Here is a 57671-nt window from a genome sequence, read left to right on the forward strand (position 1 = left end):
CTCTAATATAATCTGCGTTTATAACTTGCTCAGATTGAGGCAGGAAAAACTCATCTTTAACTCTGCTTGAATATATCGATCGCTCCTGTTCTTAGTTTGCGATCGATTATTCAGCAAGCCCTACATAGGAAATGACTACGCCAACATAGCCGATCGGCACTTCGGTCATTTTCACTTCTTCAACTTGCACAAACCAGGGGTTCAGGTTCCAAGAACCCGATAAAATCACCTGTTCTTGCAAGCCCCTGCGCCCGCCACCTTTGATGAAAGATTGCGCTTTTTGGAAGTTGTCGTGACCGGGAATTATCGGCCCAGCGATTTCACCTTCATCAATCGGAACTCCGTCGAGCACGTTGGCAATTCCTACGCGATCGGGAGCAAGTTTGTATAGGTGGAGATCCGATGGTTTCATACCTTTTGCAGCAGCATTGGCTGAGGTAATCACCTCAAATACAGCCGTATTAATCCGATAAGTACCAGTTGTAATAATTGCGAGTTGCCGTCCTTTTTCGCCACCGTCGGTGAGGAATTTGCGGGCATTTTGAAAATTGTCGCAATCGACGACTTTGCCTAAAATGCGATCGGAAGGAATAGTGGCTCCGTCATTAGCAATAATTAACCCAATTTCATCTTGAGGAACCACGACAACAGGTTCTTTGCGAACGCTATATTGCCAGGGAAAATAACCAAAATGCCAGCCGGGAGGCAGGGTATCCGCTTGCAAACCGCCTTCACCATCGAGTGCAATCAATCTACTGGATGGCAAATTTTTGCTGGAGAACTTCTTAACTACAATTCCCACTTCTCTTTCGCCGATCGCAATTAAGCCCAAAGTCCAACCAATTTTAGGGATAAACATGAAAACAAAGAACATTGCGCCTACGGGAAAGATCCAAATCGGGATGGTAAAACCTTCTTCTGTCGCTGGTTGGACTTCCTGGGGCTGCGGAGGTGGCGATTTGACTTGGGCTGAAGTTGGTGGGGCAAAAGTGCCTGCAACTGCGATCGTGGTTGCGAAAGATGCTGCTAAGGGTAAAAGCTTGCGAAGCCAACGTGATTTAGTCATAGTTTTCAATCTGCTTTAAGCGAAAAGGTACGGGAAATTTGTTTACTACAATCAGTATTCAATAGATTTCTTTGAAGGTCAATTCATTAAAGTCATGAATTATGTTCATAAAAGTCATATTTGGAATATGATTTTGTAGCGAGTGCGATCGGTTTATCTCAAAATCAAGCTAATTCGGATGCGGCAATGACTTAAGGTATAACCAATAGTCCGGCAAGGGTTGAAACCCCTGCCTCAAAGCTAAAGTCCTCTGAAGAGGACTAATCAGTTCTTCAGTCCTCTTCAGAGGACTTTAGCTATTAGACAGGGAATTCATTCCCTGGCGGACTGACGGGCGGGCGAGTGACCAGAAACCGGGTTTTTTCCGAAATACTTCGTTACAGCCCACAGATTAGCTAAAAACCCGGTTTCTTTGATTGTGGCGTAAGTCCCATTGATATCAACCACCACCGCCGCCACCACCACCACCACCACCACCACCGCCACCACCACCACCACCACCACCGCCGCCACTATCATTGCTAATGACTGGAATTGTTTCTTCGTACTCTTTATGGTAAGAGCAGTTTCGACAATTGTGGGTAACTTTCTGCTTTCCTGAACTGCTAGTAGTTGCATAAATCAAAATTTGATGAGCCTGTTCGACATTGAGCGTTTTGCACTCAGGACAGTATCGGTCTTTAATGAATTTGATAATTCCTATAAGAGGGATTGACAAAAAAACCATTAGCGCAATAATTCCTCCCTGTTCGCTGGAAGAGTCTCCTCCTCCCGAAGCAGATTCGTTCCCACTTTGTTGCCAACCAGGTTGAGGTACATTCAAAATTGCCTGCGGAAATGCAATCTGCACTTCTAATTCTTGTTCCGGTGGAATAGCCTGACTTGCCACAAATTCAAAAGTTTTAGGATCTATTTGACGACTAACTGCTGCTGTACCAAAATTCATAAACGATACAACTTTCCCTGACAAAGCTTCGGGTAACTTCACCGTAACTTTTCCAGTATTAACTGGCGCTTTTCGACCCGCTGCAATCGCTTTCCAATAAACTAGAGTATTCTCACCATCTAGCTGCAATCCACCTACAACACGATATTTGATCACAAAAGTATGTGAGTCTGGCGGTTTTAGTTCATGTTGCCAGCGAATCCAAAGTTGATTGTTTTCTGTTCCAGTGCTACTGGCAATTATTTGATTATTTTCGGCGACGGTCACATCTTTAATTGCATCGACTTTATCTAACGGAATATAGCGATACCGTTCATTATTGTAGGCTGCTGTGAACACATATTTTTGCGTTTCAGTAACTAACATATCTCCGTTCGTCTGAACGTCGATGATGACGTTAATTTTATCCCAGTAAAACGGTAGTTGTTGAGCCGCTGCATGAGTTACTGTAACTAAAAATAGGCTTAATGAAGCCATTAATGAAAAAACTATTTTTTTGAGAATTCGTTTATTTATCATAGGATTTCCACAAGATAACTGTTGACTACAATTATTCAACAGGTTTCTTTTGAAGTCAATTCATTAAAGTCATTAATTATGTTCATAAAAGTCATATCTTTAGTCCGATAGTCCGGCAGGGAATGAATTCCCTGCCTCAAAGCTAAAGTCCTCTGAAGAGGACTGATGAGTTCTTGAGTCCTCATAGCGAGGACTTTCGCTATTAGACAGGGGTTTCAACCCCTGGCGGACTCACGGGATGACTAACGGACTTTGCCGGCTGACAGCTTAAGTTGATACCAATGAGCACTGCCGCCTCCTAATTTCTTATCAACTTTGAAATACCACACTTAACAAAGTTAAAACCGTACAACCAAACAGTGCTTCAAATGTATATCTACGCGAAGGTTTGTAAGAGGAAGAATGCCAAACCCGCAGTTCTCCATTAAAGCCGCGCGATGCTAAACTCAAGGAAACTTGACGGTAATTTACCAAAGTTCGCTGAAGCAATTGCCCAATTAAAATGCCCAAACTACGCATTCCCAGTTTCCAAGTGCGATAGCCGCAGCGCGAGTTTTGGGCGATCCAAAGTTCATCTGCGATCGCCAATAAGCTAAAAATAAACCGATACATCAACAACAGCAATTCTGTCAACAACGGCGGAAAGCGCAATTGTCGGAGAATTTGCAAGGTTTCGGTAAATGGCACCGTCAGCAAAATGAAATACATACAGCTTGTGGAGGCCAAGGTGCGCGGCAATAACAGGCTCACTTGGTATAATCCAGTGTTACTCACATACAGATAAAAATTGCCGATGCTAATCCCCCAATTTTGCCAAATATCCGCGTGTGTTGCCTGGATTTGATTTAATTGAATTCCACTAATCACAAACGCAGGCAAACTTGTGAGCAAAAACATCAACGGTAGCGACAGCAAGCGCAGATAAAGTTTCCCTGGAATGCCTGCATAGATGACGATCCAGACTGCTAACCAAAGGGCGATCGACAATTGGACGATCGCCCCAGAAAGCAGAGACAGAATCAAAAGGGCGATCGCAAAGGATAATTTGTGAGTTGGCGGCAACCCGCGCAAACGATTAGTGTAAGCCAGACTATCAATCTGATGATTCATTCCAACGGCGATTTATCATCAGATTTCTGAGATTCCGTGCGCCCTTTATAAAGCCCGATCGCATATCCGATCGCACCAGCCCCCAGAGCAGCTTGAGTGGCAAATAATAGACTAGCAATTTCGCCACTAGCAGGCTCAAACAAATGATTGAACCAAGGTTTATAATCCGGTTGAATTTCCGTAATTGCTTTCTGGGCCTCCCCATCCGCGCCGCCATATTCACCCCGTACAAAAACTAGGGGAATTACGGCAAGTGCGACAACTGCAATTACCAACATCCAATTTTGTTGCGAAGTAGCTTGCTGATTTTTCGTCGGTTTTTGACTCATCACTTAAGACTCCTGTTTCAATAATTTTAGAATTTCCAACTCCGGTTGCCCGTAAGAATGCAGCCAATTCCACACCAATAAAGTCAGCAATCCTTCACTAATAGCCAGGGGTACTTGAGTAATCGCAAAGATGCCTGCAAACTTGATAAACGAAGCCAAAAAACCGCCACTCGCCGCCGGAAAAGCTAACGCCAACTGCATCGAAGTCACCACATAAGTCAGCAAATCAGCCAAAGCTGCGGCACAAAAAATTGCCACCCGTTGCCTACCAGTTCCCATCAGCAACTGATAGATAAAATACGCAGCGAACGGCCCCACAATCGCCATCGAAAACATATTAGCTCCCAGCGTTGTCAGCCCGCCGTGAGCCAACAAAACCGCCTGAAAAAGTAGCACTAAAGCACCGAGTACCGCCATCACCGAAGGACCAAACAAAATCGCACCCAAACCCGTACCCGTTGGGTGAGAACAACTCCCCGTTACCGAAGGAATCTTCAAAGCAGAAAGCACAAAAGTAAACGCGCCAGATAAAGCTAATAATAGTTTAAGTTCCGGGTGTTCTTTGGTAATTCGGGCGATCGCACGCAAACCTACCACAAAAAAAGGCAACGCCACAATCCACCAAAAAACAGCCCATTGCACAGGCAAAAAACCTTCCGAAATGTGCATAGCAGCGGCCGGTGTCGCCGAACCCAAAACCAGATAACAACTCAAGCCAGCCATCAATCCCAGACTGACAATTTTGCGACTTCGCGCCTTCATCAAGTACCTCGCAGATGAGACTAAGTGAACCAACACATCGGCGGGCATCCTGACTCAAAAAGCAACAGGGCTTTCATTACAGTTGCGGGACAGCGTTGGACTTCCACCAAACTTTCCCCATTACCTCCAATGGCTGCTCCCCATTAGAACCGACTTGTTAGATTGAGTATAGTCGATCGCGCAAATCTCAGCAGATATTTTACAAAAATTCTGATTAAATCAGTCAAAATTAGCGATCGTCTTCTCTTCTCTTCCTTCGTGTCCTTAGCGTCTTCGCGGTTCGTTCAAATACTATCACCAAACAAATCAAAGCTATAATCTTAGTAAGTTTTGAGGAAAGCCGCAATGTTAAATGATAAATTATCGACGTACTCACCCTCACCCGAAGAACGAAAAAACTTATATCAACCACCTCCAGATAACGAACTTAAAGAATTAATTCCAGGATTGCTAAAAGCAAAATTGCTCATACTTTGGGCAGAACGCATGGACTGGTTTTTGGGTTTAAATATGGGTATTTACCAAGACTCAGATCAAGAGTCTATCATGCCAGATGCTTTCTTAAGTTTAGATATAGAACGGTTTTACCATGAAGAATTGCGTCCCAATTACCTATTGTGGAATGAAAATATTATACCAAGTTTTGTCCTCGAATTGCTTTCGGCTACTTATCACCAAAAATACACCGGAAAGTGGGAAAGATATCAAGATTTAGGCATACTTTATTACGTCATTTATTCTTCCCGCCGCCGTCGTAAACCTCATTTGGAAGTATACAAGTTAGTCAATGGGAAGTACGAGTTACAGTCGGGAAATCCTGTTTGGATGCCAGAAATAGGTCTGGGAATTGGTTGTGAAAGGGGAAACTATTCTGGGGTGACAAGAGAGTGGTTGTATTGGTATGATGCCGATGGCACACGCTATCTGACACCTGAAGAACAAGTGAAACAATCAGCGCAGCGTCTCCAACAGGAATCACAACGTGCCCAACAGGAAGCTCAGCGTGCCCAACAGGAAGCTCAGCGTGCCCAACAGGAAGCTCAGCGTGCCCAACAGGAAGCTCAGCGTGCTGAACAATTAGCTCAACGTTCCGAACAATTAGCTCAACGATTGCGAGAGTTGGGAGTCGATCCTGATAATCTCAATTAATTGCAAAATCTCGTTCTTAGAACCCCGACTTCTTCAAGAAGTTGGGGTTTTATAGCAATCCTAAATCATATCAAATCCGGTAACATCGGAATTATTCATCTCTCTTATCTCCCTCTGTGTTCTCTGCGTTCTCTGTGGTTAAATCATTCCGATGCAGCCGGAAACGATATCATTCATGAGGATGTGTAGGGGTAGTGCCCCTGTGCCTACCCCAGCATAAGCGGGGGCAACCACGGGGGGATTGCCCCTACAACTCTATTTTGTTATTTCTGCGGGCATTTCGGATGAAGGCCACCCTGCAAACAAATATAAGCAATTTGACTTTGCTCTAAATTCTTAGCATCAGTAAAATCAACTCCTTGCAATCTACCAGATTTAGCACCCGCAGGACTTTGAATAAATTGATCGGAAGTATCTTTCCCTATAAACACCGCACCTTTAAAATTCGCTCCGGCTACATTCGCGCCCCTAAAATCAGCCAAACTCACGTCCGCATTCCGCAAGTTAGCATCTTGCAATCTTGTGTCTTTTAAATTGGCGTTTGCGAGTTTAGTGGAACTCAAATCAGCTTTTTGCAAGTTCGCACCGTTCAAATCTGCACCAGATAAATTAGCACCTTGCCATTCTGATTTCTCCAAATTTGTCAATGGCAATTGAGCGCCTTGAGCCTTAACCTTCCCCAAACGCGCACCAGATAAATTTGCTCCAGACAAATTGGCACTCCCGATATCTGCACCCGTAAAACTAGCATCTTTTAAGATAGCTTGCTGCAAATTTGCCCCGATTAAAATAGCACTACTAAAATTAGCTAAATTCAAATTGCCGTTGGAAAAATTAGCTTTGTTCAAGACAGCGCGCACAAAGCTAGTGCGATTCATTACAGCACTATTCAAAAATGCTCCGGTCAAATTTGCCCCTTCAAAATTGGCTCCGCTCAAGTCAGAAATCCAATCGTCAAATGTACCTGGTCGCCTGTCTTCTCCTGTGCCATAGAAGCGAGTTCCCTGCAAGCTGGCATTGGTTAAACTAGCATTTTTTAGCTTAATTCCAGACAAGTCAACTTTGTCTAATACTAATGTAAATTGAGCAGGACCCGCCGCACTTTGCCCTAAATCAGTGCGACTCAAATCTGCGCCGTTGAGCTGGCTGCTATACACTGTGAGAATTTTGCCGATCGCCCTTTGTACTGTGCGCTGGCGGACTGCGGCTAACTCCCGTTCCTGGGTCTTACCGCCGTAGCGGAGGGAATCGAGGTCGTTGCGAAAAGCTTGGTTCAACCGCTGCAAGTAAGGTAAAGATGAAGGCCCGGTACTGACTAAAGCTTGCTGGATCGCATCTAGCATGGTGCGATTGTCTTCTTGAGCTAGTAAATCCGTTAGCAGCGGTACGGCGCGGGAGTCTTCCACTGTTCCCAAGGCTAAAATTGCCGATCGCCGCCCTGCGGTCCCGTTTCCAGAATTAGGAGATAATTTATTAACTAAAGCTAAAAATATTTCGTCATTTCGCTGCCGAGAATCTCGTAAATTTGCTTGACTTTGAATATAGACTTGAGTGCCAATAAACAGAGTGAAAATCAATCCCGCAGTACCAATTGTGGCAATCACTAAAGTCGCCCCTGGATGTTGGCGAATCCAGTGCCACAAACTGTCATTTTCTGTGGTCTGTGTTTCGGGAGTCAAGACCAAAGCGGCAATCTGGGCATCTTCCTCTGTCCAATCTTGACTTTTCACCGGAGTGATAGATAATTGGTTCGATCGAGCATTGACGACCAAAGTATTCGCGAGGCGATCGTGTCCAGTTTTTCCGTGGTGGCGAAAAGCAAAAGCCCCATCTACCAGCATTGCCAAGCCGCTGAGCCCCCCTAAAATGATTAAATCTGGAAAAGCACCGCTCAAGCGCCACAGACCGTAAGCGACACCCAGAGGCACTCCCCAGCGTCCCAAACTTTCCCGAATCAGGACTCGCACCAAACCCGGAGGAGTACCCGAAGCTGTGACAACTTTCACCCCAAACCAGCGTTTAGGCAGAGTTTGACCGGTTCTGGCGAGTAAAAACAGTTCCCAGGCTGCCAGAACCGCTGGTGCCATCAGTGCCGCGGACCAGAATAGATTAGTCAGGGGTGCGACTCTGGGGTTGCGATCGCGCACAGGAATCCCTAAAGTACGGGAAACTGTCTCAGATGCTGCTGCTATTGAGGAGTTGAGTGGCACTGTTTGAGCATCCCGATTCACAAAAGCCCCGATACTGAAGGGAACTAGGGCACTAGCTGCGACTAAGGAAATTTCAACTACCCAAGCGCCACACCTGCGCACCAGCAGTGGCATTTGCTTGGATTGTGAGGGCCAAGACGGATCGGGTTGATTAATGCCACTGGGGGCGGTGGGGCTAGCCATATTCAAAATTTCCTATTAATTGTCGTTAGTATTTGAGGAATCTGGAGTAATTGTCAATTTATACGCTATGTAGATTAGCACTCCCAGAAGGGCAAGGGTCATCAGGGCAGAAATTAGCTGTACAACTGTATTGAAGACTGTCAGGAGAATTATCGCCCCCACGCCAAAGACTGCTACTTGACCTGGTTTGGGGAGGCTTTGAAACCTATGGAGAAACTGATTGTAGAAGGTTTCGACGGCGGGGTAGTTGTCTAAATTAATTTTGATTAGCGGCGATCGATCTAGTCTAGCTTTTAGTTCTCCGAATGCTTGCTGCCAGTTGAAATTATTTTGATAATTCATAAAAAAAATTGGGGAGTTACTTTAACTGTACCTTTGTCATTCTAGTACGGTCACATTGATAACAGTCACAAGAGCGTGTTCGGAATCACCGATCGTCCTCTACCCTCAAAGAAGTGGAAACTTCCGCTATTGTGTTGGGTTCAATAAGGATAAATATGAAGATACACTATCCGTGCGATCGCGCCAGACCGAGGTTAAGGTCGATCGCCACTTTAACCTTGGCAATGATTTTAGCTGCTGCCGGCACTGTTAGGAGCCAACCGCTACAAATTGCTCCGGGATTTCCCGAACCGCTAACTATGTCTGGAGTTTCCGGCGGCCCGAACAATAGTGGCGATTGCGGTTTTGTCGCCCCAGGGCCAAACCACGTCATCGAAGTCACCCAAGATTTACGTCACTGGCGGATTGCAGTACAAACCGCTGGAGCTCCGAGTTTGATGATTCAAGGGCCCAGGGGGCGTTTCTGCGTCCTACCGGCCAATGCTGCTGCGGGGACGGTAGAATTTTCCGGTTATGGCGATCGGGGAACTTATACTATTTTTGTCGGCGATCGAGCTCAAGGTCAACACCCCTATTCCCTCTCTATTTCTCAGAAACGAAACTAAAAAAACAACTGGATTTTAGATCCATAATCGATAGTTAAATCAACGCGCTTTTTACCAATCATTCGAGCATAATTCTGAATATCAGGCTCAATTCCCTGCAACATACTCTATACTAGCCAAGAATGCTCTAGCTGTGGAACAGTCGAATCGTAGAACAAAGAATCCTCACGCCTTTAGGCCCAGCAGTGTCAAGATAAGTTGTCTGTATTTGTAATTGAGCATTGGGCAACCCCCCCTTGGGCAGGGCTGTTTAATTTTTGGTGGCCGTGCCAAAGCCAGCCCTCCGAGAGCCCCAAATGTGCATAAAATCGTCTGTGAGGGGGTAGGCATTTTTGGCACAACCCCTACCTCATCCCTGTTTTTCGGAGAATGAAACAGCGCTGCCCTTGGGGGGCAGGGGGGGTTGCCCGATGCGCGATGCCCGATGCCCCATCCCCTACCCACCACTGACAGGGGGAATCAGTACAACTTCGTCCCCGTTTTGGAGGATGGTGTCAGGGGAGACGAATTCCAGATTAATCCCGAAGCGGGTACGATCGCGCCAGGGTTCTAATTGGGGATATTGGGCGATCGCGCGATCGAGCACTTGAGAGACTGGGGTAAGCATTGGAAATTCCCATGTTTGTTCAGAAACACTGTAGGCTTCGCTAAAGGCTGCAAAAAATTTAACGGTGATGGTAATCGAAGAGTTAGACACGATAATTAAGATCTCGAAATTTTAGCCAAGGCTCAAATACACAATACAATCTTATCTTGGGATAGCCTACTACCCAAAAGCGTAGGAAGTAAACACTAATTATCTAAAGACAGCTTTAGATAAGTTTACATAGGTTTTATAAAGCAGTAATAGTGAAGTTAACGCGATCGAGATATTTATGGCAAATCATGATTTTAAAGTGCTTCAAATTATTGAAGCAAAGGGTTGGTATGCCTTTGGCAGTACCAAGCAAAGCCAGCACGTTGAGAGGTGGGTAAGACCTGTCGTGTGTTGGGTGTTAGTAGAAGATAAAAAAAAGCGACGGATTGTGACTGCTACCGCTAGCTATCAGATCGAGATTGACGATAAAGAAGTAGAGTTTTTTGCCCACGAGAGCGAAATTCAAGATATAGAGAATCTGCCGAAGTCAGTTTCCGTATCAGAATTTCTCAAAACAGAAGATTAATTGAGTCAGAGAAAGAGTTTGTTTAAGAATAGATTAATTATTTTTTGCACAACTGGAAATGGGGAGAATGGGGAGAATCTTCCTTTTTCCTGACTCGGTTGGGCCCGCGAAGCGACACCAAGCCCTTCGACTACCCAGTGCCTACCGCCACTTCGTCACTCAGAGTGCCGTTTCCCTCAGCATAAACGCAGTCGAAGGGTCAAAGGGTCGAAGGACCTTATTCCTTCTGCGTTCTAAAAAATAAAGAGGGCGAAAGAGAGTAGGCAATGCCCACACGCTTCCGCCCTTGCTGAATAACAGGGTATGCATATGTTTTTAAATTATGGCAGTGAGGTTTTCGATCGATCAAGAGGGCTATTGCAATCGCCCACTTTTGCTTTGATCCTGTCTTTGCAAGGCTGAAACTATTTTAAACTGGAAATTTTAATTTGACGGAAACAGCTATTCAATGGTTAGAACAAAAAACAACAAGAATTAGGTGTAATAGTCGAGGGTGATGCGATCGAACCCTTGGATAGAGAAAAACCACCCAAACAGTAAGTTATGGGTAGTTTGGTCTCGAAATTAATTTATAGTTTCAAACCCCGCTGACAACAGGTTCAGGTATCTGCTGCCGCTGCCGCCGCCCAGTCATCACCATCGGCACACCGCCGGCTGGGCCTAAAGTCACCCCTCGACGCTTTGGTTGCACAGGCTTGTTCTGGGCTAATACTAGGTCGAAATCGCGCAAAATTTGTGCTAACACCAGTTTCATCTCCAACTGCGCCAGGGCCATGCCGATGCAGCGCCTGCTTCCCCCTCCAAAAGGGACATACTCGTAAGGGGAGAATTGCCTCTCCAAAAACCGTTCTGGTTTAAATTGCAGGGGTTCTGGATACAAGTCTTCGCGACGGTGGGTTAAATAAATCGAGCCGACCACAGCCGTACCAGGCTCTAGTTGATATCCCATCAGTTCCACAGGGGACTTGACTACTCGCGGAAAGGTGAGCATTCCCACCGGATAAATCCGCAGCGTCTCTTGACAAACGGCACTCAGATAGGGCAAGCGGAAAATCTCCATCGGGTCGGGATTTTCCCCCAAACTGTCCAATTCTTGTAGGAGTTTGTGGCGTACCGATGGTATGCTGTGAATCCAGTAAAATGCCCAAGCTAGGGCTGTGGCGGTGGTTTCGTGGCCGGCAAACAGCAGTGTCATTAACTCGTCGCGCAATTCTTCATCTGTCATCGGTTGCCCGTTTTCGTCGCGGGCTGCCATCATTAAGCTGAGAATGTCGGTACGGCTGGCATCTGGTTGGTCTCTGCGTTCGGCTATTTCGGCATAGATTAGTTGGTTGATTTCTCGTTGGCGCTGTTTCATTCGTCCCCAAGGACTCCAGGGGCCTAAATCTTGCTGCATCCAGTTGAAAAATAGCATACTCGATCGCACAGGAGAACCAGTCATATCGAGAATTGAGGCAAGTAAGGGCCTGATTTGTTGCAATCGCGGGCCGTCATCCAAGCCAAAAACCGCCTGTAAGATTACCCGCATGGTGACTTCCTGCATGGCGCTGCGGGCGAAAAAAGGTCGATCTACGGACCATTTGCTGGCAACATCTAAAGCAATATCGCAAATTTGCTGGCCGTAGTTCCGCATCCGTTCCCCATGAAAAGGAGGCATCAATAATTGACGCTCGCGTTTGTGCCTCATACCTGAGAGGATAATCATGGATTGTTCTCCCAGTAAGGGTTTTAGGATGCTGTTCATGCTGCCTGGAGCTTCAAAAGCGCTACTGTTGAGCATGAACTGCACCGCTTCCGGGTGACTGACCATCACGAAGGGTTCCAGGCTGCCCCATTGGGTTGTAAAAATGTCCCCGTATTGCTTAGCACATTTATCCATGTATGTTAACGGATCGGCAATCCATTGAATTAGCTGCATAAAGGGCAGAGTTTTCGGGCCGTTAGGTAGTGTCATGGGAATTACCAGGGGGTTGGTCATCTGATTTTTATATTTTATATTTTATATTTGAGATTTGAGATTTGAGATTTTAAATTAAACGACTCAGATGGATAGGCGGGCTTGTGGTTAGGAGCGGGAATAAGACCTTTTTAATTATTATTTTTCTGAGAAGCCCCAACTAAACTTGCTGATAGTTGGGGTGCTGGCGCGGGCTTATTCTCGAACTGTGTTCAAAATATCCTCTCCAAGCTCTGTAAAACGAACAGTTTTAATTTGCCAAGGAGCATAACTGGTTAAGGTTTGGCGCACGCCGCCGAACAAACTTAACATTTGACAACTAGACAAATTTTGCAATTTTTGTCGGTCGTTCCCTGATGTTCGTAAATCTACGGTGGCGACGCCCAGAGTGCGATCGATTCTAAGTCGATAACCAACCAAACCTAGACTCGTAAACACCTGCTGTTTTAACACTTCATTCACAGCAGATGACATTAGCTGGTTGTCTGGGCCTGTAACTGTTTCCGGGTGGAGACTTTTACAATTATTGTCTACTTTATAGACCGTTACTGTGACGGTGCTGTCTAATTCTGTGGTTCCAGTGGCTAAAACTGGAGGAACAGGACTAAATTGCTGGGACACTTGGCTAAATTTAGGGTTAATTTGATTTGGCGTTAGTTGTATGTGTCCGAACTGAGGTTGAGTGGTTGCGGTTAGATCCTGATTTTCTGCTGAGTTAGCTGCATCGGAGCCAGAACAACTGCTGGCACTGAGCAAAATTAACCCCGCGACTAAATACCTGAAGTTTTGATAGATATTGTTCATCGTTTTTAATACTCAACAAGCAATCTGTCTATTGAGAGAAAGAGAGTTAGTAGTAGCAAGCATTTTATACGTAATTTTACATAGTTAAAAATATTTTGGGCGTGCGTAGTACGTAAATGAAAATAAAGTTTAAAAACTGGTTAATTTCCTTTGTTTGATGTACAGTATAAAGGGTGACACCCATCACGGGTGTTACCCTCACAAAAGACGAGCTGGTAAAGCTTGTAGCTCGAGTAGCAAGTGATATCCAATACTTTGTCGGTAGTGTGATGTCACGTTTCAGGCGATACATAAGTCCTGAAAAACACAATCTCGATACCAGCGAATTTGATAGGAGCTGCGGCCCTAAATCATTAGTTGGCAATTCTTTTGACAATTTTTATTAACCAGGGTGAGATCATCATGAAATACCAATTATTGACAAAACTGGGGGTAACAACTGTGATCCCCATCATCAGCATGACCGTTTTATGTCAACCCAGTTACAGCAGACCTTCACAGCCGATCCAAGGGGAAGGTAGATTTTGGTGCAGCACCTCTAACAGTCAGCCTGTTACCGTTTATCAAAACCCTCAAGGTGCGATCGAGCCTTGGATTGAGTGGACTTCAGATTACTTTTCGGGTTCTGGCTACGACCCGGAAACTCGGTGTCAATTAGTCAGCCAGCGCCTCGAAACCTATCGCCGTAACCAGCAGCTAAAGTACATTACTGTGGGTGTGATGAATGGTCAAAACGTCATTTGCACCGCTAACCAAATGAATGGCATCTGCCAAAATTTGATTTATACTCTCAAGCCCGGCCAAGATCCGATCGGCTCTTTGTATAACTTGTTGGCTTGGCGTCAAGGACAAGTCGGAATGCCCTCTTTAGACGAAGCTAGTATAATTCCTTACATAGACGTGAGGAAAAAGCTAGGAGAAAATACTAATAAGATGGTACAACTGCCCCCTTTTTCCCCAGAGTCGCTTCTCCCTTAAGATTGGGGCAATTTTCCATCCCATCGTCCCTTCCGGGGGTGGAGGTGGAAAAGTTGGCGCGTCAAACAACGGTACGCATTAAGACTGGGAAATTTTCTGGCTCTGGGGCGATTGTCCGATCGAGTGGGCAAATTTACACGGTGCTCACTAGCTGGCACGTTGTCGCCTTCGATCGGGGCGATCGCACCATAGTGACCTGGGATGGCATCCTCCACAAACCGTTACTCTCAAAAGTCCAGAGGCTTGGTAATACGGATCTGGCGATCGTTCAGTTTCGCAGTGATAAAGAGTATAAATTAGCACCAATCAGCCCTGAGCCAGTAGCGGTATCAGAAACTCTGCTAGCAGCAGGGTTTCCTGGGGATTCGGAGGTTGATGCTTGGGTGATGACACGGGGAGTCGTTTCGCTGGTACTACCGAAATCTTTGCCTCAAGGCTATAGCTTGGGTTATACAAATGAGGTTAAAATTGGTATGAGTGGTGGTCCGATTTTTAATGTCAAAGGTTTGTTAGTTGGGATTAACGGTCGGGGCAAGTATCGAGATCCAAATTTTGGTGTCTATGCTTTTGAAGATGGAAGTGAACCAACGCCCGAATTATTGGAGAAAATGGTTAAATCTAGTTGGGGAATTCCCATCAGTATATATTTGCAGTTCGCCTCGTTTCATCTAGGGAGTTACTGATGAATGTGTGGAGTTTGCGGTTTGACGCACTGACAATCATCTTGACTGGTGCATTGACAGTGGCACAGGTGGTGATCCAACAATATACTGCCAGCGCCAAAACAGCCCAAGAAATTGCCCAGTTAGCGATGTTGACAACTGTGGAAGTCAACAATACCATGGGTTTTGCGGGTAGTGGCTCAGGAGTAATTATTGCGAAACAGGGTAATATTTACACTGTTTTGACAGCTAATCATGTGGTAGCAAGCCAGGCCCAAAAATACAGTATTCGCACTCATTTAGAGAAGGATTATACTGTCATCCGAATACAAAGGCTACCGAAAAATGACAGAGATATAGACTTAGCATTGGTACAATTTCAGAGCCAAGAACAGTATCCAGTAGCACCAATGGGAGAGTCACAAAGTGCTGTTGTCGGTTCTCCTATTTATGTTGCTGGCTATCCGCTACCAATCGCATCGGGAGCGGAAAAAAAACTGGAGTTTACTGCTGGTATTATCTCTTCTCGGCTCGATCGCGCATCATCGGGTTACAGACTGCGCTATCAAGCGGTGACTAGGCGAGGCATGAGTGGAGGGCCTGTATTTGATGCGGATGGCAAAATTGTGGGAATTCACGGTCAAGGAGATACTGTGGGTACTGTGACTAGCCCGTGGAACGGTCAGACTGAAGAGATTAAAACGGGATTAAATTCAGCAATTCCGATCGATATTTTTCTGGGTTTACTATCACAAAATAAGCGTAACAGCTTGGATATTCTCAGCAGTATTTCTATGAACCGCGGTTATAACCAAAACCAACCGAATATGAGGCAGGGGGGATTTTTGTGTGATACATCGACAGGAGAACCCATGACAGTGTATCAAAATCCTGAAGGGATTAGAGAGACTTGGATTCGCTGGAATTCTAATTTTTTTGCTAATTCTGGCTACGATCCTCTAACTCGTTGCCGACAAGTGACTCAGCGCCTGGAAAATTACAGTCGCAACCAACAGCTAAATTATGTGACTGTAGGTATGGTAAATAACCAGAAAGCGATTTGCACGAGTAGTCGCGTTAATGGACCTTGCGAAGGTTTGATCTACACCCTACGTCGCGATCAAGATCCGATTCCTGCCCTCAGCAGTTTCTTTGTGTGGTTGGCGAATCAAAAAGCTCAGCCTTCTATTTTTGAAAGCGGGACTATACCTTATATTGATGTTAAAGAACGGCTGGAATCGACTAGGGAACCTTAATTAAATATCCGTGAGTTGACCAAATTCGCCTGATAATTTCATCTAAAATTGCTAAAATTGACAATCCTGGACGCAGGGGGTAAAAAACCCGGTTTCTGCGTCAAGATGTCAGGCGATAGAGCGATAATTTTTTATCATAAACCTGGATTTTTGCGTAAGTAATGATTGAATTATTTTAAGGTATTTTTAGGGAGAATTATAGTATTTAAATAATTGCTAAATGTAATTTGAGATGGGATAAATTTAAGTTATTTATGAGAGACATAATATAAGTGATGATTTTTTGGAACACGGAAGCTATAAAATTACTGTTACATCGATCTAATTCAAATTTTTCAGGTATCAAGCATGACAGCAACTAGCCCGAAACCAACGTCAGCAACGCCAGCTTTTTGCGAAGGCATTCAATATTTTTCCGAGACAGTGGCTGGTTTTGAGACTTACGGGAAAGTACCTGCGATCGCCAGCGGAAGCAAATCGATCGCCGATCCAGCCGATCCCGCCGCCGTCTTTCAAACCATGCTCGCTGCTGATGCCCTGCGCTACCTGACACTGCAAGTCACCGCCAGCAAGGCCTCTGGACATCCGGGGGGATTTGCTAGCCAAGCCGAGGCCTACGCAGCTTTGGTGATGCTAGGACACAAGAATATTGTAACTGAAGTCGGGCATCACGCCCCCGGATTTTATAGTGCCATGTTTCTCGATCGATCTTTAGAAGACATGGAAATTGTCAACGTGCAGCAAATGCGCGACAAATTCCGAGAAAAAGACGGTTTGTTAGGACATCTTTCCGGCTTTATTCCAGGTCTTTTAGCACCAGCAGGTCCCCTCGGACAAGGACAGCATTTTGCCATGTCAGGAGCACTTTTGCACCCAGACAAACTGTTTGCTTTCACAATGGGCGACGGTGGCATGGGCGAACCCTATCCGATGAGCAGCATGGGACATTTCCACACAGCTTATCCGAGCGTTACTAACTTTCTACCAGTGTTAGTTTGGAACGGATATTCTCAGGAACATCATAGCATGGTTTCGACTAAAACCAATGCGGAAATGATTGCTTATTGGCAAGGAAATGGTTTTGAAGAAATCATCTTAATTGACGCTAAGGAATTTGATGATGGAAGTCAAACGGGAGATTATATTGACAGCACAGCTTTTTCCCTAGAACAGCGCATGGCATTTACCAAAGCTGTTTTACAAGGGGTTGACCAAGCAGCTAAATCTGCTCTCGGTGGCAAACTAACTGTGTTTATCATCAAACAGTTGAAAGGTGCGGGCGTGCACGCGCTTGGAGCCAAATCGCACAACCTTTATCCCAAAGATACCCTCGATGCACCGCACATTGTCAGTGCTTTAAAAGAGCGCGCTTTGAGTGTGGAAGCTTGGGAATTGGTGCGGACAAATGCTGAACGCGCGGGCGGCGGGCCAGCAGCAAAAACTGTGGTAACAGAGTTTGAATTACCATTGGCAGATTTAGGTGAATTGCCTTTAGAGGAATTTGCAGTTGGTGGAGAAGCGAAGGTTTCGACAACTGCAATGGGACGTTTGGTAGGGAAAGTCGGTGAGCGCGATCGCACTTTTGTAGTCACCAATGCAGATGGCAACGAAGCATCAGGAATTGCCAACATCAACCAAGCCCTGAAAATCATTCACCCAACCACAGATGACCTGTACAATCAATCGCCAAACGGTCAAGTTTACGAACCTTTAAGTGAAGATGCTTGTGCAGGTTTAGCCGTAGGTTTGTGCTTATTCGGCGCGCGGACTTTGTGGTGTTCCTACGAATCTTTTGCCATCAATGGTTTACCAATTTGGCAAACTGTCACCCAAGCAATGGCAGAATTACGTCGTCCAACTCCAGCTACTGTCACCTTATTTACAGCAGGTGCTTTAGAGCAAGGTCGCAATGGTTGGACGCACCAGCGCCCAGAAATTGAGGCTTATTTTGCGGCAATGATGCGGAATGGCAATGTGTTTCCTTTGTTTCCACCCGATGCTAACAGTATTCAAGCTTGTTACGATTGGGCTTTGACTGCGAAGAATAAGGGAATTGTGATTACTGCGAGTAAGTCGCCATTGCCAATTCGGACTACTTTTGCCCAGACGCGCCAAGGTTTGGAAGATGGTGCTATTGTGTTGCAAGAAATCGAACCCCCCCAAACCCCCCTTAATCAAGGGGGGAGTAAGAAGGTTGTATTTGCTGTAATTGGCGATATGAGTTTGATTCCGGTGTTTGAAGCAGCGGCATCTTTGGAAAAATCAGGTGTTGGTTCGCGGATTGTTTCTATCATCAATCCGCGCCGTTTGTACCGCCCAACTGATGTTGCTTGGGATACTTGTTCCGAGGCTGACGGCGGCTTTTTGAGCGATGACAAATTTGCCGAAATGTTTGGTGGAGATGCCTTGTTGGGCGTGATAGGCGGTGCTTCTGGGATGTTGGAGCCTGTGATGCTACGCAGCAATTGTCGGCGGGATACTTTCGCTTGGAAGCGGGGGGAAACTACTGCTAGTGCTGGTCAATTGATGGCGTTTAATGGGTTGACTGCTGAGGCGTTGACTAAAAGGGCGATCGAGTTAGTTAATTAATAGGACTTAGGCAAAAACCCGGTTTCTTAAGGTAATTGTGTCATTTTAGGTTGACGAATATCGCGAGAAACCGGGTTTTTGAAGCTCAGTCCTTGACGGGTGGCCAAAAACCAAGTTTCTGCATCAATATTTATGGAAAAAGCGATGATTTTTGGAAGAAACCGGGTTTTTTTAGGTGAGTGCGTCGAAGACTGATTAAGCTAGAATGTGAGAGACTCCCTTCGACTCCGCTCAGGGAGCAAGAAACAAAGCGCCTTGGCGAATGCTATACTAGGTAGGGGTTAGTAATATTTAAAATAGGATGGTGATACCTGTGACTGCACAACTTTTAGAAGAAATAGGTACGCTTGGGGAACAGCGATTTGTTCTCCCCGGTTATTATAGTTGGGAGCAATTTGAGGCTCTAGAATCTTTAATGGCAGACTCTTCTGGTTTGCGGATAACTTATCTTGATGGGTGGATTGAGTTTATGACACTGGGTGAAGCACATGAGACAATCAGTTGTATTCTTAATTTTTTGCTACAACTCTACTTTTGTGAAATGGGAATTGAATATATTCCTGTAGGTAGTGCGACTCGCAGAAATCGAGCCAAAGATGTCTCATTTGAACCTGACGAGTCTTATTATATAGGTGAAAAGAAAGAGCATCCCGATTTAGCAATAGAAGTGACGATTACTAGCGGGAGTACAAATAAACTGGCTAAGTATTTGCGACTTCGCATTCCTGAAGTCTGGTTTTGGGAAAATAATCGGCTTGATGTTTATGGGCTGCGCGAGGATAATTATGAGCAAGTTTCAAGAAGTGAGTTGTTGCCAGAGTTGGATTTAGAATTGTTGGTGCGTTGCGTTTTAATGCCTTCAAGGATTGAGGCAAGGACGGAGTTTCTGAATGGGATTAGACCGCAGTAAGATCGATTGACTTTGTTCGCTAAGTTTTGAATACGATTTCATGTTCTACCAGGGTTATACCAGATAAGGGCTAGCAATATTAAAGTAAGATGGTTATATCTATGACAGCACAACTTTTAGAAGAAATAGTTTCCCTTGCCGAACAGCGATTTGTTCTCCCTGGTTATTATAGTTGGGAGCAATTTGAGGCTCTAGAATCTTTGATGGCAGACTCTTCTGGTTTGCGGATAACTTATCTTGATGGGTGGATTGAGTTTATGACATTGGGTGAAGCACATGAAGAGATCAAAAGTATTTTGGCTATATTTATAGCATTTTACTTTTTTGAGAAAGGGATTAACTTTATTCCTGTAGGAAGCGCAACTCGCAGAAATCAAGAAAAAGATGTTTCCTTTGAACCTGATGAGTCTTATTATATAGGTGAAAAGAAAGAGCATCCCGATTTAGCAATAGAAGTGACGATTACTAGCGGGAGTACAAATAAACTGGCTAAGTATTTGCGACTTCGCATTCCTGAAGTCTGGTTTTGGGAAAATAATCGACTTTCTGTTTATGGGCTGCGCGAGGATAATTATGAGCAAGTTTCAAGAAGTGAGTTGTTGCCAGAGTTGGATTTAGAATTGCTGGTGCGTTGCGTTTTAATGCCTTCAATAATTGAGGCAAGGACGGAGTTTTTGAAGGGTATTCGATAGAATAATAATCGATCTTATTAACTAAGTTTTGAAGGCGATTTTATGTTCCCTACCGGGGTTATACTAGATAAAGGCTAGCAATATTAAAGTAAGATGGCTATACCTATGACTGCACAACTTTTAGAAGAAACAGTTACGCTTGCCGAACAGCGATTGCTTCTCCCTGGTTATTATAGTTGGGAGCAATTTGAGGCTCTAGAATCTTTGATGGCAGACTCTTCTGGTTTGCGGATAACTTATCTTGATGGGTGGATCGAGTTTATGACACTGGGCGAAGCACATGAAAGCTTTAAAAAGGCGATCGCTATATTGCTGGAAGCATACTTTTGTGAGTTCGGAATTACATTTTTTCCTGTAGGTAGTGCGACTCGCCGAAATCGAGCCAAAGATGTTTCCTTTGAACCAGACGAGTCTTATTATATAGATGAGAAGAAAGAACATCCCGATTTAGCAATAGAAGTGACGATTACTAGCGGTAGTACAAATAAACTAGCTAAATATCTGCGACTTCGCATTCCTGAAGTCTGGTTTTGGGAAAATAATCGGCTTGATGTTTATGGGCTGCGTGAGGATAATTATGAGCAAGTTTTAAGAAGTGAGTTGTTGCCAGAGTTGGATTTAGAATTGCTGGTGCGTTGCGTTTTAATGCCTTCAATAATTGAGGCAAGACAGGAGTTTATTCAGGGAATTCGTCCGCAGTAATTTGGTTAATTAATCAGAGTTACGCAAGAAATCGTTTGATATGGTATAATCTACATGGTTAAAGACTGACTTTTTGTCAGGCGCAACGGAACACAGTAGAATGGCTAAGTATCCCTATTCTACAAAAATGGTTATACATAACAACATTTAATACACATTGAACTATGTCCCTGCAAGATGAGATTGACAAAACAAGGCAAGAAATTCGGACTGATAGCTACTCAATGTCTATTGGGGAGTGGATTAGTCTTTATGAGAGCAGTGAGATTGATATTCATCCAGATTTTCAGAGATTTTTCCGTTGGTCCGATCATCAAAAATCAACCTTTATAGAATCACTCTTGCTAGGTATACCTATTCCACCAATTTTTGTTAGCCAAAGAGATGATGGTGTTTGGGATGTTGTAGATGGTGTTCAGAGACTATCAACAATATATGAATTTGTCGGTATTTTGAAAAAAGATGAATCAGAAAACAATACACAGCCAGTAGCTCTACAAAAAACTACATATTTAGATTCTTTAGAAGGAAAAAAATGGAACGATCCAAATGACAAAGATAATTCTTTCACTCAAACACAACGTTTATTGATTAAACGCTCAAAAATTGCTGTCAATATTGTTGAGAAAGAAAGCGATGAAATGATTAAGTATGAGCTATTTCAGCGACTGAATACAGGAGGTTCAGTTGCTACACCTCAAGAAGTGAGAAATTGCATTCTTTTGATGTTGAATAAAGATTTATATCAATTGATGCGTTCACTGGCAGATTATGAATCATTCAAAAAATGCACGGCTTTAAGTGATAGACTTTATGAAGAACAGTATGATATGGAGTTAGTATTGCGTTTCATACTTCTCTTCGATCAAGATGAGCTAAGCCTTCACAAGTTGGGTGGTGATGTTAGCGTTTTTCTGACAGACAAGATGCGTGAAATCGCTGTTAATAAAAAATTAGATTATCAGCATATAGAAACTGCATTCAAAATAACATTCGATCTTCTAAATAAAATTACAGGTGATGATAGTTTCAAAAGATATAAATCTGAACAAGACAGCTTCCTTGGTGGTTTTCTATTATCCGCATATGAAGTGGTAGCGTTGGGAATCGGATATCACTATAAAAGTCTACCTAAAATAAACCAAATATCTGATAAAATAAAAGGTATTTGGTCACATCCAACTTATCAAAAATGGTCGGGAGCTGGCGTGAATGCTGCAAGACGTTTACCTTACCTGATTCCGCTTGGTAGAGAAGTATTTTCACCCTAATGAGTATCCGAACTGCTGGACAATTAAGTGATAAGCTTTCAACCGATCTTGCTTGGCGAAAGAAGGAACTTTCGGAACTCAAATCCTTGGTAGAAGCGAGAAATGTTTCTCCTCAAAGGCATAGTGCGTTGATTCGGAGTGGAATATGTATTCTCTATGCTCATTGGGAAGGTTTTGTCAAATTAGCATCAAATAGTTACCTAGAGTATGTTGCAATGCAAAAGCTTCGCTACGATCAGCTTAGTAGCAATTTTCTAGCTTTGGCAATGAAGACAAAATTGAATGAGGCGAGAGACACAAATAAACCATCATTATATATACCTGTTTGTGATTTCTTCCTTTCTAACTTAAATACTAAATGCTCTTTGCCATACAAAGACAAAGATGCAATTTCTACTGCATCCAATCTGTCTTCTGACATTTTGAAGGAAATAACTTGTACTCTGGGAATAGACTTTTCGGTTTACTCTACTAAGTCCGTGTTAATCGATATTAAGCTTTTGAAAACAAGAAACGAAATTGCACATGGTAACTATTTGACGGTTGACAGAGAAGAGTATATAGAGTTACACGCAGAAATTATGGGAATGCTTGATGTATTCCGTAATCAGATAGAAAATGCTGCTGTTAATAAGGATTTTATGCGGAATTCACCTTAGAGGCGATCGCTCTCGGTACAATTATCGCAGTGTTTGGTATTTGCTGCGAAGGGCGATCGCTCTTGATGCACTCTGCGGGCGATCGCTACCCGTACAATCATCGCACTGTTTGGTATTTGCTGCGAGGGGCGAGATCCTTCCCATTCAATAGCACCTATGCGATCGGTCAAGATACTGGTAAAAGCCAACAGCTTTGAGGTAAACTAGAATTGCTCGAAGTTTCTGGAGTCTGACATGGAAACAATGAAACTGCGATCGCATATTGGAACCGATGGCATATTGCTTCTCCAAATGCCCGCTGAGTTTAAAGATACTATGGAAAACATAGACAAAGATGATTAATCTGATACAAGAGCGTGCTACTAAAGAGCAACTTGAAGAAATGTTAGAAATCCTTAGCAGTTATATTAAACTAGCAGTGGATATCGAACGGGGAATTTTGGCAGGTGGTGGAGAACTTCACGCTGATTGCGAAGCTGTGTTGCTTGAAAATGGGACCAAGCAGGTAAATATTTGGGGAGCAGATTGGTATCCGCTGACACAAGAAGTAGGATATGAATCTCTAATCAATATCCGTCCCCGTCAGAACAATCGTTCGATGGAAATTCAAGATCCGATGATTCGAGAAAAAGTTTCTCAGATAGTTCAACAGTTATTAGGAGGATTATGAGAGATTGGAATGCTTTAAAGGAACGCTATTTGCGAGACGAATTACCGATTCGTTTGGGAAATTTAGCATCGAATTTGGCACGACTTAAATCTCGCTGTCAAAATGCAGCTAATGGCGAAATAATTGAAAGTCTGCTGCAAGAAAGTAAGCTGTTTATTGAATGGACTGCTCAAGATGCAGAGATAGAAATAGCTGCTGAGTTAGTTGAGTTGCAGATTCAGTTAGCTTGCTGGCAATATTCTTGGGCAAGGATTTGGGAGGATGCGGAACAACGAATGAGAGTTGGAGAAGAGGGAAGGATTTGGTCGGAGAAAGTGCTGAATATGTCGAGTTTGTTGACTGTGAATTAGATGGAGGGCGATCGCATGAGCGTGAGAAACCGGGTTTCTGAACAAAATCTCGGCGGCGATGCTTAAGTTATCTGAGAAACCCGGTTTCTTAATAAAGCTCACGCTTTACTAATAGTTTAAGCGCTGATTCACACACCTATGAAAACATTTGGAGTTAGTGTACTTGTTTCTACGCCTTGAACTATTGCTAAATAACTCTCGTTAAGTTTAATTGCAGTAGAAACAGTGGGAAGTCCTCCATTTAACTGTAAGGTAATTGGTTTAAACACAAGCTGATTTAGTAACAAGCCACTCGCTAAACCTATTTTGTCTCCCGGCTGGAAGTCTGTAATGACATCTGCTTGCTCTGGCAAATTCACAGCCGAGTTCCCTGTAATGAAAAATGTATCACTACCTGGACCACCGATCAGAATATCTTGACCTAAATCTCCCCATACTTGATCGTCACCGACACCACCATCTACCATATCGTTACCTTTGCCACCATATAATGTGTCATTGCCCTCTAATCCTATCAAGATATTATTGCCCCTGTAACCAAGTAGTCGGTCATTATTGGGACTACCATTAATAATATTTTGCACAGGTGTGGTAATCGAAACGGTTTGATTTTGCGCTGATGTTCCCAGAGCTTCAATTATTACGTCAACAATCTTAGAAGCATCGGCTGCCTTTAAAGCTTTACCACCCGTTGCAGTGGCAAGGCTTTGAAAATCAGCCGCAGTCCTTGAATCATTGCCAATCTGAATCGTGAAAATTTCAACTGGGATTTTGGCTTGATTATCGGTTTGTAAAGCGAAGCGTGTAACAGCAAGGTTGCTTGCAATGTTGCTGGTCTTAATATCACCTGCAATTGACATCGAGCTGGGGAGACTACTAGCAGATACTGACTTTCCCACATTAGATGCAAGTGCAAGTACCTGTGCCCGAAGTTCAGTGTCTTTGGGTGGTGCATCGCCAAACAGGATGATTCGTCGGACATCTGCCTCTGCACGCCACTCTCCAGCATCACCAGACAGAGCGCGGATTAAGCCAGCATTAACTACTTCAGGAAAGTCATCACCACCACCGACCGAAATACTATTGATTGCGTTGAGAGCGGCAGTTTTCCGTTGTTCAATGTCAGGTTGATCCGTAAAGGGTAGAAAGGTATTTGTTGCAGGATCATTGTACCCAACAACAGCAATTCGAGAGCCACCAGAGTTAGTCTTGTCAGGACTCACAGAGTCAGGAGAGTCACTTTTCTCTCCCAATACTATGTTGATAATCTCACTAGCACGGGCTTTAACTTCATCAATATCATCAGACATACTAGAGGTGGTATCAATGACGAAGCAGATATCTTGTGCTGACCCCTTCTTAAAGACTTTCTTCTCTATATTCTTAAGGATGTCTGTACCGTCGCGCGATGGAATCTTGTCACTGATTCGTTGGGAGCCATCAGCCAAATTCTGTATGTTATATTCATCTTCCACGCCTTTATAGACTGCTGTGTCAAATCCCTCACCTCCATCAAGCTCATCGTCCGATGCGCTGCCACTTAAAGTATCGTCACCAGCACCACCGACTATAAGAAAAGGTTCGCTAGGATTAACCGATTTTTTTGCATCCGAGGGGCTAAGATCATCATTCTTGGGAGTGCCATAAATCACTGACAAATTCCCACGTTCGTAAGACAGGAAGGGATCATTTTTTCTAAGATTTGCTATGTATTGATCCCTCTCTTTGTTGAGCTTTTCAACTCCGCCCGGAAAATTTCCCTTACCAGAACCTGATTGAACTTGACTCTCAAGCTCAAACTCTTCCTCGCTGTAAGCCGGATAAAAATTTCCCGGCCCGTCAAACTTTATCTCAACTGGAAGACGAGCCAACTTATAAGGATTTAACTCGGAGTCGAGCACCCAGTTAGCCACTCCAACAAGTAGATTACCAGAACTATAGTCGAAATTGTCGTCATAAGCACGCACTTCCATACCATTGATCGTTCTTTTACCATCTTTTACCTCGAAGGTCATCTTTTCTTTAGTGACTTTAAAACTGGTTTCACCGAATATGTATGAGCGCTTAACATAGTCCTCGCTGTTGATTTCGGTTCCATACTGCGAGATAGTTATTTCATGATCACCTAATTTGATTGTTTTTCCCAAAATGGTTAGACCTTTTTCTAATCCCAGAATTTCTGTGATTTGATCATAAGTATAGTTACCATCTGGAATCTCGTTTTTTTTATTGAAAAATTTTTCCACAGCAGGAAACAGCGATGGATACGCGAAGCGCCCGCCACCCCCGTCCTCGCTATTCATGTATGCGGTCATATCGTAGGTAATGGAGGGTGCTCTTCTATCAAGACGTTCTCGATAATTCTCAGCTGTTACACCAGGTTCGATCTCAAGTCTAATATGCTCGTTATAGTTGTCAGATGACGGTTTACTCTCTGCAAAGACAAGGACCTTGGTGATTTCAATTGGGTCAAAATTTACGCCAGCCATTGTTAATACCTCTTTGTGGTAAATTTAAGTAGTAAACTTAAAGCATCATTACAAGGTATCAACGACTAACGTTTAGCCCTGAACTTACACTTTAATAATCCTCCTATTTTCCGTAGTAATCAAAGCTTTGTCTAGTCCGCAAAATGTCCTATTTTGCCCCCAATCTTTCCCCGCATTCACTCTCTTTAAATCTAATTTTGTACTAAAATATCTAAAAATATACTAAAATGTCTAAAACTGTGCGATAATACACAAAATCATCCCAGCCTCTTAAGCCGATGAATCTTAAAGAAATGTTAAACATTGCAGATAAGATAGTCTTCGAGAAAACGGGTCAACACCTTGATGATTTACAAGAGGCGGTACTAAAAGCAACTCTACAACACGATACATACAAGCACGTAGCCAAAGACTTGGACTGTTCTGAAAGTCGTGTTAGGAATGCGGCTTCGGAATTATGGCAATTACTTTCAGAAGAGTTGGGAGAAGATGTCAATAAAAAGAATTTTGCGTCGGCAATTCACAGGTTCCAAGTCTCTAATGTTTCAAACTTTTCAAAAGATGTTGTTGTAGGAATTGGTATCTTTAACCTCTGTGGAGAAGGAAGACACCCACCAAATATCCCAAACTCACACCCACCAAATCAAGAAACATCTAACTTAAAACAACCTGAAACTCCACATCAAGATTTAAGCGAGATGCCAGAATTAGGCACTTTTTACGATCGCACTTCCGAACTCCACACCCTCACCACCTGGATTCTACAACAACACAGCCGCCTCATCACCCTCACCGGCATCAGCGGCATCGGCAAAACATCCCTAGCAGTAAAACTCGTACAACAAATCAAAGACGAGTTTGAGTACGCAGTTTGGTACACCCTAGACGAATTCCCCACCATAGATAAATTTCAATCTAACCTAATACAGCTTTTATCCAATTCAGAAAAACAAGATTTGTCCCCAACCAACCAGAAACGCTTACCGCTGATTAAGTATTTGCAAAACCATCGCTGTTTAATAGTCTTAGATGACGTTCACAACCTTTTCTGTAGCAGCGAATCGGCAGGAAAATATAAACCAGAATGCGAAGAATATCGATCTTTATTCAAACAAATAGAAAAATTATCCCATCAAAGTTGCTTGCTGCTAATCGGTTGGGAACAACCCAGAGAAGTGACCCAAGTTAAAAACCAAAATACTGCCATTCGTACCTTACAACTCAAAGGTTTAGACATCGCAGCCGCACGGGAAATACTCAGAGATTATGGGTTAGCAGAAAGCGACAACAGTGAAACTCTCATTCATCGCTACCAAGGCAATCCCCTATGGTTAAAAAGCGTGGCGACTCTGATTCTTGAGTTGGGAGGAGCAGTGACTGAGTTATTACCAAATGATACCATATTGTTACCAGAAGATTTGAAAGATGTTTTACAGCAGCAGTTCGATCGCCTATCGGAACTAGAAAAACAAGTAATCTCGTTGTTGGCGAGGGAAAGCCAGCCAGTCGATCGCATAAAATTACTTGAAAATGATACAATTCCGCTACCAGATTTGGCAAATGCGCTGCAATCTCTATCGCGGCGCTGCTGGATTGAACAACAAGGAAGTAGTTACACTTTGTCACCTATAATGAAGCAATATATCAAAACTCGATTATCGCACTTAACAAACATCGACAATGAATCAACTTTTCAAACAACACCGCTTGTCAACTCTTGTTTCCTCAAATTCGGCAACAATGCCAAAACATCCAAATACCACCACCAACGCTGAGGCGTAATCTCTTCAAATTTACGCTTCTCAGCCAAATCTACAAACCGCGACAACTCCTCGTAAAACTCCCTTGCTTGTTCAACTAACCGTCGATCGGCATTTGCTAATAAACCTTTCTCTTCCTCACTCAGTTGAGATTCCACTTTTGCCAACTCATCTCTAAGTTGCAACATTTCTAAATGTTCAGCCCCACTCACATCAGGAAATTCAACCATTACACAATAGTTTTTTAGCAAAATATTCATAACAAATCCTTAACTAAACCTACATAAATAAACATTGAATTAGCCAGGTAGCTTTCCGGTTCCTTTGGAGGAAAAGCCGTTTCTAAAACTCCATCCAAGCCCATCATTACCAGCCATATTGTGTTGTTTACACTGCTGGTAACTGTGGGATAAAACGTTTTTCCGTAGACGTACACATAAACTTTAGCGTCAGCATCCCTAACAATAAAACTGATAACTCCATTATATTCTTCAAGGGTCGCGTCCTGCTCTAAATGCCCTAAATTAATCCTTTTGAGTAAATGAGACATTGCTTTTCCAGGTTTCCAGAGAATTCCGTCTCTCACCCGCTCAATTGCCTGCACAACCTCTAATTGCCTACCTTCATCAAAAATCAACTTTAACCTTATACCAATTTAATGGGTTGTTGCATATATCTCGATCCCCCTAAATCCCCACCCCCCCCTAGCCCCCCCCAAGGGGGGAAGGGGGACTTTGAGAAGAATCTTGTCCCCCCCTTATTAAGGGGGGCTAGGGCGTGTTTTCAAACTCTCCAATCAGATCCCGATCCCCCTAAATCCCCACCCCCCCCCTAGCCCCCCCCAAGGGGGGAAGGGGGACTTTGAGAAGAATCTTGTCCCCCCCTTATTAAGGGGGGCTAGGGGGGATCGGATTCTATGCAGCCTCATAAAAAATTGGTATTACCGGAGAAAAACAGAACTGCAAACAAACATATCATAACCTATTGGGCATTCCCAAACAAATTACAAAACCTAAGTTCGATCGCCTATCGGAACTAGAAAAACAAGTAATCTCCTTGTTGGCGAGGGAAAGCCAGCCGATCGATCGCATAAAATTACTTGAAAATGATACAATCCCGCTGTCAGATTTGGTAAATGCGCTGCAATCTCTATCGCGGCGCTGCTTGATAGAACAACAAGGAAGTAGTTACACTGTGCCGCCTGTGTTGAAGCAATATGCGATCGCCCATGCAGTGTAATGGATACAACCATTGCTGGCATTCTATGATACACTAGGAGTGAGCAGTGATAAGGACATATAAATCAAGTGGAAATCACAGGCTTTATCTGGCTAGAAGATATCGTTGAAAAACTAGCTCGAAAACATTCTGTTAGCCCACAAGAAGTTAGAGAAGTCTTTGAGAACTTTGCAGTTTTCCGCTTTGTCGAAAAAGGGCATCGTCAGGATGAAAATGTTTACGCTGCTTTGGGACAAACTGATGCCGGACGCTACTTGATTGTTTTCTTTGTTTATAAAGAAGATAGGCAAGCATTAATTTTATCTGCACGGGACATGACAAATGCTGAACGAAGAAAATACCAGAAAACGTAAAAGTGCTATCTCAGAAGCTGAATCTTATCAGCAAATAGGCGAGTTTTGGGACGATCGCGATCTGGCAGATTATTGGGAGGAAACTGATGCTGCTGAGTTTTCAGTAAATCTTCAATCTGAGATCATATATTATCGTGTTGAAGTAACTTTATCAGAGCAAATTCGTTCCATCGCTAAACGTCAAGGTGTTTCTCCAGAAACGCTTTTAAATTTGTGGGTGCAGGAGAAACTTAGCAAAGAAATAGCGTGAAGGGACAACAATGAGTTGTAACCAAAATCTAAAATCCAAAATCAGATCGCCCTTTTCTTCAAGCTATTCTAGAAACATACTTCATTCCCGATCGCATTATGGTTGCCTTACCCGATCGCCTATCGATGAGCCCAGAAGAATACCTGGCTTGGGAACCCACCCAAGAAGAACGCTACGAGTATTGGGATGGCACAGTAGTCGCGATAGGAGGCGAAACCCGCAATCATAATCGGATTTGCATCAACTTCTTCAAGCTATTAGACGATCGCCTGAATCTCCCCTACGAGATTTACATCTTAGCTGTGAAACTACAGGCAGAACTAGGGCGAAAGTATTTTTATCCTGATGTTGTGGTAACTTGCGACGATCGCGATAACGATCCACAATTAGTGCAATTTCCTTCCTTGATTATCGAAGTTTTATCGCCTTCCACCGAAGCAGTAGATCGCGGTACTAAATTTGCGAAATACCGCCAATTTTCAACACTGCAAGAGTATGTCTTGGTACAAGTTGAACAGCCAGGAGTAGAGATGTTTCGGCGCAATCAACAGGGGCAATGGGTGCTATCGGAGTATGGTTTTGGCGATTCCTTGCAACTTGAATCGGTGAATCTAGAAATTGCGATCGCCGATTTATATCGCCAAGTACAATTTTCTTAGTTGCATCGGAATGATATAGAGGAGACGGCAGTGCCCATTGGTGTCAACTTAAGGTACAACCAATAGTCCGGCAGGGGTTGAAACCCCTGCCTCAAAGCGCAAGTCCTCTCAAAGAGGACTGAAGAGAAGAATTTTCAACTCTTGAGTCCTCTTTGAGAGGACTTTAGCTATTAGACAGGGAATTAATTCCCTGTCGGACTCGCGGGATGACTAATGGACTTGGAAGGCTTTCAAGCTTAAGTTGACACCAATGGGCTTGGCCTTAGTCCCTACAATGTTATTTTGGGTAGGGACTAAGGCCAAGCCGTCTCCTAATTTCTTAAGCAGGATTTACGCACTCGACCAAAGAAACCGGGTTTTTACCAAATCTGCCGACTCCGACGACATACCTGGACAAAAACCCGGTTTCTGGGCACCATTGTAAGTCCTATTTAAACAAACTGACCCGTTGTAGTCGATCGCAAGCGACGAATCCCAATCACCGAAGGCATGGGCGAACGACGCGAATCATTCGAGATATTACTCGGCCACAAACTGCCGCGAGAAACAGTCCGAGTCTGATTGAAAACAGCACCGTTCAAATCCAACATTTCAATTTGTCGGCTGAGTACAGTACCATCATCGATCGGGCAATCTTCGCCAGGATGCTGCACCGCAACTACCAGCGTATCTCCGATAAAAGTTGGACCAGTGATTTCGCACCGGTTCGGCCCGTAAGCAAAGGGAATTACACTTCCTGCATTCGGGCCGTTCGTTGGAATATAAAACAGCCAATTGTTGCCGAAAACACCAGTAAATTCTGATGTATTACCAGTCTTCTTGTGGTCGATCGCAGCTTGTTTTGCCGCAGAACCAACATCAAAACCATTGTGCGTGCTAGTAGACATATCAGTGACACCCCAAATATTACCTTGAGTGTCAAAAGCCAAATTATCTACACTAGCAAATCCCGCCCCAGCTACCGCACCGGCTTCTCCACCTTGACTAAAACGTTGCCAGCGGAATGTCGAACCCGCACCGTCGGAACTATCTTCAATTATCTTGTAAATTCCTCCCGACTGCTGACCGCTGTTGAGGGCGGCAGTGTATTTCGCAACATTAAAAATGCGAGAATCTGGATAGCCGTCGCTTCCCGGTGCGCCGTCAGTATAAGCAATGAAAACTTCCTTAGTTGTAGGATGAATTTCCAAATCTTCAGGCCGCGCCGTCGGAGTGCCACCAATTAAATTAGCAGCTAAAAAGGCATCAACTAAAACCGCACCTTGGCTGGTGTAGAAATTAGCAAGAGTTTTATTTCTGTAGCCGGGAAGTGCTGTTGCTTCATTAGTTGTGTCTACTACAAAAGAACCGCCGTCTTCGGTTTGACCGGCAATTCCGGCACGTTTTGGTAAGCGAGTATTGGCATCTCTTTGAGCTTTGCCAAAACTTGCTAATTCGGCTTCGCCCATTTTTTTGGGACTGACTGGATTTGTTGGGCTATTTAATGCCAGTGGTAGCCATCTTCCAGCACCGTTACGATTGAATTGGGCAACGTACAAAGTGCCGTCTTCAAACAAGCGGCTATTGTTTTTATCTGCGGGATTGGTGACAGTACCGTTGCTGACAAATTTCCAGGTGTGTCCGCCTCTGCGATCGTCACCCATGTACACTACTAGCTTGCGGCCTGCTTCGGCGCGCATCGCGACGTTTTCGTGGCGGAAACGACCTAAAGCAGTGTGTTTGCGGGGGCGGAAATTCGGATCTTGGAGATCGACTTCTACCATCCAGCCGTATTTTTCGCCGACTAAGCCGAATTCTTCACCTGTAGTCCCCTTGGCGTAGCCTGTTTGGGCGCCGTTGGGTTTGATGTTTTCCTGAACTCCGACGAAGAATAGTTCGCTACCTTGGAAGTTTTCTTCGGCGGAGAGGATTGTACCCCAGGGGGTTGTGCCACCGGAACAGTTGTAGGCAGTACCTATGATCCGGTTTCCCAGCCCGTCGCTGTTGACTTGGGCGAAAACTTGGGTGGCCGCCGGGCCGGTACCTGTAAGATATTTGTCGTCGCCTTGTCTGCTTCCCCAGGATGTGACATCTTTGTATTGGTCGGCACGCTGGCTGTTGATTCCGAGGCCGGAAAGTCCGTGGATGCGTCGGTTGAGGGGGTCGCGGGCGATCGCGCCAAATCTCCCATTGGCTTGTTTGGTGATGCGGACGATCGAACCACCCATATTGTACAAGAATTCGCCCAAGGTAGCGCGATTCTTTACGGATAAGTCTAGACCGATGACGGCGCGATCGGTTGCGGGAAATGATGCCAAATCTGTCGGCGTTTCCGGTGCCTGTTTTGACATTGGGAAGGATACATACTCGTGGTTGACCCAGAGATAGCCGTCGTCATTGCTGCCGCGAAGGCCTACGAAGCCTGTGTAGTCGTTGTTGTAGCCGAAATAGTCGGATAGATCGGGAAAAACGCGATCGCCCCAGCGGAGAATCACATAGCGTTCGTATTCCGGTGGTACAACTACATCGTCAACAACGTTGTAGCTAGTTAATTTAGTATTCTGCGAAGCCGCCATCACAGTTCCTTGTCCGTTTAGGCCGGTTGGCATAAAGCTCGACAATTCTTGATAAACTGGCAGTGGGTGAGGAAGTCTTAATGGAGTGAAAGATATCGGACTGAACGCAGCTTCGGCAGAGGTGGAATTGATGCCGAATAGTGTTTCAGTTAGTTGAGGCGCAAGCACAGTTGTAGCTGCACTGCTTCCGAAGAAAATTAGCAGTTGTCGGCGAGTTATTTTAGACATAAATTCCTGTTCAACCCCACATCCCTAATCTGGTGATTCTCTATGAGATTTTACCGTTGTTAAATTAAGGGAAGTTAACATGAAGGTTAATTAAAGTGAGATTATATTTTGGTTAATTATTGGTTATTTGCGTCGCCCTGAGCGGAGTCGAAGGGTTATTGGTGATTGGTTATTTGTTACCGATGTCCGATGCCCGATGCCCGATTCCCGATTCCCAATTCCCAATTCCCCATTAGTCATCTCGAAAGCCTGGATCGTTTTGTCGGGAGGCCGGCCGGCTGGGTGCTGGTACGTTGATAGTTTGCGATGGTCCAGAATTGGCTGGTGAAATATTGCCCTCTCTGAATCCCAAGAGGTATTTAGCATCGGCAAAATATCTAGTCCACTGTTCGATTCTGGAATCTTTCTGCCACTGGTTGCGAGATACTCTCGATCGCAAAACAGGAACCATTCGTCTGCTGCGATCCGCTGTAACTATAATCGTCACCTCTGTCAATCCGGGATTGTTTTGGAACTCGCGGGCGATCGACTCTTTCGCTAAATCTTCCGCCTGCTGTACTAAACTGGCAAAAGATTGACTATCATCGGAATTTACGGTAAGATTGGTTTCCTTAGTTTCAGCCAAGGCGATCGATGTAGTTGATGTAAAATTAATAGTGACTAGAATCAAGGCAGACAAAAGGAGACGGTAAAAACTCATTAATTTCCAAATTAAACACTGATACTTATCAAGTATAATCAACAAAGATTAAGCATAAATTAAGCCAAAATTAAAACAATTTGTTACAGAACCATCGAGACTTATATCAAATCCACTCTTCATCAGACTTATTCATCTCTGTTATCTCCCTCTGCGTTCTCTGTGTTCTCTGCGGTTAAAATATTCCAATTCAAATTCCAATGAAATCAACAAAATGCGCCATCGCCCTCGGTAGCAACCTAGGGGACTCCCTCACAATTCTCAAAAGCGCGATCGAAACTCTAAACAACACCCCAGAAATAGAAGTAAAATCTCATTCAAGCTGGTATCAAACAGCCCCGGTCGGGCCACCACAACCCGATTACATCAACGCCTGTGCCATCCTAGAAGTTACCCTAGAACCAGAACAGTTACTATTAGCTTTATTAGAAATAGAAATAAAATTTAATCGAATTCGCCAAGAAAAATGGGGACCCAGAACCCTAGACCTAGATTTGCTGTTATATGATAATTTAGTCCTACAAACTCCGACGCTGACTCTACCTCACCCCCGAATGACAGAAAGAGCATTTGTATTAGTCCCTTTGGCAGAAATTGCCCCGGATTGGGTGCATCCGGTGACAGGAAGTGCGATCGCACAAATGGTCCAAACGGCAGATTCTTCGGGAATAGAAAAAATGATAGTCTAGAAAAGACACAAAACTAATTATCACTTACTTCTCAATTCCCAATTTCCCATGCCCATGCAACCGGATTTGATATGATGTCATAAATCAGTGTACTCTCAAATTATTCATTTGTTGCTTATGTCGAGCGATCGAGAACTACCCAAAGTCCTGAAACAACGCCTGTTTTACCAAGGACGCAAATTTAATTTTGACGTAGCCACTCTCCGGCTTCCCAACGGTGCCGAAGGCGAATGGGAATGTATTCGTCACCCAGGCGGAGCCCTAGCAGTACCAGTAACCCCCGAAGGTAAACTTGTCTTGGTGCGACAATATCGTTTTGCGGCTCAAGGGCGAATTTTAGAATTTCCCGCTGGTACAATAGAAGTTAATGAAAACCCCGCCGAAACTATTAAACGCGAAATCGAAGAAGAAACAGGATATCGCGCGGGTAAATGGCAAAAATTAGGGGAATTTTTGCTCGCCCCCGGTTATTCAGATGAAATCATTTATGCTTTTTTAGCCCTAGATTTGGAAAAGCTGGAGAAGCCACCAGCACAAGACGATGATGAAGACATGGAAACCGTTTTATTCACTCCTGAAGAATTAGAAACAGCGATTTTATCTGGGGAACCCATAGATGCAAAATCTATTTCTAGCTTCTTTTTAGCCCGTCCTTTTTTAAATTAAAATGATTTGCTGACAATCTCGCGGATTGAGCCGTGGAGGTTGTTCTCAAACCTAAAATCTAAAATCTAAAATCTAAAATCGAATGTCTGATCTAATTTTATTTTGGCATCGCCGAGATTTGCGTATTTGTGATAACATCGGACTAGCAGCAGCAAGGCAACAAAGCCCGAAAGTAGTAGGCCTCTTCTGTCTAGATCGCCAACTCCTCAATCTTGATGACGTAGCCCCAGCCAGAGTCACATACATGATGGGATGTTTGCAAAAACTTCAGCAGAGTTACGCGGAATCGGGCAGTCAATTACTGATAATTCAAGATGAACCTAGTGAAGCCATCCCCAGACTAGCCACAGCTATAAATGCCAAAGCAGTATTTTGGAACTGGGATGTGGAACCCTATGCAAAAAAACGTGATTTTGCAGTATCTAATGCCCTAGCACAAACAGGAATTCAAGTCAAAAATTTCTGGGATCAACTACTGCACGCGCCAGAGGAAATTCGCACAGGCACGGGAAATCCATATACTGTTTATACACCATTTTGGAAAAAATGGAACAGCCTACCCAAAACCCAACCAGTAGAGACACTGCCCATCATTTCTTTAGAAGAAATGACAGGATTAACCGCAGCAGAAACAGAAATTGCACGCCAAGCAGGTGCAATGGAAATGTTGCCTAGCGCCAGAGACTTGGGCTTTATTTGGGAAAATCCCTTGTTAATAGAACCAGGAGAAAATCCAGCGCAACAAAAATTGGAAGAATTTTGTGATTTGGCAATTTACGAATATCAAGACCAACGTAATTTTCCCATAATTAATGGCACATCCCAACTCAGCCCTGCTCTCAAATTTGGTGCCATCGGCATTCGCACAGTTTGGCAAGCTACCCAGAGATTAATGGATAATTGTCGCAACGAAGAAGGGCAGAAAAATATCCGCACTTGGCAACAGGAATTAGCGTGGCGAGAATTTTATCAACACGCAATGTATAATTTTCCTGAATTAGCAGATGGGCCCTACCGTCAACCCTTCAAAGACTTTCCTTGGGAAAATGATGAAAAACTTTTTCAAGCCTGGTGTAGAGGCAAAACTGGCTATCCGATTGTAGATGCGGCAATGCGGCAGTTGAATCAGACTGGTTGGATGCACAATCGGTGCCGGATGATAGTCGCTAGTTTCCTCACTAAAGATTTAATTATTAACTGGCAGTGGGGGGAAAAATACTTTATGCAAAAATTGATAGATGGCGACCTTTCTGCTAATAATGGTGGCTGGCAGTGGAGTGCATCCAGTGGTATGGACCCGAAGCCTTTACGCATATTTAATCCCGCGAGTCAAGCTCAAAAATTTGACCGGGAAGGTGAATATATTCGGCACTGGGTTCCTGAATTGCGCAGAGTAGATACGAAACTTTTGCTAACGGGAAATATTTTGCCCTTAGAACGCAAATTTCTTCCTTATCCCGATCGCATCGTAGATCATAATCAGCAGCAGCGTAAGTTTAAGGAACTTTATAAACAGCAAAAAATAGTTGATTAGTCAGTAGTCAGTTAGATTTGGTCCTGACCCCACCGAATCTCCAAGTAGCTAATCCCATCCCTTGAGGTATCGACAGGTGAGCCATTCGTTGAGAGACGATACATGACTAATCTTTAAGATGCTTATTCTTCAGCATTGAGGTTGTTTGCGCCTCCACGTGTTTGGTTCGATCGCCCTGGTGTGACCAAGTGTCAAAAGATCTCCATATTACCCCGTTGTAAAAAACCTACACCTGTCACCCCCTACCTCCCCAAGGGGGGATGGCGGATGGGGCATTGGAATTAACACCAATAACCAATATTAAGTTTTGTAACAAATTGTTCGTCAAATCCTCCTTGAACTCGATCGACCAAGAGGCAAAACCCACCGCTGCGGATTTCCAGGCAGAGGCAGAAAACGAGTATAAGCCTTGTGGAGTCTTGCACCTAGCCCACCCAACGATGCAAGTTAAACAACCACCATCTCACTCAAAAATCAATCCCGACTAAAAAAATCGGGTATGGTTGACGCACTAATTTCACCGTGGTATTCTGCGAAAAGAGTTAACAACATTGCAAAACTGGAGAGTTTAGCTATGACCCAGGCGACCAGAACCCAATCGACAGCAGCAACCTTCACAGCCCTCAAGTGCAAAGAATGCGGCGAAGAATACGAACTTCAAGCAAAACACGTCTGCGATTGCTGTTTCGGGCCGCTAGAAGTCAAATACGATTACGATGCTATCCGCCGCACCGTTACCAGACAAACCATCGAAGCCGGACCAAACTCGATTTGGCGTTACCGCGCATTTCTGCCCGTCGCTACAGATAACGTGATCGATGTCGGCACCGGCATGACTCCTCTATTAAAATCGCACCGCCTAGCTCGTCGCCTGGGTCTAAAAAATCTTTATATTAAAAATGATGCGGTCAATATGCCCACTCTTAGCTTCAAAGATAGAGTGGTGTCCGTTGCCCTCAGTAGAGCGAGAGAATTAGGTTTCACAACAGTATCCTGTGCCAGCACTGGTAATTTAGCTAACTCTACGGCGGCGATCGCAGCCCACGCCGGACTCGACTGCGTAGTCTTCATCCCCTCCGACTTAGAAGCAGGCAAAGTTCTCGGCACCCTAATTTACAATCCAACCGTGATGGCAGTTCACGGCAACTACGACCAAGTTAACCGCCTCTGCTGCGAAGTAGCCAATACACACGGCTGGGGATTTGTCAACATCAACTTGCGCCCCTACTATTCCGAAGGCTCGAAAACCCTAGGCTACGAAGTTATCGAACAACTAGGTTGGAAATTGCCCGATCACGTAGTTGCTCCCCTGGCTTCCGGTTCTTTGTTCACCAAAATTTACAAAGGCTTTAACGAATTCACCGAAGTCGGCTTAGTTGAAGGCAAGAAAGTCCGCTTCAGCGGTGCCCAAGCTGACGGCTGTTCCCCCATCGCCCAAGCCTTCCGTGAAGGCCGCGATTTCGTTAAACCCGTGAAACCGAATACAATTGCTAAGTCGATCGCGATCGGCAATCCAGCAGACGGGATGTACGCCCTCGACATCGCCCGCAAAACAGGCGGCAACATAGAATCCGTCAGCGACACCGAAATCATCGAAGGCATGAAACTGCTAGCCGAAACCGAAGGCATCTTCACCGAAACCGCAGGTGGCACCACCATCGCCGTCTTGAAGAAACTGGTAGAAGCAGGCAAAATCAACCCCGATGAAACCACCGTCGCCTACATCACCGGCAATGGCTTAAAAACCCAAGAAGCTGTCCAAGGCTACATCGGCGAACCCATCACCCTCGAACCAAAACTAGAAGCCTTCGAGCGTGCCCTAGAACGGGCTCGGACACTGGAACGCCTAGAATGGCAGCAAGTTTCGGTTTAATAGTCATTAGTCATCAGTCATTAGTTATTAGTTATTCGTTATTAAGCTGATGACTACTGACTGATGACTGCTGACTGTTGACTGTTGACTAATGACTGCTGACTAATGACTACTGACTAAGGACTAAAAAAATGAGTGTTAAAGTTTTAATTCCCACACCACTGCAAAAATTCACCAACAATCAAGCCACAATAGAATGCGGTGGTGCAAACATTTCTGAACTGATTGAAGCCCTCGAAACAAATTGTCCCGGCATCAAAAAAAGCCTGTGCGACGAACAAGGAACACCTCGTAGATTTTTGAATTTCTACGTCAATGCTGAAGACATCCGGTTTTTAGAAGGTACTGAAACTGCTCTTAAAGATGGCGATGAAGTGAGTATTGTACCGGCAGTTGCTGGCGGTTGATTTTTTCACCGCCAAGAGATGCCCGATGGGCTTGAGATACCCGATTTGTTTAACAAGTCGGGTATTCATCTCTCTCTTCTCTTCCTTCGCGTCCTACCCTACGGGAACGGCTTCGCCGAACGCGCCTTCGCGGTTAAATCATTCCGATACAACCGGAATTGATATCAGGATTTGATATCAATTCCGGCTGCACCGGAATGATATAGAGGAGACGGCGCAAGAGCCCATAGGTGTCAACTTAAGCTGTCAGCCCGCCAAGTTCGTCTGTGGGCCCGCGACGAGTCCAACCGGGGTTGAAACCCCTGTCTAATAGCGAAAGTCCTCTAAAAGAGGACTAATGAGTTGAAAATTCTTCTCTTCAGTCCTCTTTGAGAGGACTTTAGCTTTGAGGCAGGGGTTTCAACCCCTGCCGGACTATCGGTTCTACCTTAAGTTGACACGAAGAAGGGCTCTTGGAGTGTCCCTACAGTATGATTTTGGGTAAGGACACTCCAAAAGCCGTCTCCTGATTTCGGCTAATAATTCCGATGCTACCGGATTTGATATGATAGAAACAAAACAGAAAGCCACAGGATACAACCTGTGGCTTTCTGTTTCTATCAATCTAAGAAACTACGGAGGCTACTTTTGCAGCAGTCCGAGGACGCCGACGACCTGTTACTTTATTTACAGGGGCTGGTACTGGCGATGGTACTGAAGATGCTAGTTTAGGTGCTTCAATGGAAAGCTGTTTTTGCACAGTTTCCGATCGCACTGCTTCTTCAGGAATTTGCATCAGGAATACCAGCATGGGATTGCTTTGCAATTCCCGTCGCAGCACTCGCCCAATGGCTTTTTCTATTTGTGTTTGCACTCCTACCCAGTCCACATCAACTTGTGAGTCAGCATTCGTAGCAGGTTTGACAAATTCTGACCAACGATCGCTCAAAATTGTTTCAATCGTTTGAGTGATGAGTCGGATCACCTCGGTGCGATCGGCTGATGTGACTACACCTTTCAAGTGTACTTCCGGCTTGGCCACTAATTTGCCTTCCCAATTCAAAGCCGCCGCTACTGTTACCGCCCCATCTCCGGCTAACTGTTGGCGTTCCTTAAGCACGTTTGCTTTGACTACTCCCGATCGCGAAGAGTCTACTAATTCAATTCCTGAAGGCACTTTACCACCCACTCGCATCGAATTTTCGGTCAATTCTACAACATCGCCGTTGTCAATAATCACCATATTGCTAGCGGGAATGCCCATGCTTTGAGCTGTTTTTGAGTGCTGCACCAACATCCGGTGTTCCCCGTGCACCGGCAAGAAGAATTTGGGACGAGTCATGTTAATCATTAACTTTTGGTCTTCTTGACAACCGTGTCCCGAAACGTGAATTCCCTTGTCGCGCCCGTAAACTACATTTGCGCCCAGCATCATCAATTTGTCGATCGTATTTACCACTGCGATCGTATTTCCCGGAATCGGGTTAGCGGAGAAGATGATGGTATCGCCCTTTCTGATTTTTAGTTCGTGATGTTCCCCGTTAGCAATCCGAGTCATCGCCGCCATTGGTTCGCCTTGGGAACCTGTGGTTAAAATCAGTACCTTGTCATCTGGTAAATTGCGAATTTCTTTCAGGGGTTTGAAGATATTATCTTCGCATTTGATGTAGCCTAGATTCCGGCAGTGAGCGATGACATTCAACATCGATCGACCTACCACTCCCACATACCGATTGTTTTTCTTAGCTAGTTCTAAAACTATTTGCAATCGGTGTACTGAAGAAGCAAACGTCGTCACCATTACTCGTCCCGTTGCTTGAGCGATAATTCTGTCTAAATTCGGATAAACAGAACGTTCTGAAGCCGTAAAACCGGGAACTTCCGAGTTAGTGGAATCGCTAATCAAGCACAGCACGCCTTTTTCGCCATACTCCGCCAGTTTTTGGAAGTCAAAATGCTCGCCGTCTACAGGAGTGTGGTCAATTTTAAAGTCTCCCGTGTGGATCAAAATTCCCACTGGGGTGTGAATCGCCACTGTGAAACTGTCGGCCATCGAGTGAGTGTTGCGAATATATTCGACTAAGAAATTCTTGCCAATTCTCACCATGTCGCGAGGCCTCACTGTCCTCAATTCTGTGCGGTGAGACACTCCGGCTTCCTCTAGTTTTCCGGCTAGCAAAGCCATAGCCAAACGCGGCCCGTAAATCACCGGAATTTCAAATTGTTTGAGGTGATAAGGGATACCGCCGATGTGGTCTTCGTGACCGTGAGTCACGATCATACCTTTAATTTTGTGGCTGTTTTCCCGCAGGTAAGTCATGTCTGGTAGGACAATATTTACCCCGTGCATTCCATCTGTCGGGAATGCTAAACCTGCATCCAAAAGAATTATTTCGTCTCCGTACTCGAATACACAAGTATTTTTACCGATTTCGTGGAGCCCGCCGAGGGGAATAACTTTTAGAGCCTGTCCAGTTGTATTTTTGATCATGCGTATCCTTTGTTAGTTTTTTGTTATTTGTCTGTTGACTGTTGTCTTGTGTTTTTTTTCTGCTGTTTGTTGATGTGGGATATTTTTTCCATGATATTTATGGAAAAATCTCCTGCGGGTTTTACTCTCCCGTACAGTCAGTTGTCTTGGGTCTTCAATCACCAATTCTTAGTTGTCAGCTAATAACTCATAGCTAATTACTAAGGACTAATGACTAATCACAACCAATATTTAGTTTTCAGAAAACTCGTTCTCGCCTCTCTAGCTAGCTGATATCTGTGCTAACTGACTCAGTGCGTCCTTTAATTTTTGAGTCACCTCAACGGGCGGATCGCACAGGGGCGGACGGGTGGAACCTACATCCCAGCCTTGAAGTTTAAGAGCTGTCTTGACTGGAATCGGATTTGTGGTGAGAAAAAGAGCTTTAAACAAGTCAAATAGTTGCAAGTGAATCTGGGTAGCGACTTGAACTTGGCCCTTCTCAAAAGCTTCGATCATCTGTTGTAGTTGCTCTCCTACCAGGTGGCTGGCTACGCTAACTACACCAGATGCTCCTACCGCCAGCATCGGCAATGTTAGGGAATCATCTCCAGAATAGATGGCAAATTCAGGGGATGTCAAGCGTCTAATTTGGCTGGCTTGATCTAAGTTGCCACTTGCTTCTTTTACTGCTACAATGTTCGGAATTTCTGCCAATTGAGCCACTGTTTCCGGCAACATATTTTGGCCAGTGCGACCGGGGATGTTATATAACATTATAGGCAATTCTGGAGCAGATTGCGCGATCGCCCGAAAATGATTGTACAAACCTTCTTGTGGTGGCTTGTTGTAATAGGGAACCACCTGCAAGCAACCGTCTAAACCGAGTTTAGCTGCTTTTTGTGTAGCTTCGATCGCCTCGCGAGTTGAATTCGATCCCGCTCCTGCTATGACTTTTGCTTTACCTGCTACTGCCTGCTGCACCACCTGAAATAACTCGTACTCCTCATCCCAAGTCATCGTGGGAGATTCGCCCGTAGTTCCGCACAGTACCAAGCTATCCGTACCGCGATCGGCTAAATACACCGCCAACTGCTCTGCTACCGCATAGTTAACGCTGCCGTCTTCCTTAAACGGCGTAATCATTGCAGTCAGAACCCGTCCAAACTTTACCACACTTTCTCCGATTTTAGACTTGTGATTTTTGATTTGAAATTTTTGATTTTAGATGAAACGTTAATCTAAAATCCCTGATGCTGCAAAACCTCTTACCTATGGGGATAGTTCCCGCTACTTAGAAACCGCCGCCCGCTGGGTTTGCAGTAATTTTTTTGTGGCGAGCAACTCGGCTATCTGCACTGCATTTAAAGCCGCCCCTTTGCGAATTTGATCGCCACTTAGCCACATTTCCAACCCGCAGGGGTGAGAAATATCTTGGCGTATCCTGCCTACCAACACCTCATCCTTACCGCTAGCCTCTGCGGGCATCGGGAAATAATTCGCTTGCCAGTCTTCTACCAGCTTAACCCCTTTTGCCTGCTTTAAAATGTCTCTAGCCTCGATCGCACTAAAAGGCTCTGCAAATTCTAGATTAATGGCTTCCGAATGGGCCCGGAGTACGGGAACCCGAATACAAGTTGCAGAAATTTTGATTTCTTCAGTCCCAAATATTTTCCTAGTTTCGTTCACCATTTTCATCTCTTCCTCACAATACCCCAACTCGTTAATCGCGGTGTTGTGCGGAAACAAATTAAATGCTAAGGGGTAGGGAAATATCTCCGTTTTGGGTGTTTCTCCGGCCAAAATTGCTCTGGCTTGAGCTTTCATTTCCTCCATTGCCCTGGCCCCTGCCCCGCTGGCAGACTGGTAAGTAGCTACCACTATGCGCTTGACTGGTCTCACTTGGTGAAGAGGCCAAACGGCCACTGCCATCAAAATCGTGGTGCAGTTGGGATTAGCAATTATACCTCGGTGAGATGCCACTGCTTCGGGATTAACTTCGGGAACCACTAGCGGCACCGTCGCATCCATACGGAAAGCGCTGGAATTGTCTATTACCACTGCTCCGGCTGCTACTGCTTTCGGAGCCCAAAATTTGGAAGTAGACCCACCAGCCGAAGCCAGCACTAGATCTACATTATCAAAGGAGCGATCGGATACTGCCTCCACCGATAGCATGGAGCTACCAAAGGGCAGTTTTACACCCGCAGAACGTTCCGAAGCCAGCAGCTTCAAATCTGCCAACGGAAAACTGCGACTGTGCAAGAGTTCTAGCAACTCCGCACCGACAGCACCCGTAGCTCCTAAAATGGCAACTCGATAGGATTGAGACAAATTAGTTTCCTCCACAAATTAGATTGTAAGCGATCGAAATCTGGAATTTAAATAACCGCAATACTCAATATAAAACTTAATTAATCTTAGGCGACATCAGAATCGGTTAGGATGGCAAGGGCGCAGTTAACCGGACTTGCCACTCCAGCCTCACGGCTGCGATCGCATCGTAGCCATCGCTAGTTTAGCAAGGAATGAACTGCCCTGTGGCCATAACCACAAACAAATAGCCTATTGTTGACTTTGAGACGCTTTTGTGGCGTAGCATTGACGTCTGAAGGCGATACGTGCTATGGTGCTTCGGCAATTAGTGTGTTGAACCTCCACAAAGCGTTCTGCTCCGCAAAACCTATGCACAACAATGATTGGCAGCCTCGTCAGGTATAGGTGTTTGTAGTTGTGCCAGTACGATTAAAAGCGTACAAACTTAAAATGCAGGCAAAGTCAGATTTGTATGTATTTTATATCACTATTGTTAAATATCAAAGAAGCCGATGAAAGTAACCCAGGAAAAACTTCCAGCTAGCCAAATTGGTCTGGAAATCGAAGTACCATCAGAAAAGTCAAAACAAGCCTACGAGCAAGTAATTAAACAATTTGCTCGCGAGATCAACATTCCTGGGTTCCGCAAAGGCAAAGTTCCCCGCCAAGTTTTGCTACAGCGCCTAGGTCAAACTCGATTGAAGGCAACGGCTTTGGAAAACTTGATTAATGACTCCCTGCAAAAAGCCCTGGAACAAGAAAAAATTGCAGCCATTGGCACTTTTGAACTCAGCACCGAGTTTGAAGAGTTACTGTCTAAGTTTGACCCGGAACAGCCCTTGACATTCTCAGCTAAGGTTGACGTAGAACCAGAAGTCAAAATGGGTGAGTACACAGGCTTGCAACTTCAAGCAGAAGAAGCTAAGTACGATGAGACTCAAGTAGATGAGGTATTGGCAAAATATCGATCGGACAAAGCTGCTTTAATCCCCATAGAAGGCAGACCAGCTCAATTAGGAGATATGGCTTTAGTTGATTTCTCCGGCAGATTTGCAGACGCACCAGAAGGCGAAACTCCCGCAGAAATTCCCGGCGGTCAAGCAGAAGACTTTCAAGTAGAATTATCTGAAAATCAGTTTGTACCTGGTTTTATCCAAGGCATGATCGGAATGAATCCGGGAGAAACCAGAGAAGTTTCTGTACAGTTTCCTGACGAGTATAGCAGTGAAGAATTAGCCGGAAAACCAGCAGTCTTTACGATTACTCTCAAAGAACTTAAGGAAAAAGAATTGCCGGAGTTGGACGACGATTTCGCCCAAGAAGTTAGCGAGTTTGAAACCTTGGCAGAACTGCGCGAGTCCCTAGAAACTCGCTTTAAAGGAGACCAAGAGCGCAAAACTTCAGGGAATAAAGAAAAAGCAATATTAGAAGCCCTAGTGGAACTAATAGAAGTGGAAATTCCCGAAACAATGCTAGAACGCGAAGTCGATTTCTTGCTGAACCAACAAGCAGCCCAATTGAAAAATTACGGCATAGATATCAACCAACTGTTTACTGAAGAAAACATGGGACCGATGCGGGAACGCTCCCGTCCAGAAGCCATCCATCGCATCAAGCAGTCTCTAGCTCTAGCAGAAATAGCCAAGCTGGAATCTTTGTCTGTAGAACCAGCAGAAGTAGCAGCAGAAGTAGCTAGCGTCAGAAAGCAGTTTCCGAAAGGAGATTTTGACCCCGAAAGGTTGCAGCAATTTGTCCGAGAAGACTTGCTCAAACAAAAAACCCTCAAATGGTTGGAAGAAAAGGGGACAATCGAACTCCTACCAGAAGGTTCTCTGACTCCGGCAGTAGATGAAGATGAGGATGAAGATGATGCAGAAACTTCAGAAGCATCCACAACTGTTGAAGTAGAAGTAGTAGGAGAAGACTAGCACTCGCAGCTAGAAGGAGTAGGTATAAATTCAGGTAGAGTCTACTTTTGAGTAGATATTTAATATCAAATCCGGTAGCATCTGAATGATTCAGATCTCTATTCTCTCCCTCTGTGTCCTCTGTGTTCTCTGCGGTTAAATCATTCCGATGCAGCCGGAAACGATATAACTGATAAGTAAGCTCAACTAAAAAAACCGAATTCCCAGATACCCAACTTCTTAAAGAAGTCGGGTATCTCACAGAGAGCAATTAATTTATCACGGTTGGCTAAATCGTCAAAGCTTACCAAGGGATAACCGATCCCATGCTCCCGGTGAAGTAAGAAGCAAAGGTCTAGACTTGTCTTAGATTTGTCTAGCAGAGGATTTTAGGTGGAATTAGAGCTACTGACGCGATCGAGTCCGGCTAAATATTCATCATAACTTTGGCTGGACAACGCCCCATCTAGGAGCGAGAGTGCCACTTGTAGGCAACATCATCCTAGCGCGAGAGAACCCCCCTGCGCTAGGCAATTTCCCAATTCCCAATCCCCAATTCCCCCATCTCACTCTAGAAAGGGCATAATAGTTAAAAGCTGGCGGCTTAATTTCAAGCTTTCATCAGCCGTAAATAGTCTATAATCCTTGACTGGTGTCTTATGGTTGTATCTCAATCTTCCAACTACCTAATTACAAGCTCTAACAATTTTGAGGTCAGCGACCACCCCAGCAACGTAGTGCCAATGGTACTCGAACAGTCGGGGATGGGCGAGCGAGCCTTTGACATTTACTCGCGCTTGCTGCGGGAGCGCATTGTGTTTTTAGGAACCCCTGTAACTGACGAAGTGGCAGACTCCATAGTGGCTCAGCTACTGTTTCTAGACGCCGAAGACCCAGAAAAAGACATTCAAATGTACATAAATTCCCCCGGTGGTTCGGTGACGGCCGGCATGGCAATTTATGACACAATGCAACAAATCCGCCCCGATGTGGTGACAATTTGTTACGGTTTAGCAGCAAGTATGGGTGCATTTCTGTTGACAGCGGGAGCCGCGGGTAAACGGATGTCTCTGCCGAGTTCGAGAATTATGATTCACCAGCCCCTGGGCGGTGCCCAAGGTCAAGCAGTAGATATTGAGATTCAAGCCAAAGAAATCCTTTATCATAAGCGTAAGCTGAATGAACTGTTAGCGCACCACACAGGTCAACCGATCGATAAATTAGAGGCAGATACCGATCGCGACTTTTTCATGTCAGCGGCAGAAGCCAAAGATTACGGATTGGTCGATAAAGTCATAGCTAAGGAAAACCTTCCGGCGGCGGGAGAGAATGTCACTGCACTGAATTAAGAGGCTGTTATGTCTAAATACGACTCCCATCTAAAATGTTCCTTTTGTGGCAAGTCTCAAGAGCAGGTACGCAAGTTGATCGCAGGCCCAGCAGTATATATCTGCGATGAATGTGTTGACTTGTGCAATGAAATTTTAGATGAGGAGTTGTTTGACTCCACCGCCGTGCCGGCCGCGACGGCAGTACCTCCAAAGCCGGAAACCAGCCAAAAGCGCCGCACTACTTCCGGGAAAAGCCTGTCTCTGAGTCAAATTCCCAAGCCGAGGGAAATTAAAAACTACCTCGATGAAAATGTGATCGGCCAAGATGAGGCGAAAAAAGTGTTGTCGGTGGCAGTTTATAACCACTACAAGCGCCTGAGTTTTATTCATAGCAAAAATAGTGGCAAGCACCCACCGGAAGAAGTAGAACTGCAAAAGTCAAATATTCTGTTAATCGGGCCCACGGGCTGTGGTAAAACGCTGCTGGCTCAGACTTTGGCAGATATGCTGGATGTACCCTTTGCAGTGGCTGATGCCACGACGCTGACGGAAGCGGGCTACGTTGGGGAAGATGTGGAAAATATTTTGTTGCGCTTGCTGCAAGTGGCAGATATGGATGTGGAAGAGGCGCAGCGTGGCATCATTTATATTGATGAAATTGACAAAATTGCCCGGAAGAGCGAAAATCCTTCGATTACGCGGGATGTGTCGGGGGAAGGCGTGCAGCAGGCGCTGTTGAAAATGCTGGAAGGGACGATCGCCAATGTACCACCTCAAGGCGGGCGCAAGCATCCCTATCAAGACTGCATCCAAATTGATACCAGCAATATCATGTTTATTTGCGGTGGCGCTTTTGTCGGTTTGGATAAAGTGGTAGAGCAGAGAACGGGCAAAAAGTCCATGGGTTTTATTCAGCCGGGAGAAGCTGTGCCGAAGGAAAAGCGGGCCGCCGATGTCCTCAAGCAACTGGAACCCGATGATTTGGTGAAATTTGGGATGATTCCTGAGTTTATTGGCAGGGTACCGGTGGCGGCGGTTGTCGATCCTTTGGATGAGGAAACGCTGATGGCGATTTTGACGGAACCGCGCAATGCTTTGGTTAAGCAGTATCAAAAGCTGCTAAAGATGGATAATGTACAGTTGGAGTTTAAGGCGGATGCTGTGCGGGCGATCGCCCAGGAAGCATACCGACGCAAAACAGGGGCGCGGGCACTGAGAGGAATTGTCGAAGAGTTGATGTTGGATGTGATGTATGAGTTGCCGTCGCGCAAGGATGTGACGCGCTGTATGATTACGAAGGAAATGGTGGAGAAGCGATCGACTGCTGAGTTGTTGATACTTCCCTCTTCGCTACCTAAGCCGGAGTCGGCTTAAAAGTTTTCAAATTCTCAATCAGCTTTTTATCGGCGGGCTTTCCGGCCTGTTCCACCATAAACTTAATCTATAGTGGAACAGCCTGTTGATTCCGGGTGCATCTGAGTTTTGCAAATATATTCGTAGGGGCGAAGCATGACCGCTGTAAATCTCTGGTTATCACTAATAAATTGTCTGCGGTCATGCTTCGCCTATGCAAAACCGGGATGCTCCCGTTGATTCCCAATCCCCAATCCCCCATTCCCAACTACCAACCAATGAAATCCTCCTCATCTGACTCAGAAGACAACGCAGGTAAATCCGGTTCAGATTCCCATGTAAAAGTTTCCGACTCCCAAACCTCCAAGCCATCCGAGAAATCCACTACTTCCCCATCAAACATCTGAGCCCACACCCCAGCAGAATTGACTACATCTTGGGCATCTGCCCGCACCGCCACAGCTTGAGCATTTAAATCATTCCCAGAGGCGATCGACCCCTTAGTCTCCCCCCCCACTGGTTCCGAAGCATTTGACAGCTTGGCGCTAGTATTTTCAGGGGCTGGCGAGTGTTTTTGTGCTTCTCCCCTATTCCTGGAAAAATCCTCTGAAATTTCAGGTTTTTGTACCTGTTGATTCCCATCATCCACCGGAGTATAATTTCGAGAATTTCCCCCCATACGTCCGTTAGAATTTGGGAAATTCTTTGGTTCTAAACTATTAGTTTCAGTGGAATTTTTTAAGCCCAATTGCACCGTGACTCGACGGTTAAAAATTTGCAAAAAAGCTTCTTCAATATTAGCTACTTTGTCTTTAACCATCTTGAGCAACTGTGGCGAATTAATTTTAATAACCGCCGCATCATTGCTAAAACTCACCAGATGTCCGTGTTGGCGAAGCAAAGATTGAGTACCGTGGGGGCGCACGCGAGTCAGTACCTGTTCCCACACTTGATTTAGATCGATTTCGCTAGCGGCATTAGTTGGTGGGTAATTTGTGGTGTCAGCAGTCGGTATAGATTCTCTAATCGGTGCGGTGAATGTGTTTTCTGTGGGATTAGCCATAGGTGGCGGAGTCGTCGGAGGAGGTTGCACATTCGGCATTGCAGATTCTGCAATATGAGATATCTGACTCCCCCCCTTAGCAAGGGGGGGTTGGGGGGGGTGATTTTGTGCTGGATTAGTATTTTGTGCTGGTTGATTTACTGGTTGTGGCTGAGTTCTAATTGCTGAGGGTAATAATCCCAATAATGTTACTTCCAGCCACAAACGCGGCTGAGTGGTATTTTTAATTTGCAGTTCATGGGTTTGCAAGTGTTTCTGACCCGCTAAAATTAACTCTCTCTCCCAATGAGTCGCAAATTTTACAAGTTTATCCCAAGTTGCTGAGGTTAAAGCTACTAAATCTGAGCGTGTTGGTGCTGCTTTTGCTATCAGCAAATCTCGGTAAAAACTGGCTAGATTCTGAAGAACTATCAGCGGTTCTCGACCGCGATTCATCAGGTGACGGGTCATGTCTACTAAGGCTGTGGCATCGTCTTTGTCAATAGCTTCTAGCAGTTCCATTAAGTCGTTTTCTGGGACTGCGCCGACTAAATCCCAAACTTTTTCGACGGTGACTTCACCGGGAAATAAACTGAGTTGGTCTAGCAGACTTTCGGCATCTCGCAGTCCTCCTTGGGCGAGTTGAGCGACCATATATACTGCGTCGCTGGCTATGTTGATATTTTCTAATTGGGCAATTTTATGCAAGTGGGCGGTCATTGCATCGAGGGCTATGCGCCGAAAGTCGAATCTTTGACAGCGGGAAATAATTGTTGGTAAGACTCTTTGAGGGTCTGTGGTTGCGAGGACGAATACGACGCGATTTGGTGGTTCTTCTAAGGTTTTCAAGAGAGAGTTGAATGCCTGGGTGCTTAGCATATGGCAATTATGAACCAGAAGACCGTTAGCGACAAAGTTATGGTTGTCTTCTACTTCTATGTCATAAACTTTCTCTACCCCAACGACTTTTACAGATTCTACCTTCTCCGAATTTGTAATCCATTGAAGGGATTGAATACTGTTTAAAGTCTGCGACCCATTTTCTGCTGGTTTCAGCGCCCATATGTATGTAGTGGTAGGTTTTACCTGTGTTAGACCTTGTGTAAAACTTGGTTGTTGTTGGGTATCCCAAGCCTGTAACCCACTTGGCAATAAGTTGATTTTCTTCCCCAGAATATCCTTCTGTATGAATTTGAATATTTGGACTTCCTTACTTTGGTCGCAGTGTCGAAAGGCAAGAGGCTTTGTATTCCAACCATTCCCGCTGCGTTTCTCCGTGTGTCCAGCCCAATCTTGGAAATCGGCTATATTTATTTGGGTATGTGATAGAACCGTCTCCAAGCAATGTTCCGTAAATGAGTCCGAGTGTTTCTGGTTGCAAAACTTCGGCATTTGCCAAGAACTTTTCCGTTCTTGCATCCCAAAGTCCATGTCTTTTTTTATAGGGATGTCGCTGCCAATGAGACTGAATGCTCTTAATCCCTTTGCCTTTTTTTTGTAAAAAGTCTGGTATTTCGAGTTGTTCTCCACAGCCACACGCACAGAGAGGTCGGATGGCTTGAGCCTGTTCGAGAATAGAGGCAAAGTCGTAGGATTTTTGTCCGTAGGTATTCCCGTAAAATTGATGTCCTCTGGCAAATCTCCGCAAGCGTCCATCTGTTCCAATTTTGTGAATGAGGGTGCCGCACCCACATTCACAGGGGATAGTATCTTCACTCCTTCTTTTACGTCTTTTGCTGGTATCCATCCTTGTTCGGTTCTGATTAAGTGATTGCCGGTGCATCTGATTTCTCGATGGCTCGTCTTAATAACCAGTGTTGGTTTCTCACCCTGTTCTAACCACCTTAAAACTTTTTTAAATTCCCAAACTTCTGAGCTTTCGTTATAGCTGAGGACTTTTTTTCCTTTGATTTTGGGATTATCTATGCGCATTAGACCTTCGCTAGTTTGCACCTGAGAATCACCAGTCAAACACTCGTCGATCACATATACTTTATAGCGGCATTGTACGGGGGCAAATTGAGCGCGTTCGATCAAATCTCGGATGTTATCGACTCCTGTGTTGCTGGCGGCATCAATTTCGATTACGTCTAGTGTGGAACCTCTGGCTATTTCTTGGCAAACGTTGCATTTGCCGCATGGTGTGGGGGTTGGGGCACCCGTAGAAATACAGTTGAGGGATTTGGCAAAAATTCGAGCACTAGAGGTTTTACCGGTGCCTCTGGGGCCTGTGAATAGATATGCTGGTGCTATGCGATCTTGGAGGATGGCGCTGGTGAGGGTTTGGGCGATCGCCTCTTGGCCTACTAATTCGGCAAAAGTCTGGGGGCGATATTTGTGGTGGAGGGGTTCGTAGGTCACGATCGAATATGGGTGTTATGTTAACTTGGGAGATGTGGTTCGATCGCACCATAGCTCAATTTTGAAAGCAAGTCCTCTGGAGGCGAACTGAGTGGAACGAAGAACTCGTAGCAATTAGTACCTAAGTCTTTTGGGCGCTACGATCGTCCGGGCGATCGATTGTGCACCTCAAAATTTTTTAGGAGCGATCGGAGAATTACTATTAATCTATGTAAATTCACTGATGTTTTCGAGAAAGTGCTCTGCTGAAAAAACATTTTTTCTGGTGGTACTGGTATAATACATAACAAATTATTAACCATTGCTTTTTGCCAGTGCAAGGGTGCAATTTTCCGAGATTTCGCGAACCTGCTTGCAGTTAAAGATAAAGTATTAATTAGAGGGTGCCCGTTCGAGTTGTAGAAATCCAATTGTAGAAAGATTGTGGTAGAAAGAAGTCAAGGTGGCTCGAACCAGCGAGTTGCAATGTCATCTCCACTCAGGGGCATTCTATAAATATAGCGTCAAATTTTACCCTTTAAAAGCCCATGTCAACCAAAATAATCCTTGTAGAACCAAGGTTGGCAGTAGCCTCTCCCAAGCCCAAACAGGCTAAGCCAGGAGGTTTAGCCTCCGATCAAATCTTGATGGGAGCATCGGGATTACTGTTGTTATTACTTGTCGGTTTAGCGGTGTTTAGCAAAATAAAAATGGATGGTTTGAGCAAGAAGCTCACTTTTGAGGAATTTAGAAATAGAGAACTCCAGAAAAAATATAAAATGGCTCTGGAAACCCTATCAAAAATGGAAAAAAATCCCGACCTCATCCACTCACGAGACTTTAATTTAGACTACCTGAGAATGCGGATGGCGGAAGAAGTTTTTCACTTTGCCATTGTGAATCAAATTAAGGTAAAAGTCAAAGAAAAAATTAGTATTGCTCTGCGTCCAACTCAGGGTAGTGTAGGAGATAAAACTGGGAATGCCGGCAGTGGCAGACAAGTGGATTCGATGTTTGATATCGAATACGAAACTGGCGATCCGGCGGTAAAAATCGAAAAGCGAGTGCTGTTTCGGATTCAAATTAAGTTGATGAAACTCCCGACTCAGGCAACATCGGCGACAATTAATCAAATTATTGACTGTTTGGAAACTTACCTGAGCCCTTCCGACGACCACGACAGTTGGCAGCCGACAATTCAAGGTCGCATCGTTCACATTGAATGGGACCAAAAGGCGAAACCGACGCCGATGTTGGTGCTGGAACAGTCGAATGAAGGAGTGAATGTCACTTTCAGAACTACTAGAGCTGCCGCTGGCAGACCTGCAAATGCCAATGACAGTCAGTTAGCCGGTGCTAAGGGGGCAAAAGGTAAGAGTGCAAGTAAAAGTGCATCCAAGAGTTCTACAAAAACAGGTACTAAGCGTCCGACTTCCCGCAAGTAATTGTCAACATATTTTAGCTATTTAGGGAAATCAAAAAGCACCTCGGTCATGTAATGTTCTGCCCAATCTTGACCGAAAGCTTTTTCCAATACGCGACGGGTTTTGTCGTTTTGTTGCTGCTGGGTGCAGTAGTAAATTTGAGCATCGAGAATTTTTGATGCTTCGGCGACAGAAACTGGTTCTGAGGCTACTGCCAGTTTGCAGTGAATTTCCATGTAGGATTCAACTATGTCCAGAAATCGACTTTCTTCTTCTGGGGAATCTGGGCGCACAAATAGGCAAAATTCTGAAAAAATATCGCCCCATTCGGGAATTTGGCGGGGACAGGAAAACTGGTTGACGGGCAGAGTTTGCAGTGGAGTGCGGTAGGTTTCGGACAAAGTGCGATCGGCATTGAGGGGAGAAAGGTCGGCGATCGCAGCGCTAATTTGGCCTTTACCTGCTACGATGTCCGTACCGAACATGGGCAAAGCGTAATTCGGTCTGGGAAACATCACGCAGTGCAGGATATCCAGCAAGGGACCGACTTTGGCGAGTTCTAGGTGTATTTTACGGAATTGGGGAGTTTGATAGCAGCGGTTTTCGATGATCAGTTTTTCTCCTTCCAAACGCCCTTCCACATATCCCAACTCAGCAGGCAGGTGGTAGGGTTCCAGGTCGAGGTACCGACGCCATACTGATTCTATCCGATCGGCTAGTTCGCGGATGAGGTAGTGTTGTTGGTCTCGTAGAGAAGGCTTGGATATTTCTAACATTCTGATTTATGGGGCGATCGGCTTAACAAAACTTTATTCAACTGTTGCAGGATGCAGGAACAAAGGTAGATACTTTTAAGGATATCAGTAAGATCGACGGGCGAGCGAGCAAGTTTTACAGGAGATGAATCTATGTTTGGTCTAGGATTGCCCGAAATGGGCATTATTGCGGTAGTAGCTATTCTAATTTTCGGTCCCAAGAAAATTCCTGAGTTGGGCAATGCTTTGGGAAAAACCTTGCGGAGTTTTAAGGAAGGGGTGAGTCAAGCTGAGGATGAATCTCCCGTCAAGGAGAAGGAGAAGGAAAAAGAGGAAGAGGAACAGAGTCAACCGAAAGTGTAAATTAGTTTGGTAGTAAGGATGTTAGTCCTGATATTTAAGGACTAAAGTTCTCGCTGCCTACCTCTGGGGGAAATTTGTACTGATGTTTCAGGACAAATTCCACCAGAGACTGGATTTGTTAGTGGTGGGGTGGGCACGGGAACCCGCTGATTAATCAAGCCCCCCCATTACAAAATTAACTACTTGTGGAACTGGCCAAAGAACCCGTTGCTAAGAATGATACAAATTCATACCAAAAAAAGTGCTATAATATCGACTTTAACTCCTAAAACAGTCCACTAAACCGAGAAAATAGTAACATAATATGGTCGTTATTACTTCCCAAGAAATTGCATTATTTCGCTCAGAATTAGCAGCCTATTCCCAAGCATTGAAGGCCCTAGATGAAATCGAAGATTGCGAGGGGAATATCGAAGATGCGGCGATATCTCTGGCAATTCAAGCCGGACAAGAACCGAATATTTCTGAAAATTGGCTAGACGGATTAGCCAAAAGATGCCGCGTTGCTATCTGCAAATCTGAGATTAAAGAAGAGTTGATAAATGGACGTTTGAATGCAGCATTTGGAGATTTGTTGGCGGCGAAAGTTTGCCCGGATATTTTGATAACTGCGGTGATTATTTATGTGTTTAAAACAGGGGTGAATGAGTTTTGTGAGCCTCTTGATTATAAACTTTAAAGCTATATTAGTGGGTGGCGAGAAACCGGGTTTTTACCAACCTACTTCGTTACACCACCCAAAAATCACCAAAAACCCGGTTTCTGAGATTTCCGGTTTCTGAGATTCTGTGGGTGGCGAGAAACCGGGTTTTTACCAACCTACTTTGTCATATTGTTTCTGGTTACATCGGAATGATTTAACCGCAGAGAACACAGAGGACACAGAGGGAGAGAATAGAGTTCTGAATAATTCAGATGAAGAGAGGATTTGATATCACACCACCCAAAAATCACCAAAAACCGGGTTTCTTAGGTTCTGCGGTTTTTGAGTCCATGAGTAGTTAAACGAGAATATATAAAATGCAGATCGGCATATTTTTAGGAAATCTCGGAAATCCCCTAATCTATTATCCCAAGTTAGCGAAGATTACTGGCGGTGTCTCGGCTAGTATTTTGCTATGTCAATTATTTCAATGGCAATCTCAACTAAAAAAATCAGAATGGCTAACAACTAATTGCGATGAGATTGAAGCAGTCACTGGGTTAAATTCCGAAGAACAAGAATTAGCCATAAATCAACTCAAAAGTCGTTTGCTCCTCAAAGCAAAATCAATTAATTACCACATATACACCTTGGAACTCTGGGCTGACATTGACGAATTCGAGTCAAAACTAAATACTTATTTCACAGCTAATCCTGAAGACATTATAACACAAACTCTCCCCAAAAGCCTCAATTATCCTGTAGATATAGTTGCTGATAATTCTGCATCTAATCCCAATATTAAAACTGACAAATTCTTCGGGCAACCGCGCCAACAAATAGCCGTTGCTGTTACCCCGAATTACCGATTCAGCGGCCCTTGGAACTCCCAAGAACAACTGCACAACTTTCAACGAGCTTTAGAAGCCTATGCTCAAGAACGGAACTTGGGTTTTGGCAATCCTTCGGGCTGGGCTTTCAAAATTATTGATAGCATTACTAAGGGCTTAGCTTCGACTTTTTGGGATGAATTTATTGCTGGCATTCCTTTAGGAGAAAGTCAGAAGGTGAAGCGAGATTGGGAAATTGCACCAGAAGTGCCTTATCCGGCTTTTGAAGAGGAGCGAATTCAGTATTATGTTCACAAAGGCGAACCGCTGGAAGCGGCTGTTTCTAAGGCTCGCAGTGACTTGAGAAATCCGGTTTTGGGTAAGGATTTGTGGGAGGGTTTTTTGCGAAAGTGCGATCGCCTTGCGGATGATGCACTCAAAGCAAAACAGCAGGGCGTTGACACACCATATCTGCCGTCTTCCTTCAACGAAAAACCGCAAATCACCAAGGATAGCGTGATGCGGAAATTAGGGGCGATCGCACCGCAGTTTGCCCTGAATCAATCGACATCTGAGGCGATTCCCGAACCGCCCAAACTGGCAGAAATGGAATCGCCAATCCCTGCCGAAATTCCCAGTATTTCAGCTTTGCAAAAAGCTTACAATACTCCTCTCGGTCGCAGTATAATTGAAAAACAAATTGCTGCTAATCCAGATTGGGGCTACGAAATAGTAGATGGTGAAATAGTGGAATCAATTCCTTTTTAGGAGGCGAATATGAAACGAATTAGCGAGATAAATCCCTTGGGGGAAGAGCGCCCAAATCCTTCGGAGGAAGAGAGAGAAAATCTGCGGGTGGAAAGATTGCAGCGAGAGAAAGATGAGGGATATCAAATGTTAGTTGAACTTTGCAATTTGGGTGAATATGACATGGCCGAGCAGTTGGCAAATCGACATTTTAATTGGGGTTATGAAATAGTTGATGGGATTGTGATGGAGAGGATAGATTGCGATCGTTTTTAATCAGGTAGGGTGCGTCGCCATGAGATTTTCGATCGGAATCAAATATCTAAGGGTGGCGACGCACCCTACAACTATGTTAAAATTGTAACTAAAACTTAAATAACTATCAAAATATGACGACAACTATTAATACCAAAAACCTAACGTTATCAGAAGTACACCGTCTGTTCGGCTTTCAAAAACAGTACAATAACTCATTTACCTCTCTGTTATCCCTTGAAGATATCACAGAACACGAACAGCAGGAACTCACACAAATTAGGGATGACTTTGATGACTACATTTCAACGGATCGAGTTTCTGAAGGACTGGTAAAAGCTCTGACTACTTTTCCCCTAATGCGATTGGCTGGCTTCTACCGCCGCCCGATTAAAATTAGTTTAGAACAAGACATCGCCGAAATTAGCATTGAAGATGAAGATACAATCATTAAAGGACGGTTTGATATCTTGGCTGTCAACAGGATAAAACCCATCAGAAGTGATACATATTTTTGGGTTTTAGTTATTGAATCTAAAAATTCTGGAATCAACGCATTGATGGGTTTATCTCAATTGCTAACCTATGCTTATCAAAATTTAAAATATCAAGACACAATCTGGGGTTTGA

55 protein-coding genes and 1 riboswitch (1 of these 56 running past the window's edge) are annotated in these 57671 nt (G+C 44.6%); of the genes, 34 read left to right on the plus strand and 21 right to left on the minus strand.

Going from position 1 to position 57671, the window contains the following annotated elements:
- Nucleotides 1–106: 106 nt before the first annotated feature.
- From ACBR23_RS13465 to ACBR23_RS13485, 5 genes are all read right to left on the minus strand, one after another.
- Entirely contained in the window at nucleotides 107–1066 is a 960-nt protein-coding gene (locus tag ACBR23_RS13465; RefSeq protein ID WP_371120947.1) for a hypothetical protein, read from the minus strand.
- 439 nt (nucleotides 1067–1505) lie between these two features.
- Nucleotides 1506–2531, minus strand: a complete 1026-nt coding sequence (locus ACBR23_RS13470; protein WP_371119750.1) for a DUF2207 domain-containing protein — start codon at nucleotides 2529–2531, stop codon at nucleotides 1506–1508.
- A 309-nt stretch (nucleotides 2532–2840) separates the two neighbouring features.
- Nucleotides 2841–3641, minus strand: coding sequence for a cobalt ECF transporter T component CbiQ (gene cbiQ / locus ACBR23_RS13475; protein ID WP_371119749.1), 801 nt, complete (start codon nucleotides 3639–3641; stop codon nucleotides 2841–2843).
- Nucleotides 3638–3970 carry an energy-coupling factor ABC transporter substrate-binding protein gene (locus tag ACBR23_RS13480; RefSeq protein WP_371117036.1) on the minus strand — a complete coding sequence of 111 codons (333 nt, stop codon included), beginning with the start codon at nucleotides 3968–3970 and terminating at the stop codon, nucleotides 3638–3640. Before ACBR23_RS13480 ends, cbiQ begins: the two co-directional genes overlap by 4 nt.
- A 3-nt stretch (nucleotides 3971–3973) precedes the next feature.
- The gene (locus tag ACBR23_RS13485; RefSeq protein WP_341738325.1) at nucleotides 3974–4732 is read right to left on the minus strand and encodes an energy-coupling factor ABC transporter permease; all 759 of its coding nucleotides are present in this window, start codon (nucleotides 4730–4732) and stop codon (nucleotides 3974–3976) included.
- A gap of 21 nt (nucleotides 4733–4753) precedes the next feature.
- A riboswitch (cobalamin riboswitch) is annotated at nucleotides 4754–4901 on the minus strand.
- A 176-nt stretch (nucleotides 4902–5077) separates the two neighbouring features.
- On the opposite strand from ACBR23_RS13485, the gene ACBR23_RS13490 reads away from it, so the two are divergent.
- Complete coding sequence (locus ACBR23_RS13490) at nucleotides 5078–5881, plus strand: Uma2 family endonuclease (RefSeq protein WP_371119748.1); 804 nt, start codon at nucleotides 5078–5080, stop codon at nucleotides 5879–5881.
- A gap of 263 nt (nucleotides 5882–6144) precedes the next feature.
- Here ACBR23_RS13490 and ACBR23_RS13495 read toward each other — a convergent pair whose 3' ends face one another.
- The gene (locus ACBR23_RS13495; RefSeq protein ID WP_371119747.1) at nucleotides 6145–8274 is read right to left on the minus strand and encodes a pentapeptide repeat-containing protein; all 2130 of its coding nucleotides are present in this window, start codon (nucleotides 8272–8274) and stop codon (nucleotides 6145–6147) included.
- Between the two features lie 15 nt (nucleotides 8275–8289).
- Nucleotides 8290–8616 carry a hypothetical protein gene (locus ACBR23_RS13500; protein WP_341738328.1) on the minus strand — a complete coding sequence of 109 codons (327 nt, stop codon included), beginning with the start codon at nucleotides 8614–8616 and terminating at the stop codon, nucleotides 8290–8292.
- A gap of 155 nt (nucleotides 8617–8771) precedes the next feature.
- On the opposite strand from ACBR23_RS13500, the gene ACBR23_RS13505 reads away from it, so the two are divergent.
- Nucleotides 8772–9221 (plus strand): hypothetical protein, encoded by a 450-nt coding sequence (locus ACBR23_RS13505; RefSeq protein WP_371119746.1) that lies wholly within the window; start codon nucleotides 8772–8774, stop codon nucleotides 9219–9221.
- A gap of 436 nt (nucleotides 9222–9657) precedes the next feature.
- Here ACBR23_RS13505 and ACBR23_RS13510 read toward each other — a convergent pair whose 3' ends face one another.
- Nucleotides 9658–9918 carry a MoaD/ThiS family protein gene (locus ACBR23_RS13510; RefSeq protein ID WP_371119745.1) on the minus strand — a complete coding sequence of 87 codons (261 nt, stop codon included), beginning with the start codon at nucleotides 9916–9918 and terminating at the stop codon, nucleotides 9658–9660.
- Nucleotides 9919–10096: 178 nt separating this feature from the next.
- Between ACBR23_RS13510 and ACBR23_RS13515 the strand changes: the two genes are divergently transcribed.
- On the plus strand, nucleotides 10097–10384 hold the full coding sequence (locus ACBR23_RS13515) for a hypothetical protein (protein WP_341732403.1): 288 nt from the start codon (nucleotides 10097–10099) through the stop codon (nucleotides 10382–10384).
- A 577-nt stretch (nucleotides 10385–10961) separates the two neighbouring features.
- On the opposite strand, the gene ACBR23_RS13520 is transcribed toward ACBR23_RS13515, so the two are convergent.
- Nucleotides 10962–12338: a cytochrome P450 gene (locus ACBR23_RS13520; RefSeq protein ID WP_371119751.1), complete on the minus strand. Its 1377-nt coding sequence runs from the start codon at nucleotides 12336–12338 to the stop codon at nucleotides 10962–10964.
- A 198-nt stretch (nucleotides 12339–12536) separates the two neighbouring features.
- On the minus strand, nucleotides 12537–13145 hold the full coding sequence (locus tag ACBR23_RS13525) for a hypothetical protein (protein ID WP_371119744.1): 609 nt from the start codon (nucleotides 13143–13145) through the stop codon (nucleotides 12537–12539).
- A gap of 402 nt (nucleotides 13146–13547) precedes the next feature.
- Between ACBR23_RS13525 and ACBR23_RS13530 the strand changes: the two genes are divergently transcribed.
- The 9 genes from ACBR23_RS13530 (at nucleotide 13548) to ACBR23_RS13570 (ending at nucleotide 22864) form a co-directional block, all read left to right on the plus strand.
- The gene (locus ACBR23_RS13530) at nucleotides 13548–14123 is read left to right on the plus strand and encodes a COP23 domain-containing protein (protein WP_371119743.1); all 576 of its coding nucleotides are present in this window, start codon (nucleotides 13548–13550) and stop codon (nucleotides 14121–14123) included.
- 44 nt (nucleotides 14124–14167) lie between these two features.
- Entirely contained in the window at nucleotides 14168–14806 is a 639-nt protein-coding gene (locus ACBR23_RS13535; protein ID WP_371119742.1) for a serine protease, read from the plus strand.
- On the plus strand, nucleotides 14806–16041 hold the full coding sequence (locus ACBR23_RS13540; RefSeq protein ID WP_371119741.1) for a COP23 domain-containing protein: 1236 nt from the start codon (nucleotides 14806–14808) through the stop codon (nucleotides 16039–16041). The genes ACBR23_RS13535 and ACBR23_RS13540 overlap by 1 nt, the downstream gene beginning before the upstream one ends.
- 348 nt (nucleotides 16042–16389) lie before the next feature.
- Complete coding sequence (locus ACBR23_RS13545; protein WP_371119740.1) at nucleotides 16390–18630, plus strand: phosphoketolase; 2241 nt, start codon at nucleotides 16390–16392, stop codon at nucleotides 18628–18630.
- Nucleotides 18631–18943: 313 nt separating this feature from the next.
- On the plus strand, nucleotides 18944–19540 hold the full coding sequence (locus ACBR23_RS13550; protein WP_371117921.1) for a Uma2 family endonuclease: 597 nt from the start codon (nucleotides 18944–18946) through the stop codon (nucleotides 19538–19540).
- 101 nt (nucleotides 19541–19641) lie between these two features.
- Entirely contained in the window at nucleotides 19642–20232 is a 591-nt protein-coding gene (locus ACBR23_RS13555) for a Uma2 family endonuclease (RefSeq protein ID WP_371119739.1), read from the plus strand.
- Nucleotides 20233–20337: 105 nt separating this feature from the next.
- The gene (locus ACBR23_RS13560; protein ID WP_371119738.1) at nucleotides 20338–20934 is read left to right on the plus strand and encodes a Uma2 family endonuclease; all 597 of its coding nucleotides are present in this window, start codon (nucleotides 20338–20340) and stop codon (nucleotides 20932–20934) included.
- 164 nt (nucleotides 20935–21098) lie between these two features.
- Nucleotides 21099–22205: a DUF262 domain-containing protein gene (locus tag ACBR23_RS13565; RefSeq protein ID WP_371117917.1), complete on the plus strand. Its 1107-nt coding sequence runs from the start codon at nucleotides 21099–21101 to the stop codon at nucleotides 22203–22205.
- The gene (locus ACBR23_RS13570; RefSeq protein WP_371117916.1) at nucleotides 22205–22864 is read left to right on the plus strand and encodes an MAE_28990/MAE_18760 family HEPN-like nuclease; all 660 of its coding nucleotides are present in this window, start codon (nucleotides 22205–22207) and stop codon (nucleotides 22862–22864) included. Before ACBR23_RS13565 ends, ACBR23_RS13570 begins: the two co-directional genes overlap by 1 nt.
- Here the strand turns inward: ACBR23_RS13570 and ACBR23_RS13575 are convergent.
- Nucleotides 22861–23052, minus strand: coding sequence for a hypothetical protein (locus ACBR23_RS13575; RefSeq protein WP_341739677.1), 192 nt, complete (start codon nucleotides 23050–23052; stop codon nucleotides 22861–22863). The two genes, ACBR23_RS13570 and ACBR23_RS13575, sit on opposite strands and share 4 nt — an antisense overlap.
- Before the next feature lie 146 nt (nucleotides 23053–23198).
- Between ACBR23_RS13575 and ACBR23_RS13580 the strand changes: the two genes are divergently transcribed.
- Together ACBR23_RS13580 and ACBR23_RS13585 are read left to right on the plus strand one after the other, a co-directional pair.
- Entirely contained in the window at nucleotides 23199–23534 is a 336-nt protein-coding gene (locus tag ACBR23_RS13580) for a DUF5674 family protein (RefSeq protein ID WP_371119737.1), read from the plus strand.
- Nucleotides 23531–23884 carry a hypothetical protein gene (locus tag ACBR23_RS13585; protein WP_371119736.1) on the plus strand — a complete coding sequence of 118 codons (354 nt, stop codon included), beginning with the start codon at nucleotides 23531–23533 and terminating at the stop codon, nucleotides 23882–23884. Before ACBR23_RS13580 ends, ACBR23_RS13585 begins: the two co-directional genes overlap by 4 nt.
- A 128-nt stretch (nucleotides 23885–24012) precedes the next feature.
- On the opposite strand, the gene ACBR23_RS13590 is transcribed toward ACBR23_RS13585, so the two are convergent.
- A complete protein-coding gene (locus ACBR23_RS13590) occupies nucleotides 24013–26373 on the minus strand; it encodes a VWA domain-containing protein (RefSeq protein WP_371119735.1) in 2361 nt (786 codons plus the stop codon).
- 278 nt (nucleotides 26374–26651) lie between these two features.
- Between ACBR23_RS13590 and ACBR23_RS13595 the strand changes: the two genes are divergently transcribed.
- Nucleotides 26652–28148: an NB-ARC domain-containing protein gene (locus ACBR23_RS13595; RefSeq protein WP_371119734.1), complete on the plus strand. Its 1497-nt coding sequence runs from the start codon at nucleotides 26652–26654 to the stop codon at nucleotides 28146–28148.
- Here ACBR23_RS13595 and ACBR23_RS13600 read toward each other — a convergent pair.
- On the minus strand, nucleotides 28067–28393 hold the full coding sequence (locus ACBR23_RS13600) for a hypothetical protein (RefSeq protein ID WP_371119733.1): 327 nt from the start codon (nucleotides 28391–28393) through the stop codon (nucleotides 28067–28069). The genes ACBR23_RS13595 and ACBR23_RS13600 overlap by 82 nt on opposite strands.
- On the minus strand, nucleotides 28390–28770 hold the full coding sequence (locus tag ACBR23_RS13605) for a hypothetical protein (RefSeq protein WP_371121436.1): 381 nt from the start codon (nucleotides 28768–28770) through the stop codon (nucleotides 28390–28392). Before ACBR23_RS13605 ends, ACBR23_RS13600 begins: the two co-directional genes overlap by 4 nt.
- Before the next feature lie 347 nt (nucleotides 28771–29117).
- On the opposite strand from ACBR23_RS13605, the gene ACBR23_RS13610 reads away from it, so the two are divergent.
- From ACBR23_RS13610 to ACBR23_RS13625, 4 genes are all read left to right on the plus strand, one after another.
- Entirely contained in the window at nucleotides 29118–29372 is a 255-nt protein-coding gene (locus tag ACBR23_RS13610; protein ID WP_371119731.1) for a hypothetical protein, read from the plus strand.
- 68 nt (nucleotides 29373–29440) lie between these two features.
- On the plus strand, nucleotides 29441–29725 hold the full coding sequence (locus ACBR23_RS13615) for a BrnT family toxin (protein WP_371119730.1): 285 nt from the start codon (nucleotides 29441–29443) through the stop codon (nucleotides 29723–29725).
- Entirely contained in the window at nucleotides 29694–29975 is a 282-nt protein-coding gene (locus tag ACBR23_RS13620) for a CopG family antitoxin (RefSeq protein WP_340524553.1), read from the plus strand. The genes ACBR23_RS13615 and ACBR23_RS13620 overlap by 32 nt, the downstream gene beginning before the upstream one ends.
- Before the next feature lie 98 nt (nucleotides 29976–30073).
- Nucleotides 30074–30634, plus strand: coding sequence for a Uma2 family endonuclease (locus ACBR23_RS13625; RefSeq protein ID WP_371119729.1), 561 nt, complete (start codon nucleotides 30074–30076; stop codon nucleotides 30632–30634).
- A gap of 431 nt (nucleotides 30635–31065) precedes the next feature.
- On the opposite strand, the gene ACBR23_RS13630 is transcribed toward ACBR23_RS13625, so the two are convergent.
- Together ACBR23_RS13630 and ACBR23_RS13635 are read right to left on the minus strand one after the other, a co-directional pair.
- A complete protein-coding gene (locus tag ACBR23_RS13630) occupies nucleotides 31066–33417 on the minus strand; it encodes a PhoX family phosphatase (RefSeq protein WP_371115369.1) in 2352 nt (783 codons plus the stop codon).
- Between the two features lie 232 nt (nucleotides 33418–33649).
- Nucleotides 33650–34117, minus strand: a complete 468-nt coding sequence (locus ACBR23_RS13635; protein WP_371119728.1) for a hypothetical protein — start codon at nucleotides 34115–34117, stop codon at nucleotides 33650–33652.
- A 200-nt stretch (nucleotides 34118–34317) separates the two neighbouring features.
- Between ACBR23_RS13635 and folK the strand changes: the two genes are divergently transcribed.
- From folK to ACBR23_RS13665, 6 genes are all read left to right on the plus strand, one after another.
- Nucleotides 34318–34806: a 2-amino-4-hydroxy-6-hydroxymethyldihydropteridine diphosphokinase gene (gene folK, locus ACBR23_RS13640; RefSeq protein WP_371119727.1), complete on the plus strand. Its 489-nt coding sequence runs from the start codon at nucleotides 34318–34320 to the stop codon at nucleotides 34804–34806.
- A gap of 117 nt (nucleotides 34807–34923) precedes the next feature.
- Nucleotides 34924–35472 (plus strand): NUDIX hydrolase, encoded by a 549-nt coding sequence (locus ACBR23_RS13645; protein WP_341738049.1) that lies wholly within the window; start codon nucleotides 34924–34926, stop codon nucleotides 35470–35472.
- Nucleotides 35473–35554: 82 nt separating this feature from the next.
- Nucleotides 35555–37006 carry an FAD-binding domain-containing protein gene (locus ACBR23_RS13650; RefSeq protein WP_341737998.1) on the plus strand — a complete coding sequence of 484 codons (1452 nt, stop codon included), beginning with the start codon at nucleotides 35555–35557 and terminating at the stop codon, nucleotides 37004–37006.
- A gap of 275 nt (nucleotides 37007–37281) precedes the next feature.
- Nucleotides 37282–37494: a hypothetical protein gene (locus ACBR23_RS13655; RefSeq protein WP_371125654.1), complete on the plus strand. Its 213-nt coding sequence runs from the start codon at nucleotides 37282–37284 to the stop codon at nucleotides 37492–37494.
- A gap of 86 nt (nucleotides 37495–37580) precedes the next feature.
- Nucleotides 37581–38879, plus strand: a complete 1299-nt coding sequence (gene thrC / locus ACBR23_RS13660; protein WP_371119726.1) for a threonine synthase — start codon at nucleotides 37581–37583, stop codon at nucleotides 38877–38879.
- 131 nt (nucleotides 38880–39010) lie between these two features.
- Nucleotides 39011–39286 carry a MoaD/ThiS family protein gene (locus ACBR23_RS13665; protein ID WP_371115367.1) on the plus strand — a complete coding sequence of 92 codons (276 nt, stop codon included), beginning with the start codon at nucleotides 39011–39013 and terminating at the stop codon, nucleotides 39284–39286.
- A 604-nt stretch (nucleotides 39287–39890) separates the two neighbouring features.
- Here the strand turns inward: ACBR23_RS13665 and ACBR23_RS13670 are convergent.
- The 3 genes from ACBR23_RS13670 to ACBR23_RS13680 form a co-directional block, all read right to left on the minus strand.
- Nucleotides 39891–41756, minus strand: coding sequence for a ribonuclease J (locus tag ACBR23_RS13670; RefSeq protein WP_371119725.1), 1866 nt, complete (start codon nucleotides 41754–41756; stop codon nucleotides 39891–39893).
- A 261-nt stretch (nucleotides 41757–42017) separates the two neighbouring features.
- The gene (gene dapA, locus ACBR23_RS13675) at nucleotides 42018–42911 is read right to left on the minus strand and encodes a 4-hydroxy-tetrahydrodipicolinate synthase (protein WP_341738003.1); all 894 of its coding nucleotides are present in this window, start codon (nucleotides 42909–42911) and stop codon (nucleotides 42018–42020) included.
- 114 nt (nucleotides 42912–43025) lie between these two features.
- Nucleotides 43026–44069: an aspartate-semialdehyde dehydrogenase gene (locus tag ACBR23_RS13680; protein WP_371115365.1), complete on the minus strand. Its 1044-nt coding sequence runs from the start codon at nucleotides 44067–44069 to the stop codon at nucleotides 43026–43028.
- 494 nt (nucleotides 44070–44563) lie between these two features.
- On the opposite strand from ACBR23_RS13680, the gene tig reads away from it, so the two are divergent.
- From tig to clpX, 3 genes are all read left to right on the plus strand, one after another.
- A complete protein-coding gene (gene tig, locus ACBR23_RS13685; protein ID WP_371119724.1) occupies nucleotides 44564–45979 on the plus strand; it encodes a trigger factor in 1416 nt (471 codons plus the stop codon).
- 638 nt (nucleotides 45980–46617) lie between these two features.
- Complete coding sequence (clpP, locus tag ACBR23_RS13690) at nucleotides 46618–47307, plus strand: ATP-dependent Clp endopeptidase proteolytic subunit ClpP (protein ID WP_341738006.1); 690 nt, start codon at nucleotides 46618–46620, stop codon at nucleotides 47305–47307.
- A 9-nt stretch (nucleotides 47308–47316) separates the two neighbouring features.
- Nucleotides 47317–48663 carry an ATP-dependent protease ATP-binding subunit ClpX gene (clpX, locus tag ACBR23_RS13695; RefSeq protein ID WP_340519097.1) on the plus strand — a complete coding sequence of 449 codons (1347 nt, stop codon included), beginning with the start codon at nucleotides 47317–47319 and terminating at the stop codon, nucleotides 48661–48663.
- Between the two features lie 247 nt (nucleotides 48664–48910).
- On the opposite strand, the gene dnaX is transcribed toward clpX, so the two are convergent.
- A complete protein-coding gene (gene dnaX, locus ACBR23_RS13700) occupies nucleotides 48911–52045 on the minus strand; it encodes a DNA polymerase III subunit gamma/tau (RefSeq protein WP_371119723.1) in 3135 nt (1044 codons plus the stop codon).
- Nucleotides 52046–52572: 527 nt separating this feature from the next.
- On the opposite strand from dnaX, the gene ACBR23_RS13705 reads away from it, so the two are divergent.
- Nucleotides 52573–53469 carry a hypothetical protein gene (locus ACBR23_RS13705; RefSeq protein WP_371115362.1) on the plus strand — a complete coding sequence of 299 codons (897 nt, stop codon included), beginning with the start codon at nucleotides 52573–52575 and terminating at the stop codon, nucleotides 53467–53469.
- Nucleotides 53470–53486: 17 nt separating this feature from the next.
- Here ACBR23_RS13705 and ACBR23_RS13710 read toward each other — a convergent pair whose 3' ends face one another.
- Complete coding sequence (locus ACBR23_RS13710) at nucleotides 53487–54224, minus strand: phycocyanobilin:ferredoxin oxidoreductase (protein WP_340519100.1); 738 nt, start codon at nucleotides 54222–54224, stop codon at nucleotides 53487–53489.
- A 132-nt stretch (nucleotides 54225–54356) separates the two neighbouring features.
- On the opposite strand from ACBR23_RS13710, the gene ACBR23_RS13715 reads away from it, so the two are divergent.
- The 5 genes from ACBR23_RS13715 to ACBR23_RS13735 all read left to right on the plus strand — a co-directional run.
- Nucleotides 54357–54566: a TatA/E family twin arginine-targeting protein translocase gene (locus tag ACBR23_RS13715; RefSeq protein WP_341738008.1), complete on the plus strand. Its 210-nt coding sequence runs from the start codon at nucleotides 54357–54359 to the stop codon at nucleotides 54564–54566.
- Nucleotides 54567–54870: 304 nt separating this feature from the next.
- Nucleotides 54871–55245: a hypothetical protein gene (locus ACBR23_RS13720; RefSeq protein ID WP_340519102.1), complete on the plus strand. Its 375-nt coding sequence runs from the start codon at nucleotides 54871–54873 to the stop codon at nucleotides 55243–55245.
- Between the two features lie 341 nt (nucleotides 55246–55586).
- The gene (locus tag ACBR23_RS13725) at nucleotides 55587–56807 is read left to right on the plus strand and encodes a hypothetical protein (protein ID WP_371119722.1); all 1221 of its coding nucleotides are present in this window, start codon (nucleotides 55587–55589) and stop codon (nucleotides 56805–56807) included.
- Nucleotides 56808–56816: 9 nt separating this feature from the next.
- Nucleotides 56817–57062, plus strand: coding sequence for a hypothetical protein (locus ACBR23_RS13730; RefSeq protein ID WP_371115359.1), 246 nt, complete (start codon nucleotides 56817–56819; stop codon nucleotides 57060–57062).
- 113 nt (nucleotides 57063–57175) lie between these two features.
- Nucleotides 57176–57671: the 5' portion of a restriction endonuclease subunit R gene (locus ACBR23_RS13735; protein ID WP_371119721.1), read on the plus strand. The gene runs 143 nt beyond the window's last position; the window shows 496 of its 639 coding nt (coding positions 1–496); it begins with the start codon at nucleotides 57176–57178; its stop codon lies beyond the right edge, outside the window.

This window comes from Microcoleus sp., from assembly GCF_041354475.1.
GTDB lineage: Bacteria > Cyanobacteriota > Cyanobacteriia > Cyanobacteriales > Microcoleaceae > Microcoleus.

Bases quoted from the DNA above. Each gene is read 5' to 3' on its own strand.
- ACBR23_RS13465 (WP_371120947.1), bottom strand. From the start codon at position 1,066: ATGACTAAATCACGTTGGCTTCGCAAGCTTTTACCCTTAGCAGCATCT.
- ACBR23_RS13470 (WP_371119750.1), bottom strand. From the start codon at position 2,531: ATGATAAATAAACGAATTCTCAAAAAAATAGTTTTTTCATTAATGGCT.
- cbiQ (WP_371119749.1), bottom strand. From the start codon at position 3,641: ATGAATCATCAGATTGATAGTCTGGCTTACACTAATCGTTTGCGCGGG.
- ACBR23_RS13480 (WP_371117036.1), bottom strand. From the start codon at position 3,970: ATGAGTCAAAAACCGACGAAAAATCAGCAAGCTACTTCGCAACAAAAT.
- ACBR23_RS13485 (WP_341738325.1), bottom strand. From the start codon at position 4,732: ATGAAGGCGCGAAGTCGCAAAATTGTCAGTCTGGGATTGATGGCTGGC.
- ACBR23_RS13490 (WP_371119748.1), top strand. From the start codon at position 5,078: ATGTTAAATGATAAATTATCGACGTACTCACCCTCACCCGAAGAACGA.
- ACBR23_RS13495 (WP_371119747.1), bottom strand. From the start codon at position 8,274: ATGGCTAGCCCCACCGCCCCCAGTGGCATTAATCAACCCGATCCGTCT.
- ACBR23_RS13500 (WP_341738328.1), bottom strand. From the start codon at position 8,616: ATGAATTATCAAAATAATTTCAACTGGCAGCAAGCATTCGGAGAACTA.
- ACBR23_RS13505 (WP_371119746.1), top strand. From the start codon at position 8,772: ATGAAGATACACTATCCGTGCGATCGCGCCAGACCGAGGTTAAGGTCG.
- ACBR23_RS13515 (WP_341732403.1), top strand. From the start codon at position 10,097: ATGGCAAATCATGATTTTAAAGTGCTTCAAATTATTGAAGCAAAGGGT.
- ACBR23_RS13520 (WP_371119751.1), bottom strand. From the start codon at position 12,338: ATGACACTACCTAACGGCCCGAAAACTCTGCCCTTTATGCAGCTAATT.
- ACBR23_RS13525 (WP_371119744.1), bottom strand. From the start codon at position 13,145: ATGAACAATATCTATCAAAACTTCAGGTATTTAGTCGCGGGGTTAATT.
- ACBR23_RS13530 (WP_371119743.1), top strand. From the start codon at position 13,548: ATGAAATACCAATTATTGACAAAACTGGGGGTAACAACTGTGATCCCC.
- ACBR23_RS13540 (WP_371119741.1), top strand. From the start codon at position 14,806: ATGAATGTGTGGAGTTTGCGGTTTGACGCACTGACAATCATCTTGACT.
- ACBR23_RS13545 (WP_371119740.1), top strand. From the start codon at position 16,390: ATGACAGCAACTAGCCCGAAACCAACGTCAGCAACGCCAGCTTTTTGC.
- ACBR23_RS13555 (WP_371119739.1), top strand. From the start codon at position 19,642: ATGACAGCACAACTTTTAGAAGAAATAGTTTCCCTTGCCGAACAGCGA.
- ACBR23_RS13560 (WP_371119738.1), top strand. From the start codon at position 20,338: ATGACTGCACAACTTTTAGAAGAAACAGTTACGCTTGCCGAACAGCGA.
- ACBR23_RS13565 (WP_371117917.1), top strand. From the start codon at position 21,099: ATGTCCCTGCAAGATGAGATTGACAAAACAAGGCAAGAAATTCGGACT.
- ACBR23_RS13570 (WP_371117916.1), top strand. From the start codon at position 22,205: ATGAGTATCCGAACTGCTGGACAATTAAGTGATAAGCTTTCAACCGAT.
- ACBR23_RS13580 (WP_371119737.1), top strand. From the start codon at position 23,199: ATGATTAATCTGATACAAGAGCGTGCTACTAAAGAGCAACTTGAAGAA.
- ACBR23_RS13585 (WP_371119736.1), top strand. From the start codon at position 23,531: ATGAGAGATTGGAATGCTTTAAAGGAACGCTATTTGCGAGACGAATTA.
- ACBR23_RS13590 (WP_371119735.1), bottom strand. From the start codon at position 26,373: ATGGCTGGCGTAAATTTTGACCCAATTGAAATCACCAAGGTCCTTGTC.
- ACBR23_RS13595 (WP_371119734.1), top strand. From the start codon at position 26,652: ATGAATCTTAAAGAAATGTTAAACATTGCAGATAAGATAGTCTTCGAG.
- ACBR23_RS13600 (WP_371119733.1), bottom strand. From the start codon at position 28,393: ATGAATATTTTGCTAAAAAACTATTGTGTAATGGTTGAATTTCCTGAT.
- ACBR23_RS13620 (WP_340524553.1), top strand. From the start codon at position 29,694: ATGCTGAACGAAGAAAATACCAGAAAACGTAAAAGTGCTATCTCAGAA.
- ACBR23_RS13625 (WP_371119729.1), top strand. From the start codon at position 30,074: ATGGTTGCCTTACCCGATCGCCTATCGATGAGCCCAGAAGAATACCTG.
- ACBR23_RS13630 (WP_371115369.1), bottom strand. From the start codon at position 33,417: ATGTCTAAAATAACTCGCCGACAACTGCTAATTTTCTTCGGAAGCAGT.
- ACBR23_RS13635 (WP_371119728.1), bottom strand. From the start codon at position 34,117: ATGAGTTTTTACCGTCTCCTTTTGTCTGCCTTGATTCTAGTCACTATT.
- folK (WP_371119727.1), top strand. From the start codon at position 34,318: ATGAAATCAACAAAATGCGCCATCGCCCTCGGTAGCAACCTAGGGGAC.
- ACBR23_RS13645 (WP_341738049.1), top strand. From the start codon at position 34,924: ATGTCGAGCGATCGAGAACTACCCAAAGTCCTGAAACAACGCCTGTTT.
- ACBR23_RS13650 (WP_341737998.1), top strand. From the start codon at position 35,555: ATGTCTGATCTAATTTTATTTTGGCATCGCCGAGATTTGCGTATTTGT.
- thrC (WP_371119726.1), top strand. From the start codon at position 37,581: ATGACCCAGGCGACCAGAACCCAATCGACAGCAGCAACCTTCACAGCC.
- ACBR23_RS13665 (WP_371115367.1), top strand. From the start codon at position 39,011: ATGAGTGTTAAAGTTTTAATTCCCACACCACTGCAAAAATTCACCAAC.
- ACBR23_RS13670 (WP_371119725.1), bottom strand. From the start codon at position 41,756: ATGATCAAAAATACAACTGGACAGGCTCTAAAAGTTATTCCCCTCGGC.
- tig (WP_371119724.1), top strand. From the start codon at position 44,564: ATGAAAGTAACCCAGGAAAAACTTCCAGCTAGCCAAATTGGTCTGGAA.
- clpP (WP_341738006.1), top strand. From the start codon at position 46,618: ATGGTTGTATCTCAATCTTCCAACTACCTAATTACAAGCTCTAACAAT.
- clpX (WP_340519097.1), top strand. From the start codon at position 47,317: ATGTCTAAATACGACTCCCATCTAAAATGTTCCTTTTGTGGCAAGTCT.
- ACBR23_RS13705 (WP_371115362.1), top strand. From the start codon at position 52,573: ATGTCAACCAAAATAATCCTTGTAGAACCAAGGTTGGCAGTAGCCTCT.
- ACBR23_RS13710 (WP_340519100.1), bottom strand. From the start codon at position 54,224: ATGTTAGAAATATCCAAGCCTTCTCTACGAGACCAACAACACTACCTC.
- ACBR23_RS13715 (WP_341738008.1), top strand. From the start codon at position 54,357: ATGTTTGGTCTAGGATTGCCCGAAATGGGCATTATTGCGGTAGTAGCT.
- ACBR23_RS13720 (WP_340519102.1), top strand. From the start codon at position 54,871: ATGGTCGTTATTACTTCCCAAGAAATTGCATTATTTCGCTCAGAATTA.
- ACBR23_RS13725 (WP_371119722.1), top strand. From the start codon at position 55,587: ATGCAGATCGGCATATTTTTAGGAAATCTCGGAAATCCCCTAATCTAT.
- ACBR23_RS13730 (WP_371115359.1), top strand. From the start codon at position 56,817: ATGAAACGAATTAGCGAGATAAATCCCTTGGGGGAAGAGCGCCCAAAT.